Origin of the sequence: Enterobacter sp. BNK-29 (assembly GCF_048684785.1) — a bacterium.
In the GTDB taxonomy this organism is placed as follows: Bacteria; Pseudomonadota; Gammaproteobacteria; order Enterobacterales; family Enterobacteriaceae; genus Enterobacter; species Enterobacter cloacae_M.
The window spans coordinates 168,245-224,021 of sequence record NZ_JBLQTU010000004.1 but is presented as its reverse complement, the minus strand read 5'-3'; the positions used below and the strand labels follow the sequence as shown (position 1 = coordinate 224,021).

Annotated in this window: 55 protein-coding genes (2 of these 55 cut by a window edge); 30 read left to right on the top strand and 25 right to left on the bottom strand. The window is 57.0% G+C overall.

What is annotated here, in order from left to right; genetic code table 11:
• Positions 1-5,431, bottom strand: the 5' end (the start) of a protein-coding gene (locus tag ACMGGX_RS20710; RefSeq protein ID WP_420298895.1) for an Ig-like domain-containing protein. The gene continues 12,575 nt to the left of window position 1, outside the view; the window shows 5,431 of its 18,006 coding nt (coding positions 1-5,431); the start codon lies at positions 5,429-5,431; its stop codon lies off the left edge, out of view.
• 121 nt (positions 5,432-5,552) lie between these two features.
• Complete coding sequence (locus ACMGGX_RS20705) at positions 5,553-6,890, bottom strand: TolC family outer membrane protein (protein ID WP_420298894.1); 1,338 nt, start codon at positions 6,888-6,890, stop codon at positions 5,553-5,555.
• Between the two features lie 739 nt (positions 6,891-7,629).
• On the opposite strand from ACMGGX_RS20705, the gene ACMGGX_RS20700 reads away from it, so the two are divergent.
• On the top strand, positions 7,630-8,373 hold the full coding sequence (locus tag ACMGGX_RS20700; protein WP_023311644.1) for a DeoR/GlpR family DNA-binding transcription regulator: 744 nt from the start codon (positions 7,630-7,632) through the stop codon (positions 8,371-8,373).
• A 13-nt stretch (positions 8,374-8,386) separates the two neighbouring features.
• A complete protein-coding gene (locus ACMGGX_RS20695; protein WP_259386676.1) occupies positions 8,387-9,454 on the top strand; it encodes an oxidoreductase in 1,068 nt (355 codons plus the stop codon).
• A gap of 110 nt (positions 9,455-9,564) precedes the next feature.
• Here the strand turns inward: ACMGGX_RS20695 and cybB are convergent, their stop codons facing one another.
• A complete protein-coding gene (gene cybB / locus ACMGGX_RS20690) occupies positions 9,565-10,095 on the bottom strand; it encodes a cytochrome b561 (protein WP_181593183.1) in 531 nt (176 codons plus the stop codon).
• Positions 10,096-10,284: 189 nt separating this feature from the next.
• Here cybB and gap point away from each other — a divergent pair, with 189 nt between their 5' ends.
• Positions 10,285-11,286 carry a type I glyceraldehyde-3-phosphate dehydrogenase gene (gap, locus tag ACMGGX_RS20685; RefSeq protein WP_059445538.1) on the top strand — a complete coding sequence of 334 codons (1,002 nt, stop codon included), beginning with the start codon at positions 10,285-10,287 and terminating at the stop codon, positions 11,284-11,286.
• Between the two features lie 409 nt (positions 11,287-11,695).
• On the opposite strand, the gene ACMGGX_RS20680 is transcribed toward gap, so the two are convergent.
• Positions 11,696-12,496 (bottom strand): YdcF family protein, encoded by an 801-nt coding sequence (locus ACMGGX_RS20680; RefSeq protein WP_420298893.1) that lies wholly within the window; start codon positions 12,494-12,496, stop codon positions 11,696-11,698.
• 389 nt (positions 12,497-12,885) lie between these two features.
• Between ACMGGX_RS20680 and ACMGGX_RS20675 the strand changes: the two genes are divergently transcribed.
• The 5 genes from ACMGGX_RS20675 to ACMGGX_RS20655 all read left to right on the top strand — a co-directional run bounded on the left by ACMGGX_RS20675 (position 12,886) and on the right by ACMGGX_RS20655 (position 19,259).
• Positions 12,886-14,205, top strand: a complete 1,320-nt coding sequence (locus tag ACMGGX_RS20675) for an MFS transporter (RefSeq protein ID WP_420298892.1) — start codon at positions 12,886-12,888, stop codon at positions 14,203-14,205.
• 158 nt (positions 14,206-14,363) lie between these two features.
• Positions 14,364-16,016 carry an MFS transporter gene (locus tag ACMGGX_RS20670; RefSeq protein WP_205915906.1) on the top strand — a complete coding sequence of 551 codons (1,653 nt, stop codon included), beginning with the start codon at positions 14,364-14,366 and terminating at the stop codon, positions 16,014-16,016.
• Positions 16,017-16,038: 22 nt separating this feature from the next.
• A complete protein-coding gene (locus tag ACMGGX_RS20665) occupies positions 16,039-17,121 on the top strand; it encodes an HlyD family secretion protein (RefSeq protein ID WP_420298891.1) in 1,083 nt (360 codons plus the stop codon).
• Entirely contained in the window at positions 17,118-18,497 is a 1,380-nt protein-coding gene (locus ACMGGX_RS20660; RefSeq protein ID WP_420298890.1) for an efflux transporter outer membrane subunit, read from the top strand. Before ACMGGX_RS20665 ends, ACMGGX_RS20660 begins: the two co-directional genes overlap by 4 nt.
• Before the next feature lie 102 nt (positions 18,498-18,599).
• A complete protein-coding gene (locus tag ACMGGX_RS20655) occupies positions 18,600-19,259 on the top strand; it encodes an O-methyltransferase (protein WP_252046161.1) in 660 nt (219 codons plus the stop codon).
• A 42-nt stretch (positions 19,260-19,301) separates the two neighbouring features.
• Here the strand turns inward: ACMGGX_RS20655 and hrpA are convergent, their stop codons facing one another.
• Positions 19,302-23,204, bottom strand: coding sequence for an ATP-dependent RNA helicase HrpA (gene hrpA, locus ACMGGX_RS20650; protein WP_420298889.1), 3,903 nt, complete (start codon positions 23,202-23,204; stop codon positions 19,302-19,304).
• 205 nt (positions 23,205-23,409) lie between these two features.
• On the opposite strand from hrpA, the gene azoR reads away from it, so the two are divergent.
• Positions 23,410-24,015 (top strand): FMN-dependent NADH-azoreductase, encoded by a 606-nt coding sequence (gene azoR / locus ACMGGX_RS20645; protein ID WP_008502313.1) that lies wholly within the window; start codon positions 23,410-23,412, stop codon positions 24,013-24,015.
• Positions 24,016-24,104: 89 nt separating this feature from the next.
• Complete coding sequence (locus ACMGGX_RS20640) at positions 24,105-24,791, top strand: RluA family pseudouridine synthase (RefSeq protein ID WP_420298888.1); 687 nt, start codon at positions 24,105-24,107, stop codon at positions 24,789-24,791.
• A gap of 7 nt (positions 24,792-24,798) precedes the next feature.
• Here ACMGGX_RS20640 and ACMGGX_RS20635 read toward each other — a convergent pair whose 3' ends face one another.
• Positions 24,799-25,338, bottom strand: coding sequence for a DUF2058 domain-containing protein (locus tag ACMGGX_RS20635; protein ID WP_021242569.1), 540 nt, complete (start codon positions 25,336-25,338; stop codon positions 24,799-24,801).
• 268 nt (positions 25,339-25,606) lie between these two features.
• Between ACMGGX_RS20635 and ACMGGX_RS20630 the strand changes: the two genes are divergently transcribed.
• The 5 genes from ACMGGX_RS20630 (at position 25,607) to ACMGGX_RS20610 (ending at position 29,079) form a co-directional block, all read left to right on the top strand.
• Positions 25,607-26,128, top strand: coding sequence for a DUF2778 domain-containing protein (locus ACMGGX_RS20630; RefSeq protein ID WP_420298887.1), 522 nt, complete (start codon positions 25,607-25,609; stop codon positions 26,126-26,128).
• Positions 26,103-26,378 (top strand): hypothetical protein, encoded by a 276-nt coding sequence (locus ACMGGX_RS20625; RefSeq protein ID WP_420298886.1) that lies wholly within the window; start codon positions 26,103-26,105, stop codon positions 26,376-26,378. Before ACMGGX_RS20630 ends, ACMGGX_RS20625 begins: the two co-directional genes overlap by 26 nt.
• Before the next feature lie 3 nt (positions 26,379-26,381).
• Positions 26,382-26,873 carry an Hcp family type VI secretion system effector gene (locus ACMGGX_RS20620; RefSeq protein ID WP_420298885.1) on the top strand — a complete coding sequence of 164 codons (492 nt, stop codon included), beginning with the start codon at positions 26,382-26,384 and terminating at the stop codon, positions 26,871-26,873.
• Between the two features lie 179 nt (positions 26,874-27,052).
• Complete coding sequence (locus ACMGGX_RS20615) at positions 27,053-28,027, top strand: DUF1852 domain-containing protein (protein WP_181593193.1); 975 nt, start codon at positions 27,053-27,055, stop codon at positions 28,025-28,027.
• Between the two features lie 23 nt (positions 28,028-28,050).
• Positions 28,051-29,079 carry a methionine synthase gene (locus tag ACMGGX_RS20610; RefSeq protein ID WP_023311627.1) on the top strand — a complete coding sequence of 343 codons (1,029 nt, stop codon included), beginning with the start codon at positions 28,051-28,053 and terminating at the stop codon, positions 29,077-29,079.
• A 5-nt stretch (positions 29,080-29,084) separates the two neighbouring features.
• Here ACMGGX_RS20610 and ACMGGX_RS20605 read toward each other — a convergent pair whose 3' ends face one another.
• Positions 29,085-30,017: a LysR family transcriptional regulator gene (locus ACMGGX_RS20605; protein ID WP_063439971.1), complete on the bottom strand. Its 933-nt coding sequence runs from the start codon at positions 30,015-30,017 to the stop codon at positions 29,085-29,087.
• A gap of 95 nt (positions 30,018-30,112) precedes the next feature.
• Here ACMGGX_RS20605 and ACMGGX_RS20600 point away from each other — a divergent pair, with 95 nt between their 5' ends.
• Both ACMGGX_RS20600 and ACMGGX_RS20595 read left to right on the top strand, forming a co-directional pair.
• Positions 30,113-30,547 (top strand): DMT family transporter, encoded by a 435-nt coding sequence (locus ACMGGX_RS20600; RefSeq protein WP_420298884.1) that lies wholly within the window; start codon positions 30,113-30,115, stop codon positions 30,545-30,547.
• 4 nt (positions 30,548-30,551) lie between these two features.
• On the top strand, positions 30,552-31,007 hold the full coding sequence (locus ACMGGX_RS20595) for a DMT family transporter (RefSeq protein ID WP_348558177.1): 456 nt from the start codon (positions 30,552-30,554) through the stop codon (positions 31,005-31,007).
• A 108-nt stretch (positions 31,008-31,115) separates the two neighbouring features.
• Here the strand turns inward: ACMGGX_RS20595 and ACMGGX_RS20590 are convergent, their stop codons facing one another.
• From ACMGGX_RS20590 to ACMGGX_RS20555, 8 genes are read right to left on the bottom strand one after another with little or no spacing between them, the layout of a single operon-like run.
• A complete protein-coding gene (locus ACMGGX_RS20590; protein WP_420298883.1) occupies positions 31,116-31,643 on the bottom strand; it encodes a DUF3833 domain-containing protein in 528 nt (175 codons plus the stop codon).
• Positions 31,640-32,164: a hypothetical protein gene (locus ACMGGX_RS20585; protein WP_420298882.1), complete on the bottom strand. Its 525-nt coding sequence runs from the start codon at positions 32,162-32,164 to the stop codon at positions 31,640-31,642. The genes ACMGGX_RS20590 and ACMGGX_RS20585 overlap by 4 nt, the downstream gene beginning before the upstream one ends.
• The gene (locus ACMGGX_RS20580) at positions 32,161-32,646 is read right to left on the bottom strand and encodes a DUF2878 domain-containing protein (RefSeq protein ID WP_032657304.1); all 486 of its coding nucleotides are present in this window, start codon (positions 32,644-32,646) and stop codon (positions 32,161-32,163) included. Before ACMGGX_RS20580 ends, ACMGGX_RS20585 begins: the two co-directional genes overlap by 4 nt.
• Positions 32,643-33,863 (bottom strand): SAM-dependent methyltransferase, encoded by a 1,221-nt coding sequence (locus ACMGGX_RS20575; RefSeq protein ID WP_252046154.1) that lies wholly within the window; start codon positions 33,861-33,863, stop codon positions 32,643-32,645. Before ACMGGX_RS20575 ends, ACMGGX_RS20580 begins: the two co-directional genes overlap by 4 nt.
• Positions 33,860-34,582 (bottom strand): DUF1365 domain-containing protein, encoded by a 723-nt coding sequence (locus ACMGGX_RS20570; protein ID WP_420298881.1) that lies wholly within the window; start codon positions 34,580-34,582, stop codon positions 33,860-33,862. Before ACMGGX_RS20570 ends, ACMGGX_RS20575 begins: the two co-directional genes overlap by 4 nt.
• Before the next feature lies 1 nt (position 34,583).
• Entirely contained in the window at positions 34,584-35,843 is a 1,260-nt protein-coding gene (locus ACMGGX_RS20565) for an NAD(P)/FAD-dependent oxidoreductase (RefSeq protein ID WP_420298880.1), read from the bottom strand.
• Complete coding sequence (locus ACMGGX_RS20560; protein ID WP_420298879.1) at positions 35,840-36,559, bottom strand: SDR family NAD(P)-dependent oxidoreductase; 720 nt, start codon at positions 36,557-36,559, stop codon at positions 35,840-35,842. Before ACMGGX_RS20560 ends, ACMGGX_RS20565 begins: the two co-directional genes overlap by 4 nt.
• A complete protein-coding gene (locus tag ACMGGX_RS20555) occupies positions 36,556-36,990 on the bottom strand; it encodes a nuclear transport factor 2 family protein (RefSeq protein WP_048977880.1) in 435 nt (144 codons plus the stop codon). The genes ACMGGX_RS20560 and ACMGGX_RS20555 overlap by 4 nt, the downstream gene beginning before the upstream one ends.
• A 256-nt stretch (positions 36,991-37,246) precedes the next feature.
• Here ACMGGX_RS20555 and ACMGGX_RS20550 point away from each other — a divergent pair, with 256 nt between their 5' ends.
• Both ACMGGX_RS20550 and ACMGGX_RS20545 read left to right on the top strand, forming a co-directional pair.
• Positions 37,247-37,444: a hypothetical protein gene (locus ACMGGX_RS20550; RefSeq protein WP_023311615.1), complete on the top strand. Its 198-nt coding sequence runs from the start codon at positions 37,247-37,249 to the stop codon at positions 37,442-37,444.
• A 1-nt stretch (position 37,445) separates the two neighbouring features.
• Positions 37,446-38,234: a hypothetical protein gene (locus tag ACMGGX_RS20545; protein ID WP_223534100.1), complete on the top strand. Its 789-nt coding sequence runs from the start codon at positions 37,446-37,448 to the stop codon at positions 38,232-38,234.
• On the opposite strand, the gene ACMGGX_RS20540 is transcribed toward ACMGGX_RS20545, so the two are convergent.
• Together ACMGGX_RS20540 and ACMGGX_RS20535 are read right to left on the bottom strand one after the other, a co-directional pair.
• Positions 38,215-38,727: a GNAT family N-acetyltransferase gene (locus ACMGGX_RS20540; RefSeq protein ID WP_420298878.1), complete on the bottom strand. Its 513-nt coding sequence runs from the start codon at positions 38,725-38,727 to the stop codon at positions 38,215-38,217. The two genes, ACMGGX_RS20545 and ACMGGX_RS20540, sit on opposite strands and share 20 nt — an antisense overlap.
• 18 nt (positions 38,728-38,745) lie before the next feature.
• Positions 38,746-39,150 (bottom strand): VOC family protein, encoded by a 405-nt coding sequence (locus tag ACMGGX_RS20535; RefSeq protein WP_032639272.1) that lies wholly within the window; start codon positions 39,148-39,150, stop codon positions 38,746-38,748.
• Between the two features lie 209 nt (positions 39,151-39,359).
• Between ACMGGX_RS20535 and ACMGGX_RS20530 the strand changes: the two genes are divergently transcribed.
• On the top strand, positions 39,360-39,902 hold the full coding sequence (locus tag ACMGGX_RS20530) for a histidine phosphatase family protein (protein ID WP_181595182.1): 543 nt from the start codon (positions 39,360-39,362) through the stop codon (positions 39,900-39,902).
• A 43-nt stretch (positions 39,903-39,945) separates the two neighbouring features.
• Here the strand turns inward: ACMGGX_RS20530 and ACMGGX_RS20525 are convergent, their stop codons facing one another.
• The 3 genes from ACMGGX_RS20525 to ACMGGX_RS20515 form a co-directional block, all read right to left on the bottom strand.
• Positions 39,946-40,776 carry an oxidoreductase gene (locus tag ACMGGX_RS20525; RefSeq protein WP_420298877.1) on the bottom strand — a complete coding sequence of 277 codons (831 nt, stop codon included), beginning with the start codon at positions 40,774-40,776 and terminating at the stop codon, positions 39,946-39,948.
• Between the two features lie 116 nt (positions 40,777-40,892).
• Positions 40,893-41,900, bottom strand: a complete 1,008-nt coding sequence (locus ACMGGX_RS20520) for an AraC family transcriptional regulator ligand-binding domain-containing protein (protein WP_420298876.1) — start codon at positions 41,898-41,900, stop codon at positions 40,893-40,895.
• Between the two features lie 82 nt (positions 41,901-41,982).
• Complete coding sequence (locus ACMGGX_RS20515) at positions 41,983-42,567, bottom strand: TetR/AcrR family transcriptional regulator (RefSeq protein ID WP_252046147.1); 585 nt, start codon at positions 42,565-42,567, stop codon at positions 41,983-41,985.
• A gap of 103 nt (positions 42,568-42,670) precedes the next feature.
• On the opposite strand from ACMGGX_RS20515, the gene ACMGGX_RS20510 reads away from it, so the two are divergent.
• Positions 42,671-43,138, top strand: a complete 468-nt coding sequence (locus tag ACMGGX_RS20510) for a DUF1348 family protein (RefSeq protein ID WP_023311608.1) — start codon at positions 42,671-42,673, stop codon at positions 43,136-43,138.
• Between the two features lie 39 nt (positions 43,139-43,177).
• Here the strand turns inward: ACMGGX_RS20510 and ACMGGX_RS20505 are convergent, their stop codons facing one another.
• From ACMGGX_RS20505 to ACMGGX_RS20495, 3 genes are all read right to left on the bottom strand, one after another.
• Positions 43,178-43,717: an ester cyclase gene (locus tag ACMGGX_RS20505; RefSeq protein ID WP_420298875.1), complete on the bottom strand. Its 540-nt coding sequence runs from the start codon at positions 43,715-43,717 to the stop codon at positions 43,178-43,180.
• Between the two features lie 64 nt (positions 43,718-43,781).
• A complete protein-coding gene (locus ACMGGX_RS20500) occupies positions 43,782-44,501 on the bottom strand; it encodes an SDR family oxidoreductase (protein ID WP_348561083.1) in 720 nt (239 codons plus the stop codon).
• Positions 44,498-45,613, bottom strand: a complete 1,116-nt coding sequence (locus tag ACMGGX_RS20495; RefSeq protein ID WP_420298874.1) for an alkene reductase — start codon at positions 45,611-45,613, stop codon at positions 44,498-44,500. Before ACMGGX_RS20495 ends, ACMGGX_RS20500 begins: the two co-directional genes overlap by 4 nt.
• Positions 45,614-45,712: 99 nt before the next feature.
• On the opposite strand from ACMGGX_RS20495, the gene ACMGGX_RS20490 reads away from it, so the two are divergent.
• The gene (locus ACMGGX_RS20490; protein WP_420298873.1) at positions 45,713-46,624 is read left to right on the top strand and encodes a LysR family transcriptional regulator; all 912 of its coding nucleotides are present in this window, start codon (positions 45,713-45,715) and stop codon (positions 46,622-46,624) included.
• Between the two features lie 113 nt (positions 46,625-46,737).
• On the top strand, positions 46,738-47,052 hold the full coding sequence (locus ACMGGX_RS20485; protein ID WP_032639262.1) for a PTS sugar transporter subunit IIB: 315 nt from the start codon (positions 46,738-46,740) through the stop codon (positions 47,050-47,052).
• Between the two features lie 44 nt (positions 47,053-47,096).
• Here ACMGGX_RS20485 and ACMGGX_RS20480 read toward each other — a convergent pair whose 3' ends face one another.
• The gene (locus ACMGGX_RS20480; RefSeq protein WP_420298872.1) at positions 47,097-47,465 is read right to left on the bottom strand and encodes a MerR family transcriptional regulator; all 369 of its coding nucleotides are present in this window, start codon (positions 47,463-47,465) and stop codon (positions 47,097-47,099) included.
• Between the two features lie 96 nt (positions 47,466-47,561).
• Between ACMGGX_RS20480 and ACMGGX_RS20475 the strand changes: the two genes are divergently transcribed.
• From ACMGGX_RS20475 to ACMGGX_RS20445, 7 genes are all read left to right on the top strand, one after another.
• Positions 47,562-48,356 carry an SDR family NAD(P)-dependent oxidoreductase gene (locus tag ACMGGX_RS20475; RefSeq protein ID WP_420298871.1) on the top strand — a complete coding sequence of 265 codons (795 nt, stop codon included), beginning with the start codon at positions 47,562-47,564 and terminating at the stop codon, positions 48,354-48,356.
• Between the two features lie 208 nt (positions 48,357-48,564).
• The gene (locus tag ACMGGX_RS20470; RefSeq protein ID WP_032657353.1) at positions 48,565-49,179 is read left to right on the top strand and encodes a TetR/AcrR family transcriptional regulator; all 615 of its coding nucleotides are present in this window, start codon (positions 48,565-48,567) and stop codon (positions 49,177-49,179) included.
• A 74-nt stretch (positions 49,180-49,253) separates the two neighbouring features.
• On the top strand, positions 49,254-50,363 hold the full coding sequence (locus ACMGGX_RS20465; RefSeq protein WP_420298870.1) for an efflux RND transporter periplasmic adaptor subunit: 1,110 nt from the start codon (positions 49,254-49,256) through the stop codon (positions 50,361-50,363).
• Positions 50,360-53,449, top strand: coding sequence for an efflux RND transporter permease subunit (locus tag ACMGGX_RS20460; protein ID WP_420298869.1), 3,090 nt, complete (start codon positions 50,360-50,362; stop codon positions 53,447-53,449). The genes ACMGGX_RS20465 and ACMGGX_RS20460 overlap by 4 nt, the downstream gene beginning before the upstream one ends.
• A 34-nt stretch (positions 53,450-53,483) precedes the next feature.
• Positions 53,484-54,077 (top strand): TetR/AcrR family transcriptional regulator, encoded by a 594-nt coding sequence (locus ACMGGX_RS20455; RefSeq protein ID WP_023335591.1) that lies wholly within the window; start codon positions 53,484-53,486, stop codon positions 54,075-54,077.
• Between the two features lie 73 nt (positions 54,078-54,150).
• The gene (locus ACMGGX_RS20450) at positions 54,151-54,750 is read left to right on the top strand and encodes an NAD(P)H-dependent oxidoreductase (protein WP_223534114.1); all 600 of its coding nucleotides are present in this window, start codon (positions 54,151-54,153) and stop codon (positions 54,748-54,750) included.
• A 337-nt stretch (positions 54,751-55,087) separates the two neighbouring features.
• On the top strand, positions 55,088-55,627 hold the full coding sequence (locus ACMGGX_RS20445; RefSeq protein ID WP_420298868.1) for a cysteine hydrolase family protein: 540 nt from the start codon (positions 55,088-55,090) through the stop codon (positions 55,625-55,627).
• 64 nt (positions 55,628-55,691) lie between these two features.
• Here ACMGGX_RS20445 and ACMGGX_RS20440 read toward each other — a convergent pair whose 3' ends face one another.
• Positions 55,692-55,777 carry the 3' end of a WbuC family cupin fold metalloprotein gene (locus tag ACMGGX_RS20440; RefSeq protein ID WP_420298867.1) on the bottom strand. The gene runs 391 nt beyond the window's last position, so 86 of the gene's 477 nt are visible here — the last part of the coding sequence; its start codon lies beyond the right edge, outside the window; its stop codon occupies positions 55,692-55,694.

Sequence of the window (55,777 nt, the reverse complement as noted above, 5' to 3'; positions counted from 1 at the left end):
CGTTCAGGGTCACCGTAATGGTGGTTCCGTCCGGCTGGTTGCTGGTGCCGGACACCAGCAGATCCTGGCCTTTCTCGGTCGCGTTGATCACGTCGTCAGCCGCCAGGGTATTGATGGCAATCACCGGCGCGGTCAGGGAAACGTCAAACTCGTGCGTCGCGCTGGTGCTGTTACCGGCTTTATCGGTGACGGTCGCGGAGATCGTCTGCTCGCCGTTCACCAGCGCGCCCACGTCCGCCGCCGGAACGCCCACGCTCCAGCTGCCGGAAGCGTCCAGCATGGCGGTGTAGTCTTTGCCGTTCAGGGTCACGGTAATCACGTCGCCCGCCTGCGCGCCCGTGACCTTGCCGGAGACGATCAGCGCCTGGCCGTGCTCGGCAATATTCACGACGTCGTCGCCCGCGACGACGTTGAAGCTAATCTGCGGTACGGTGGTGTCGACCAGCACCGAAGAGCCCGCGCTGGCCGGGTTGCCTGCCTTATCGGACACCGTCGCCGTGACCGCCGCGCTGCCGTCGGCGATGCCTGCCATATCCGCCGCCGGAACGTCGAGCGTCCAGCTGCCGTCCGCCTGCACCTGCGCGGTGTACTGATTGCCGTTGAAGGTCACGGTGACCGTCTGGCCCGCTTCGGCAGTAGAGGTGCCGCTCAGGGTCAGATCCTGCGCCGCCTCTGCCGCGTTCAGCATATTGTCATGGCTGATGGTGTTGATGGTCACCGTCGGCGCGGTGGTATCGACGCTGAACTCCTGCGCCGAAGACGCCGCGTTGCCGTTCACGTTGGTGACGGTGACCTGCACGCTGGCGTCACCGTCTTTCAGGCCGCTCAAATCGGCTGCCGGAACGGTCCAGGTCCAGTCGCCGCTGGCATCCACCGTGGTGGTATAGGTTTTACCCGCAAAGGTAATAGTCACGGTCTGGCCCGCTTCCACGTTGGAGGTGGTGCCGGAAAGCACCAGGTCCTGGCCTTTTTCCGCCGCGTTAAGCACGTTATCGTCGGTCACGCTGTCGATGCTGATGGCAACCGGGGTGAGATCCACATCCACAACGGTGCCGATAGCCACCGGGTTGCCGGAAGCGTCCTGCGCGCCTGCCTTGATATCCAGCGAACCGTCCGCCCACTGGGAGACGTCAGCCGCCGGTACCGCCGCCTGCCAGGTGCCGTCCGCCAGTACCGTTGCCGAATAGGTTTTGCCGTTGATGGTCACGGTCACGGTGCTGCCCGCCGCCAGATCGGTGCTGGTACCGGACACAATCAGGTTCTGAGCGTGTTCAATCACGTTGATCACGTCGTCACCCGCCACGGTATCAATACGCAGTCCCGGGAGCTGGGCGTCGATGGTGAAGTCGTGAGAAGAAGAGCCGGTATTGCCGTGCGCGTTGGTCACGCTGGCGGATACGGTGAGGTCGCCGTTGCCGAGCGCGGTTAACTGGCTCTCGGTTAACGGCAGGCTCCAGGTCAGATCGTCCTGCACGGTAGCCGTGTACGTCTGGCCGCCAAGGATAATAGTGACAGTGTCACCTGCCGCCGCGTTCGTCACCTTACCGGTCAGGGTTTGCCCTGCCGCTACTTCCGCTGCGTTAACGATATTGTCGCCCGCCAGCGTGTCGATCGTTACCACCGGCAGAGAGCTGTCGACCAGCACATCGTGCGAGGTTGAGGCGCTGTTGCCTACGCTATCCGTGACGCTCGCCGTCACGGTGTAATGGGCTTCTCCAAGCGCGCTTACGGCCGAGGCCGGTACGGTCACGCTCCAGTTTCCGCTGGCGTCAGCGGTGGCGGTGTAGTGAATGCCGTTCAGGGTCACCGTAATGGTCGTGCCTTCCGGCTGGTTGCTGGTGCCGGAGAGAAGCAGATCTTCGCCCTTCTCGGTCGCGTTGATCACGTCGTCCGCCGCCAGCGTGTTGATACCGATGACAGGCGTCACGGTATTCACCACCACATCCAGCGAACTGCTTCCGGTATTACCGGACCTGTCGGTCACGGAGACGTCGATTGTCCAGGTGCCGTCAGTCAGCCCCTGCACGACGGACGCCGGCAGGCCAAGGCTCCAGTTCCCCGCTGCATCCACCACGGTGGTGTAATCAACGCTGTTAATGGTGATAGTGACCAGGTCGCCAGCTGCCGCACCGGTGACGGAGCCGCTCAGGATTTGCGCCTGTGAATGGGCGAGCTGGTTAACTGTGTTGGTGTCGGTGACAAAGTCGTTAATGGTCACCTGCGGTACGGTTGCGTCCACCAGACCCACGCGGTCCGCGCTGCTGGCGTTGCCCGCCACGTCGCTCACGGTGGCCGTCACGGTCACAATGCCGTCCGTCAGGGCACCCACGTCAGCCGCAGGCACGCTCAGCTGCCATGTACCGTCCGCCTGAACCGTGGTCTGATACGTTTTGCCGTTCAGCGTCACGGTGACCGTCTGGCCCGCTTCCGCAGTGCTGGTACCGCTTAAGGCTAAATCCTGCTGCGCTTCTGCCGCGTTGATGATGTTGTCGTCGGTCAGGTTATCGAGCGTAATCGCCGGAGGCTGCGTATCCACCGTGACCACGCGCGCGGCGTCCGCGCTGTTGCCGCTGATGTTAGTGACGCTGACTCTCACCTGCGCGCGCCCGTCGATCAGGGTTTCCATGGCGCTAGCGGGTACGGTCAGGCTCCAGGAGCCATCCTGCTGCACCTGCGCGGTGAAGGTCTGGTCGGCGAATTTCACCACCACGGTCTGCCCCGCCTCCACGCCCTGCGTCTGGCCGGAAAGGGTTAAATCACTGCCTTTTTCTGCCGCATTCAGCAGGTCATCGCCGGAGACGGTATCAATAGTGACCGCCACGGCGTTCAGATTGAGTTCAATCGGGTGCTCAGCCGAAACGGGATTGCCCCAGGCATCTACCGCGCTGACGCTAACCGTCATGCCGCCCGCCGTCCAGGCCTGCAGGTCCGCCGCCGGAACGCCGATCTGCCAGCTGCCGCTGGCGTTAACCGCGGTGACGTACTCCACGCTGTTGATGGTGACAACAATCTGCGTGCCCGCGGCCAGATGGGTGCTGGAGCCGGTGACGCTCAGATCCTGCTGCTGTTCGATCGCGTTGATCACGTCATCGCCGGAAATGGTGTTCACGCGCAGGCCCGGCAGCTCCGCGTTGATATTGATATCCCGCTCGCCGGTGCCGGTATTGCCGTGCCCGTTGGTGACGGACGCGGTGAAGGTTAAATCCCCGTCGCCGAACGCCTGAAGATCCGCTGACGGGATTTTCAGGCTCCAGGTCAGATCGCTGCCAACCGTTGCGGTGTAGCTCTTGCCGCCCGCTGTGATGGTGACGGTATCGCCCGCCGCCGCGCCGGTAACGCGACCGCTGAGAGTTTGATCGACGCCCGCTTCGGCGTTATTGACCAGGTTGTCGCCCGCAAACGTATTGATAATGACCTGCGGAAGAACGGTATCAACCAGCAGATTCGCTTCGGCAGAACCGCTGTTCCCAACGCTGTCGGTCCCGCTGACGCTGACGGTATAAAGCGTGTTCGCCAGATTCAGAACGTCGGAAACCGGCACCTGGACCGCCCAGATACCGTTTTCGACGGTTGCCTGATAGCTGACGTTGTTCAGCATCACGGTGACGGCGGTGCCGTCCGGCAGATTGCTGGTGCCGGTCAGACTCAGGGGCTGCATCGCCTCCCGGGCATTCAGGACGTTATCCTGGCTGATGGCGTCAATCGTAAATTCCGGCGGGTGTCCACTCAGCGTAATGCCGTGCGTGGCGCTGCCGGTGTTGCCTGCCGCGTCAGTGACGGAAACCGAAAGCGTGTGGTTCCCTTCACCCAGCGCGCCCAGCACGGACGCCGGAACGCCCACGCTCCAGCTGCCGTCCGCCAGCACCACGCCGGTGAAGGTCTGGCCGCCAAGGGTCACGGTGACCACATCACCCGCGGCGGCACCGCTCGCCTGGCCGGAAATAATGTGCGCCTGGCCCTGCTCGCTGATATTGAGGATATCGTCGCCCGCCACGGTATGGACGGTGACGACCGGCGCGGCGGTATCCACCGTGAAATCTGCCGTTACGGACGAGCCGTTGCCCGCTTTGTCGCTCACGTTAACCGTCAGGGTGTGATTACCCTCATTGAGCGCCTGCACGTCGTTCACATCAAGCGTCACGGACCAGGTGCCGTCGCTGCCCACCGTGGCGTTATAGTTTTTACCGTTCAGCGTGACCGTGACGATCTGACCGGCTTCCGCATTCGTTTTACCGGTCAGGGTCAGCGGCTGGCTGTGCTCAGCCGCATTAATGATGTTGTCCTGCGCGAGGGTATCGACAGAGAGGGTTGGCGCGGTGGTATCCACTCCAATCGTCTGGCTTCCGCTGACGGTGTTACCCGCCGCGTCTTTACCGCTAACGCTAACCGTCCAGGTTCCGTCGCCCAGCGTCTGCGCGTCCGCCGCAGGCACGTTAACACTCCACGCGCCGTCTGCCCCGACTTCAGCCGCATAGGTTTTGCCGTTCAGCGTCACGGTGAGTGCGGTACCCTGCGCCAGGTTTTTGCTGGCACCGGAAAGCGTAAAGCCCGCGGATTGCTCGCTGGCGTTCAGCACGTTATCGCCCGCCGTGGTGGCCAGCGTAATGGCGGCATCGGCGGTAGAGACCGTCACGGTGATACTGCCCGCAGAGGTGGTTTTACTGCCGTCGATCTGCACGACCGACCAGGTGTGCTCCCCGTCCGTCTGGGTCGGTAATATTACCGTCCACGTGCCGTCTGTACCGACCATGGTGCTGGCAATGGTGCTGCCGCTGCTGTCTTTGATCTGGATGGTCGCGCCCGGCTGACCAGTACCGCTAAAGGTTGGGGTGCTGTCGTCCGTGATCTCGTTTGCGCTCAGCACGCCCTGCTTGTCACCCGCTTTATCCGACAGCAGGAAGGTCGGCGTGGCGCTTTCAACTTCTTTCGTATTATCAATGACTTTTGTTTTAGTTTTGCCGTCACCGCCGTTTGCCAGCAGTGCCCCGATGGCACCGCCGCCTAACGCCGCTCCCGCAATCCAGCCCCACGGCGCGTCGCTTAAAACACTTTCCTGCTCGAGGAAAGGTTGAATGCTGCTAATCGGTGTGGCCTGCGCGGTTAACTCGGTCACCGCAACGCCTGACGCTTCCCCGGCATCGGCAAAAGAAATATGCGTCAGTTCCTGACGGTCGTTGAACACCAGCTCTGACTGATTATGCGTTTCTGGATCTTCGACAAAATAGTTATTGCAGCGAATAACGCTGCCATCTTTCATATAAATGAGGAGATCTTTACCCTGGCGGACATAACGCGCCACATCCTGAGCAGAGCCCTGGATTTCAATCACGCTCGGCGATGAAATAGAGACCGACAAATTTCCTTCGCCGGTTAATTTGGTTTTCTCCGCCGTTTTGCGAATGATGACATCAACAACTTTTATGTTACTCATATTCTTCTCCTTGCAGGTGTACGGATTCCTGTGGATATGTCCACCAGACGGATGTAGCTATCCCTGGGAAAAAACACCCATTATTTTCAGTCTTACTTTGCGCAACACTGCGCGTCTTTTATTAACTCAAGTCGGGTAATTTTGCGGCAGCGTTTTTCTCTATTCCAATAAGCGGCATTAAATTATCAACCGCGGAAGCATAATTAATTGCCGAACTCCAGCCGTCATACTCAGCGATTATTTTCGCAGATGTGGCCTGCCAGACATCCTGCTCAACGCTGAGCAGATCGTTAATGCTCCGCTTGCTCAGGGTGTATTCATTTTTATAAACATCGCGGGCCTGCAGAGCATTTTCCAGCTGTTGCTTCCCCGCCTCCATTCGTCCCCGTGCGCCGGTCCAGTCAGCCTGCGCGACGGAGGCTTTTTGCAGGACATCGAAACGCGCCTGATCGACCTGAGAGGAGGCCATGGCCCGCGCGCCTTCCGCCTGCCGAACGCGCGCGGAAACCGCGCCCCCCTGATACAGCGGCGCGTCGATATTGAGCTGTATCTGGTCGTCCCAGTAGGAACGGTTGTCCGATTCATAACGGGTGCGCCCCCCCTTCAGGCTTAACGTCGGCCAGTGCTGGGACTTCGCCGTTTCCACGCCATACTGAGCCGAGCGTTCCATGTTCTGCGCGGCCATCACCGCCGGTATCAGGGAATAATCGATGCGGTTGAGCGAGTCCGGCTCCACGGCAAGATTCGCGGGCACCGGCGAATAGGCCTCTGCCTGCATTCCGGTTAATACCGCAAGCCTGGCGCGCGCGCTGTTTAAGGCGGCGTGATACTGCGCGACCGTCGCCTGCATGCCGGCAATGCGCGTGCGGGTCTGAAGCTCATCGGAGGTGGAACTCACGCCCGCGTCTGCGCGCAGCTTTGCCAGCTGCTCGACGTTCTTGAGCGCCTGCACGTTATCTATTGCCGCCTGCAGCAGGTCGGAATAGCGTTTGACCTCGACATAGCTCAGCGCCGTTTTTTCCGCCACGTCCGAAAGCGTGCCCATCAGCTGATAGCGGTAGCTATCGCGCTGGGCGGAGGACTGGCTGATGCTGTTATTGGTCTTGCCAAAATCGTACAGCAACTGCGTCAGGCTCAGCCCCCAGGCGGCTGAATTCTTCAGCGACCCGCTGGAATCGGTGGTCTGGCTGTGCCCTGTACTCCCGTTCAACGATATTTGCGGCATCCAGCCGCTGCGCGCTTCATCTATTTGTGCCTGGCCAATACCTAATTGCGCGGCCTGCTGGCTAATTGACGGATCGCGATCGATCGCAAAAAGAATACTTTCTTTTAAGGTTGTGGTTGCCACCGGGGCAATACCCACCTGATTACTATTGGCGAAAGCCGTATTTATGGCTAATGAAATGAATGCCAGTGCTGCTGTAAATCTGTGTAACATAGGCTTTCGTAATATCGTCATGTTATCTCCCTGACTCTGAGTGATACTCAAGCAAATACCCAAAAAGAGGTACAGATAATTAGACAAATATCTTATTTAGCTACCGTGCTGAATTTTAGGTAATAATCCCCGCACCCATTCCCATTGGAGATGAGATCTGCCTGCGCTTTATTTCAATTAAGAATTTACTTATTTCTTAAACTGGTTAGCAGCATAACAAAATGTGTTATAGCCCACTACAGCCACAATGTTAATGTGGTGTTACAAGCAAGAAAAAATATGGGGTTTCTGGACAAAACTCTAAAAGTATCCTTTCAGATGAAACATATAAAGCCTCTGTTATCTAAGGAAAATTCTTAATTCGTTCTATGCACATTTTTGCGTTAATTTCAGAGCGGGTCAGACACAAAGATTTTCAAAGAAGTGTCAATTTACGTAGCTTATGGGATACATTTAAAATTAAACGCCTTTAAAAAACTAATTAAAGCAATAAATGCCTGCATAATTTTAATTAAACAGCATTTAAACCTACTCAGTGGCAGTGCACTGGTTGTATAAACCAAATCGTTAAATAAAACATAACAATAACATTGCGATTAACATTCAAAACGGCTTCCTTATACCTGCTTAATAAAATTTTAATAATCACCCATGTGAATCATCACGCCGCTGCACATCGTCATGACCACAACCCCCTTCTCTCTGCGTCAAAATGCTGTATTATGCAAACTATTGCGACATTTTGCAGGAATGTACCCCCATGCACAAAACCGCTCGTCAACGCTATGTCCTGGATATCCTCAGCGAGCAAGGCCAGGCCAGCATCACTGAACTGGCCGAAAAGCTGCAGGTTTCAGCGGATACTATCCGTCGGGATCTGACCGATCTGGAAAACCAGGGCCTTGCGCAGAAGAACCACGGCGGAGCCATCGCGCTCAACCTCTCCGCCATGAACCGTCAGGGCCGCAACACGCTGCTGCCGGAGACCAAACAGCGCCTGGGTAAACAGGTCGCACAGCAGGTTCCACCAGGCTCCACCCTGTTTCTGGATGCCGGAAGCACGGTGATGGCCGTCGCCACCTTTCTTCAGGGTCCGCTCACCGTCATTACTCCCTCACTGGATATCGCCCAGCATTTTAGCGACCGGGAAGATATTGAGCTGATCCTGCTCGGCGGGAAATGGGACCACAAGCAGCGACTGTTTGCCGGCAGCGCCACGCTGTCTTTGCTGTCCCGGTATCGGGCAGATATCGCCATTCTTGGGGCATGCGCCATTCATGCCGAGCTCGGGTTGAGCGCCGGTAAAGAAGCGGATGCCGAGGTTAAACGCGCGATGCTGGACGCAAGCCACGCGCACTGGATTGTCGCCGACCACCTGAAAATTAACCGCTGCGAGCCGTACCTGGTGTCCGGGTTATCCAGCATTCAACAACTCTTTTTAGATCGTCCCTGGCCTGAGCTCGGGGACCATAGCGCACTGCAGGTTACGGTGTGCGCGAATTAACGTGGAGAAGGTCATGAGTAAAGTTCAAACAATCAACATTGCGCTGATCGGGTATGGATTTGTCGGTAAAACCTTCCATGCCCCGCTGATCCAGTCGGTGGACGGGATTAAGCTGGCCGTGGTCTCTTCTCGTGATGAAGAGAAGGTTAAACGCGATCTGCCGGACGTACAGGTGGTGGCGACACCGGAAGAAGCCATTCAGCATCCTGATATCGATCTGGTGGTGATTGCCTCCCCCAACGCCACGCACGCCCCGCTTGCGACGCTGGCCCTGAACTCGGGTAAACACGTGGTCGTGGATAAGCCTTTTACCCTCGACATGCAGGAAGCCCGCGACCTGATTGCGCTGGCGGATGAAAAGCAGCTGCTGCTCTCCGTCTTCCACAACCGCCGCTGGGACAGCGATTTCCTCGGCATTAAGCAGATTATTGAACAAGGCACGCTCGGCAAGGTTAAACACCTGGAATCGCACATTGACCGCTTCCGCCCGGAAGTGCGCGTGCGCTGGCGCGAGCAGAACGTCCCCGGGAGTGGTCTGTGGTTTGATCTGGGCCCTCACCTGATTGACCAGACGCTACAGCTCTTTGGCCTGCCGGAGTCGGTTCAGGGGAATATCGCGACGCTGCGCGACGGCGCAGAAATTAACGACTGGGCGCACGTGGTCTTAAACTACCCGGAGCATAAGGTCATTCTGCACGCCAGCATGCTGGTTGCTGGCGGTACGGCACGCTTTACCGTCCACGGGGACAAGGGCAGCGTGGTGAAAGCCAGAATCGACCAGCAGGAAGCGCAGCTGCTCGCAGGGGTGATCCCCGGCAGTGAAACCTGGGGCGAAGACGGCGACAGCATGGTGTTCTTTGGGGCCGACGGCGCACCGCAGACGATCCCTACCCCGAAAGGCGATCAGCGCCAGTATTACGTCAACGTACGTGATGCGCTGCTCGGGAAAATCACCAACCCTGTCCACCCTGTCGAAGCACTGGCGGTCATGGCCGTGCTGGAAGCGGCGGTGAAGTCGTCGGAGACGGGGTCAACGCAGCCGCTGGCGCTAACTGCTGAAGAGCGTGCGCTGCTGGGTTAAAAAACAAGCCGGGTGGCGCTGCGCTTACCCGGCCTACGATTCAGAGCCGTTTGTAGGCCCGTGCAAGCGAAGCGCCGCCGGGCAAGAAAGGCGGCGACAATGTTTCAGCACTACTGACGCTTTTTCGGCATCATGCGCAGAAGAGTATTATCTTTCCAGAAATAGTGATGCATCAGCGCCGCCGCCGCGTGCAGGCCAATCACAAAATAGCCCAGGTTCGCCAGCGTTTCGTGCCATTCTTTCAGCACATCAACCAGGTCAAAATTTGACTCCGCCGCATGCGGCATCGCCATGCCAAACGCAAACCAGTCGCTGCCCCGGTTATACATCATCACAATGCCAATCAGCGGCAGCGCAATAAACAGCAGATACACCACCAGGTGGCCAAGATGGGACATCCCCGTTACCATCGCTTTTGGCTTCGGCTGAATCGGCGGCGCGCGGAATTTCAGGCGAACCAGCAGACGGGTCACCATCAGCACCAGGATACTGATACCGCACGAGACGTGGATCATATTGATCGCTGGACGCGCGGTGCGCGGGAAGAAACCTTTGAACTCCATGGCGCAGTAGGCGACGATGATTAACAGAAACACCAGCCAGTGGATGCCGATTTGCAGGCTTGTATATTTAGTGCGCATGTGATTTCCCGATTAAAAACAGTTACCGCGCCAACATAATCTCCTTTCCTTAAAAATTCATTAACTTTTCTGTATGGTTTTTCAAATACTTCCTTCCGCATGAAGCATCTTCAATTGCCGCCCTGCCCGTGATGGTCTAAGCCTGGATGAGTTCAAACTGTCGCATCGACACGTTTACAGGAGAACACCATGAGTAAAATTGGCATTAACGGCTTTGGACGCATTGGGCGCCTTGTACTGCGTCGCCTTCTTGAAACCCAGGACAGCAATACCGTCGTCGCCATCAACGACCTCACCTCACCGAAAGTGCTGGCCTACCTGCTCAGACATGATTCCAACTACGGCGGCTTCCCGTGGAGCGTGGATTTCACCGAGGATGCGCTGATTGTGGACGGAAAAACCATTGCGGTGTACGCCGAAAAAGAGGCGAAGCACATTCCGTGGAAAACCGCAGGCGTGGATATCGTCGTGGAGTGCACCGGCTTTTATACCTCTGAAGAGAAATCACGGGCGCACCTGGACGCCGGCGCGAAGAAAGTGCTGATCTCTGCGCCCGCGGGCGAGATGAAAACCATCGTCTACAGCGTGAATGACGACACCATTGACGCCAGTGACACCATTATTTCCGTCGCATCCTGCACCACCAACTGCCTCGCCCCGCTTGCGAAGGCCCTGAACGATGCGTTTGAAATAAAAGTGGGCACCATGACCACCATTCATGCTTATACCGGTACGCAGGCGCTGGTGGATGGCCCGCGCGGAAAAGACCTTCGCGCCTCGCGGGCGGCGGCAGAGAATATCATTCCCCACACCACCGGTGCCGCAAAGGCTATCGGTCTGGTGATCCCGGCGCTCAGCGGCAAGCTGAAAGGCCACGCGCAGCGCGTGCCGGTAAAAACGGGTTCGGTCACCGAGCTGGTGGCTATTCTGGGCAAGAAAGTCACCGTTGAGGAGATCAACGCCGCGCTGAAAAAAGCGACGCAGGGCAATAAATCGTTCGGGTATACCGACGAAGAGATTGTCTCGTCCGATGTGATTGGCTCGCATTACGGTTCGGTGTTTGACGCCACGCAGACGGAGGTGTCAGAAGCGGGAGAGCTACAGCTGGTGAAAGCGGTAGCGTGGTATGACAACGAGTACGGTTTCGTGACGCAGCTGGTGCGGACGCTGGATAAGTTTGCGGCGCTGTAATTCTATGCCTTTATTCAGGGCTAATATGAGCAGTGAAGCATCCCCTCTCCCTGTGGGAGAGGGTTAGGGTGAGGGGAACATACGGGTGTGGTGGTCATACCGTTCACTTTATGTTCCTTGCTACTCTTTAACGACATAACCGGTGAACGTGCCAGGGTGGCTCAATCGCCACCACCCTGGCAACCCGGGCTCCCGGCGGTAAATCGCCGCTTCGCGGTCCCCTCAGCTTATTCCTTCAGGCTATCGGGTCGGGCATGAGCCTGCATCCCTGCAGGCCACGCCCTCTCGGCGCATCCCTGCGCCTCGCCCCGGCCTTACGGAAACGCTTCGGCGATATACAGCCGGACCAGGACATTGCTGTAAGCCAAAGGTTATTCTGAAGCGGTTGTTATCGCTTCTGATTACACCCTTAAATCGAGCGCCTGGACAACGCATCCGCGAGAACCGGATCCTGCTGCAGCTTTTTCCATGCGGCAATCACCGCATCTGGCAATTCAACGTGCGTGATAAAATCCCGCCCGGCCGGGCCATAGCCGTTAACGTCATCATACAAACGCGGCAGCTCCCCCAAAACCAGTGACAGGTAGCGGTCAACGGGCCACAGTCCGCTATTGCCCGCGCTAAACTCCACGCCCTCTTTGCCGTTGTGCAGCGCTGGCGTAAACCCGGGATGGCTTATCCACTGCGGTGATACGGGCTCATCCCGACAAACGCGGGCAAACGTCGCCATCGTTCGGCGCTGCATCGTCGGGTCCTGCACCACCAGCATCCGCCCGGTCGCGCGCTGATGCTGTTTCAGCATATTCCAGCTAAAACGCGCGTTCTCACCGCAATTGGTGGAGCGATCCTCAATCCACAGGCGCGCATCGGGGATCTGCCAGAACTCCCGCGCAATGTCGGCAAGAATGCTCGCTTCGGCCCGCCCTTCGACCTGTAAGGTGTGATAACGCGGATGACTGCCGATAGCTGAATATAAAAACGCGGTTGAATGACCAATACCGCCGCTAATCAGGAGCGGGATTTCTCTCTGCGCGGCAATACGGCAGGCCGCCTCAATGGTCGGGATCACCGCGTTCCCTGCCAGGATCACCGCATCGACGTCCGGGTGCAGGCGGCTGTCGCTCAGGTCGTCCTGCGCCAGCCATTCACCGACAGTATTGATGGCCGCCAGCGTAGCATCCGGCAGGATGGGAAAATGGGGCTGAACCATGGTGAACTCCTCATTTATGTCTCTTCAGGCTAGCGGCTTCTTACCGATAACGCAGAGGCGGGCTCTGAAACCAGACGTTGTTTTATCGCCCAAATTGTCATTTTTCTGAAATAACCAGAAACATCCAAAAACAATCGGGTTGCACCTGCCTATTATGCTTTTGGTTTTCCATCATACAAAACATCCTGTTGCACATGCTCTCTGCAAAAGCACCCAACGCTGCTTATTTCACCGTGATCTGACCAGTTTCATCCCCCGTTAGCTTGCCAAATACAACATCCAACCCTAAGTTGCTTAACAATTTCACAACCTTTTTCATCATCACAGGTTGCACCTGAAGCGCGCCAGGTGACACCTCATACATCATCAACGTGGCGGGGTTTCAGGTCATGACAGAACATGAAAGTACGACGACGGTATTACGAAAAAATAAGAAGGTGTTAATCGCCAGCCTTACCGGGAGCGCCATTGAATGGTTTGACTATTTTCTCTACGGTACGGCGGCCGCGCTGGTCTTCAATAAGATCTTTTTCCCGATGGTCGACCCGGTGATTGGGCTCATCCTCTCTTATCTCTCTTTCTCATTAACCTTTTTCATTCGCCCCATTGGCGGGGTACTTTTCGCCCATATCGGCGACCGCATCGGACGTAAAAAAACCCTCGTTCTTACCCTCTCTCTGATGGGAGGTGCAACCGTGATGATCGGTCTGCTGCCCACGTATGAAATGATTGGCCTGTGGGCGCCCGCTCTGCTGATCCTGATGCGTATCATTCAGGGGATGGGTATAGGCGGCGAATGGGGCGGAGCGCTGCTGCTCGCCTACGAATACGCGCCCGAAAAACGTAAAGGCTTCTTCGGCAGTATTCCGCAGGCGGGCGTCACCATCGGCATGCTGATGGCGACCTTTATCGTCTCGCTGATGACCCTGTTCAGCGAGGAGGACTTCCTCTCCTGGGGCTGGCGCATCCCATTCCTGCTGAGTTCGGTTCTGGTGTTGCTCGGCCTGTGGATCCGTAAGGACATCGACGAGACGCCTGATTTCAAGAAGGTAAAACAATCGGGCCAGGTGGCGAAAGCGCCTCTGCGCGATACTCTGAAACACCACTGGCGCGAAGTGCTGATTGCCGCCGGTCTGAAGGTGGTAGAAACCGCGCCGTTCTATATCTTCTCGACGTTTGTCGTGAGCTATGCCACCACGACGCTGACGTATCAAAAATCTCAGGCGCTGGAAGCCGTGACGCTGGGAGCCCTGGTGGCCACGGTGATGATCCCGTTAATGGGGCTGCTCTCGGATAAAATTGGCCGTCAACGCATGTATGCCGCGAGCGTCTTCATCCTGGGTTTGTTTATCGTGCCGTGGTTTATTCTGCTCAATACCGGAACAACCTGGGGCATTGTGCTTGCGACGGTCATCGCCTTTGGCGTGCTGTGGGCACCGGTAACGGCGGTGCTCGGCACGCTGTGCTCTGAAATTTTTAGTGCAAACGTACGCTACACCGGCATTACGCTCGGTTATCAGCTGGGTGCCGCGCTGGCAGGCGGTACCGCGCCTCTGATTGCCACCGGACTGCTGGCGAAATATGACGGCGACTGGGTTCCGGTGGCCTGGTATCTTGCCGTCACGGTAGCCATTTCCCTAATCGCGATTTTCTGCGCCAGCCGCGTCAAGCGAGCGTCCCCTCTGCAGGCGCAGCCCGAACATCTCTGATCGTTGTCGGCCCGACTTTCGGGCCGCTCTTTTTCCTTAAACTTCCCTTCTACATTTGATTAACATGCGTAAATCATATTCACTTGAATTATCATTTGCGGCAGACGTAGAATCGCTAGCCCGCTAATTATTCAATTATTTCTAAGGTAAACGACGTTATGCGCCTGCCCGAACGCGACCCTTATGCTCCTCGCGAGTGGCAGCCACATGAGAAACCCGCCCTGCTGGGTTCGCCTTCCACACCCGAGCACACTACCCCAAAACGTATTGCCTACGGCGTCGTTGGCCTGCTGGTGTGCCTGACGGGAGCGCTGGGAAATGCGGTGGTGACCGCCAACCTGCAAAACCTGCAGGGGACCTTCGGGGCCTGGTCGACCGAAATCGCCTGGCTGCCCGCGGTCTACGTCATGACCAACATCTCTATCAACCTGCTGCTGGTCAAGTTCCGCCAGCAGTACGGTCTGCGCGCCTTCACGGAAGGTTTTCTGGTGCTTTACGTGCTGGTGACTTTTTTCCACCTGTTCGTTAACGATCTCAGCTCGGCGCTGATGGTTCGCGCCGCGCACGGAATGGTAGCGGCCGCGCTCAGCTCGCTGGGGATTTACTATCAGATCCAGGCCTGGCCTGCGAAGCACCGCCTGAAGGCGCTCACCATAGGGATTACCGGGTCGTCGCTCGCCATCCCTCTGGCCCGCCTGTTTTCCACCGAACTGCTGCAGCTGGACGAGTGGCGCGGGCTCTATTTCTTCGAGCTCGGGCTGGCGCTGATCTCCCTGGCCTGCGTAATAGCCTTAAAACTGCCGCCGGGCGACAGGCGCAAGGTCTTTGAGAAGAAAGACTTTATCACCTTCTTTTTAATGGCCCCCGGAATGGCCCTGCTCTGCGCCGTGCTCTCGTTGGGCCGCCTTGACTGGTGGTTCGAGGCGCCGTGGATCGGCTGGTCGCTGGCGCTATCGCTGGTGCTGATTGTGGCCGCCATCGTCTTTGAACATAACCGCGCCAACCCGCTGCTGAACACCCGCTGGCTGTCGAGCGGCAGCATCGTCCGTCTGGGGCTGATCATGCTGCTGATCCGTATCGTGCTGGCAGAGCAAAACACCGGCGTCATCGGCTGGCTGCAGTACGTGGGGTTGCAGAACGAGCAGATGACCCACCTGGCGTGGTCCATTTTCGCCGGGATCGTCTGCGGGATCGTCACCAGCTGTCTCACCATCAAGCCGACCAAACTGGCATGGCCGATTATCACCTCCCTGGCGCTGATGATTGTTGCCTCGCTGCTGGACAGCCAGTCCAACAACCTGACCCGGCCGGATCAGCTGATGCTAAGCCAGTTTCTGCTGGGCTTCGGCAGCGCCTTCTTCCTGGCACCCGCCATGCTGGCCGCCATTGGCGGGGTGATCGCCGACCCGCGCAACCTGGTCAGCTTCTCGGTGATGTTCGGCATGAGTCAGAACCTCGGCGGCCTGCTGGGCTCCGCGATCCTCGGAACCTTCCAGACCTGGCGCGAGAAGTATCACTCCAGCCTGCTGGCGGACCAGCTCACCACGCTCAATCCGCTGGTCAACGAGCGTATCCAGCTTTACACCCAGATGTACCGGAGCCTGATTGGCGACAGTTCGCTGCTGGGAACGCAGGCGATAACGCAGCTGCAAACGGTGACGACGCTTGAGGCGAATATTCTGGCTTACAACGATACTTATCTGCTGACCGCGGGCATCGCTGCCGCCACGCTGGTCTGGATTTTATGGCGCTTGCTGCGCCTGCGCATTACTGCCCGTATGGCGCTTAAGAACGCCACCGGCAATAAATAATTGAAATATTTCTGGAGAGTTTATGAGTCAGCAGGATGCCGCTAAAGAGCAGGCCAACACCCGCAAAAATGTGCGCATTGTTTCCGTTTTCACCGCCGCTGCCATCGGTATTGTCGGCGTGCTGGTGATCCTTTACGCATGGCAGCTGCCGCCGTTTACCCGCCACGCGCAGTTTACCGACAACGCCTACGTGCGCGGTCAGACGACGTTCATCAGCCCCCAGGTGAATGGCTATATCACCGAGGTAAAGGTTCAGGACTTTGTACAGGTTAAAAAAGGCGACCTGCTGCTGCAGATTGATGACCGTATCTATCGTCAGCGCGTGCATCAGGCCGAGGCGCAGCTGGCGATGAAAATTGCCGCGCTCAATAACAACCTGCAGCAGCGTAAAAGCGCCGAAGCGACGATCGCCAAAAACGACGCGGCGCTGAAAAATGCCCGCGCCCAGAGCCTGAAAACCCAGGCGGATTTAAAGCGGGTGAAGGATTTGACGGCTGACGGATCGCTTTCCATTCGCGAACGCGACGCGGCGCTGGCCAGCGCGGCCCAGGGCAGCGCCGACATCGAGCAGGCCAAAGCCTCGCTTGAGATGTCGCGTCAGGATCTGCAGACGGTAATTGTGAACCGCGGCGCGCTGGAGGCGGATGTCGAAAATGCGAAAGCTGCGCTGGAGCTGGCGCAAATTGACCTGCAAAACACCCGAATTACCGCCCCGCGCGACGGTCAGCTCGGCCAGATTGCCGTGCGTCTCGGGGCGTATGTCACCGCCGGGACCCATCTCACCACCCTTGTGCCGCCTCAGCACTGGGTGATCGCTAATATCAAAGAGACGCAGCTTGCGGAGCTGCGCGTTGGTCAGCCTGTCAAATTCACCGTCGATGCCCTGAACGACAAAGCGTATAAGGGCCGTGTGGAGAGTATCTCTCCGGCGACGGGCGTGGAGTTCAGCGCCATCACGCCGGACAACGCCACCGGCAACTTTGTTAAAATCGCCCAGCGTATTCCGGTGCGCATCGAAGTGCTCGGCAAGCCTGAGGAGTCCGCCCTGCTGCGTCCAGGCATGTCGGTGCAGGTGACCATTGATACGCGGGAGGGCAAACAATGACCCTTCGCCCGATAGCCGGTCTGGTGCTGGCGGTCATGCTGGCCGGATGCCAGTCCGTTGACGTAAAACCGGCGCAGTCGACGCTGCAAATCCCTGCGCAGTGGCGCGCTGACGCCGGCCCTGCCAGCCCGGCGGAGCAGCTCTGGTGGCGCAATTTTCACGACAACAACCTCAACCGCTACGTGGATCGGGCGCTAAAGAACAACAGCGACGTGCTGATCGCCCGCGAACGGATTAGCGAGTATCAGGCGCGAGTCTTTGCTGCTGACGGCAGCCTGTTTCCGTCGCTTGACGCGGGCGTAACGGGGACGCGCGCCCGTTCGCAATCCGCCGCGACCGGGCTGCTGGTCTACGGCACGCTGTACAGAGGTAGCCTGACGGCAAGCTATGACGTGGATATCTGGGGCGTCAACCGCAGCACGGCCAATGCCGCCGAAGCCTCGCTGGAGGCGCAAAAAGCCGCCGCTGCCGCCGCGGATTTGACCGTCGCGTCTTCCGTTGCGTCCGGGTACGTCACCCTGCTCTCGCTTGACGAACAGCTGCGCGTGACCGAATCCACGCTGAAATCACGCGAAGAGGCATTTAACCTCGCGAAACGTCAGTTTGAGACGGGCTACAGCTCGCGTCTGGAGCTGATGCAGTCGGATTCCGAACTTCGCTCGACGCGAGCGCAGGTTCCCGTGCTGCAGCATCAGATTGCACAGCAGGAGAACGCCCTCAGCCTGCTGCTTGGAAGCAATCCCGGCGCGGTAGCGCGCAGCGAGAGCTTTGAGACGCTAACGCCGCTGACGCTGCCGTCACAGCTGCCTTCTACGCTCCTGAACCGTCGGCCGGATATCGTTCAGGCCGAACGCCAGCTGGTTGCGGCAGACGCCTCGCTTGCCGCGTCGCGCGCGAGCCTGCTGCCGTCGATCAACCTGACCGCGACCGGATCGGTCCAGGATCGCACCCTGTCCGGCCTGCTGGACAACCCGCTTCAGCTCTGGAGCGTCGGGGGCAGTATTCTCGCCCCGCTGCTGAACCGCCAGGCGCTGAATGCGCAGGTGGATATTTCCCAGTCCCAGCGTAACCAGGCGCTGTACGCCTATGAAAAAACCGTGCGCAACGCGTTTGCCGAAGTGAACAACAGCCTAGATGCTATTACGCGCTATCAGGAACAGCTGACCGAGCTGCTTGCCCAGCAGGAGGTGGCGCAGGAGACGCTGCGCATTGCGCAGAACCGCAATCGCAACGGCTACTCCTCCTATCTGGACGTGCTGGACGCGCAGCGCACGCTGTACTCGGTGCAGACCAGCGTGGTGCAGGTGAAAAATAACCTGCTGCTGGCGCAGATCGATTTGTACAGGGCGCTGGGCGGCGGCTGGGGCAGTGCCTGAAAACCTGCCCGGTGGCGCTTCGCTTACCGGGCCTACATTTCGCACCCGTAGGCCGGGTAAGGCGTAGCCGCCACCCGGCAATCCTTCCCAAGGAGTCAATCTATGCAACAACAGTGGTCTGCAGTAGATAATTACATGATTTCTTCGCTGATCCCTGGCGATGACGTGCTGAGTCAGGTACTGGAAAACAACAATCGCGCCGGGCTACCCGAACACGATGTTGCGGCCAATCAGGGGCAGCTGCTGGCGCTGTTCGTGCGCATGACCCAGGCAAGACGCATTCTTGAGATCGGTACGCTGGGCGCCTATAGCTCAATCTGGATGGCGCGCGCCCTGCCGCCGGACGGAAAGCTGATTACGCTCGAGGCTGACCCGACGCATGCCGATGTGGCCCGCCAGAATATTCACCTCGCGGGGCTGAACGATCGCATTGAACTGATTGAAGGCCCGGCGCTGAGCTCGCTGGAGAATTTCGGTGACGTTCCGGCGTTCGACCTGATCTTTATCGATGCCGATAAGCCAAACAATCCCGGCTATCTGGAGTGGGCGCTGCACTATTCACGTCCCGGCACGATAATCATTGGCGATAACGTGGTGCGCGATGGCGAAGTGATTAACGGGCAAAGCGACGACGCGCGCGTGCTGGGTGTGCGGCGTTTTATCGAGATGATTGGGGATAACCCGCGCCTAACCGCCACCGCGCTGCAAACGGTGGGGGTTAAGGGATGGGATGGGTTTACGCTAGCAATCGTGAACGGGTGAAAATGATACCCTCTCCCACAGGGAGAGGGAGAAAACCGGGTTTTAAGCGGAAATCTGCTCCATCGCCTGCAGAATACGCTTATCCGAAATCGGATACGGCGTACCGAGCTGCTGGGCAAAGAAGCTGACGCGCAGCTCCTCTATCATCCACCGGATCGCCTGAACGTCTTCATCGTCGCGCCGCGCCGGCGGCAGCTTGTTTAGCCACTGCTGCCACGCCTGCTGCACGCTCTCCACTTTCAGCATCTGCGCGCGATCGCGGTGCGGGTCGATAGCCATTTTTTCCAGACGTTTTTGAATCGCCTGAAGATAGCGCAGCGTATCGCCCAGACGCTTAAAGCCGTTGCCGGTCACGAAGCCGCGATAGACCAGCCCCGCCATCTGCGCCTTCACGTCCGAGAGCCCCAGCGCCATGGTCATATCCACGCGCCCCTTCAGGCGCTTGTTGATATTAAACACGGCGGTAAGGATCTGCTCGACCTGTTTGGCAATCTCCACCACGGTGTCGTTCAGCTCCGCGCGCACCTTTTCATGGAGCTGAGCAAAGCCCTCTTCCGTCCAGACCGGACCGCCCGCCTCGTGGATCAGCTTGTCCACGCCGCAGGAGATGCAGTCGTCAATCAGATCCAGCACCTTGCCGTACGGGTTAAAGTACAGCCCAAGCTTGGCCTTGTTCGGCAGCTTCTCGTGCAGATACTTGATCGGCGACGGGATGTTGAGCAGCAGCAGGCGACGCAGCCCGCGCCACATCATCTGCTGCTGTTCCTGCGGATTATCAAACAGTTTGATCGCCACGCTGTCGCGCTCGTCCACCAGCGCCGGCCAGGCTTTGACCTTATAGTTACCGCGCTTCTGTTCGTAGCTTTCCGGAAGCTGACCAAAGCTCCAGATATGCAGCCCGCTCTGCTCGATACCGTCGTCCGCCACCGCAGACAGCGTCTCCTGAACTTTGCCTTTCAGCGCCTCTTTCAGCTCGCTCAGCGAACGCCCTTCCAGCAGCTTTTTGTTTTTATCATCCACCACGCGGAAGCTGATTTTCAGGTGTTCGGGCACCTGATCCCAGTTCCAGTCTTCGCGGTCGATGGTGGTGCCGGTCATGCGGCGGAATTCACGCTCCAGCGCGTCCAGCAGCGGCAGCTCCAGCGGCGTGACGCGGCCTAAAAAGGCTTCCGCATAGTTTGGCGCAGGCACAAAGTTACGCCGCACCGGTTTCGGCAGGGATTTGATCAGCGCAATCACCAGCTCGCGGCGCAGGCCGGGGATTTGCCACTCAAACCCGCCCTCATCGACCTGGTTTAGCAGCGGCAGCGGAATATGAACGGTCACGCCGTCCGCGTCGGCACCCGGTTCAAACTGATACGTCAGACGCAGCTTGAGGTTGCCCTGATGCCAGAAGTTCGGGTAGTCGAGCTTGCTGACCGACTCCGCTCCCTCTTTAATCAGCATGCTCTTTTCGAAGTTGAGCAGGTCCGGCGTCTCTTTGCTGGCCTTCTTCCACCAGCTGTCGAAGTGGCGAGCGGAGATAACATCGTGGCTGATGCGCTGGTCGTAAAACTCAAACAGCGCCTCATCGTCCACCAGAATGTCGCGGCGGCGGGACTTGTGCTCAAGCTCCTCCACTTCCGCGCGCAGCTTCAGGTTTTCGCGGAAGAAGGCGTGGCGCGTCTGCCAGTCGCCCTCCACCAGCGCGTGGCGGATAAACAGCTCGCGGCTGAGCGCCGGGTCAATCTGGCTGTAGTTGACCTTCCGCGCGGCAACCACCGGCAGGCCGTAAACGGTCACCTTCTCGGTCGCCATCACCGCGCCCTGCGCGCGCTCCCAGTGCGGTTCGCTGTACGAGCGTTTCAGCAGGTGCTGAGCCACCGGCTCGACCCATTCCGGTTGTATACGCGCGGCAATGCGCCCCCACAGGCGGCTGGTTTCCACCAGCTCGGCGACCATGGTCCACTTCGGTGGCTTTTTGAACAGGCCGGAACCCGGGAAGATGGAGAAACGGGCGTTGCGCGCGCCGGTATACTCCTGCTTTTCGGCGTCCTTCATCCCAATGTGGGACAGCAGGCCGGTCAGCAGCGCGATATGAATCTCGCGGTACTCCGCAGGCTCGCTGTTGACCGGAATGCCCAGCTCTTTCACCACCTGACGCAGCTGGGTGTAGATATCCTGCCACTCGCGCACGCGCAGGTAGTTGAGGAAATCCACGCGGCACTGGCGGCGGAACTGGTTCGAGGAGAGCGCTTTCTGCTGCTCGCCGAGATAGTTCCACAGGTTTACGAAGGCGAGGAAGTCGGACTCTTTGTCGTGGAAGCGACGGTGCTTTTCGTCAGACGCCTGCTGTTTGTCCATCGGACGCTCGCGCGGGTCCTGAATGGAGAGCGCCGAGGTAATGATCATCGCCTCGCGCACGCAGCCGTGCTTTTGCGCTTCCAGCACCATGCGCGCCAGGCGCGGATCCACCGGCAGCTGGCTGAGCTGGCGGCCCAGCGGCGTCAGCTTGTAGACCGTCGCCTGCTCGTCGGTGGTAATGGCGCCGAGCTCTTCCAGCAGACGCACGCCGTCCTGAATGTTGCGTTTATCCGGCGCTTCGACGAACGGGAACGCGGCGATGTCGCCCAGCCCCAGCGCGGTCATCTGCAGGATAACGGACGCCAGGTTGGTGCGCAGAATTTCCGGGTCGGTAAACTCCGGGCGCGACAGGAAATCATCTTCGGAATAGAGACGAATACAGATCCCTTCCGACACGCGGCCGCAGCGGCCCTTACGCTGGTTAGCGGACGCCTGGGAGACCGGCTCAATCGGCAGCCGCTGAACCTTCGTGCGGTAGCTGTAGCGGCTGATGCGCGCCGTGCCCGGGTCGATAACGTATTTAATTCCCGGCACGGTCAGCGAGGTTTCCGCCACGTTGGTCGCCAGAACGATACGTCGCCCGCCGTGCGGCTGGAATACGCGGTTCTGCTCGCTGTTTGACAGGCGCGCGTAAAGCGGCAGGATCTCCGTGTGGCGCAGGTCGCGCTTGCTGAGCGCATCGGCGGTATCGCGGATTTCGCGCTCGCCGCTCATGAAGATCAGGATGTCGCCCGCGCTTTCGTTGCCCAGCTCGTCAACGGCGTCGAAGATGGCCTGCAGCTGGTCACGCTCGGTATCGTCCGCCTCTTCCACAATCGGGCGATAGCGTACTTCAACCGGATACGTGCGTCCTGACACCTCGATAATCGGCGCATTGTTGAAATGCTTTGAGAAGCGCTCAGGGTCGATGGTCGCGGAGGTGATGATGATTTTCAGATCCGGGCGACGCGGCAGCAGCTCTTTCAGGTAGCCGAGCAGGAAGTCGATGTTCAGGCTGCGCTCGTGCGCTTCGTCAATGATGATGGTGTCGTACTGCATCAGCAGGCGATCCTGCTGGATTTCCGCCAGCAGAATACCGTCGGTCATGAGCTTGACCATGGTGTTATCGCTAACGTGGTCGCTGAATCGCACCTTGTAACCGATGCAGCCGCCCGGCTCCGTCTGCAGCTCTTCGGCAATACGGTTCGCCACGGTGCGCGCCGCCAGTCGACGCGGCTGGGTGTGGCCTATCAGCCCTTTTAGCCCGCGTCCCAGCTCCATACAGATTTTCGGCAGCTGGGTGGTTTTCCCCGAGCCGGTTTCCCCCGCCACAATCACCACCTGGTGGTCGCGGACCGCCTCAAGGATGTCCTGTTTTTTCTGGCTGACGGGCAGGTTTTCCGGGTAGGTAACTACCGGACGTGCGGCTTCGCGCAGCACAACTTTCCCTGCCGCCTGTTCAATCTCTTTCGCCATCTCCTGGTAAATGGCCTGTTGTGCATCAGGATTTTTAACCTTCTTCACGCCGTGCAGACGGCGGGCAAAGCGCTGTTTATCGCGCAGCATTAGAGAATCAAGCTGTTGCAGGAGCATCGGGAAGGTTAATTTTTGTTGTTCTGTCATAGCGTTAAAGGGCAGTACACGCCCTGATAAACTCTCTTTTTAATGATTGCTATAGAGTACCACATCGACGCCTTTCGCGCCTTATTCAAAAAATTCGAACATAGGCTTCGATATATTGCGCTATCTCTGTGGCAGGATTGTGAATAGAGTGTCAACAAGCAACGGGGCAACCCCCTTCAATCAAATGCAACAACAGGAATCACCCATGAGCAAAGTATTAGTTTTGAAATCCAGTATTCTGGCAGGGTACTCTCAGTCTGGTCAGCTGTCTGATTACTTCGTTGAACAGTGGCGTGAACAGCATTCCGCTGACGAAATCACCGTGCGTGACCTGGCTGCAAACCCAATTCCTGTGCTGGACGGCGAGCTGGTTGGCGCGCTGCGCCCAAGCGATGCACCGCTGTCTCCACGTCAGCAGGAAGCCCTGGCCCTGTCCGACGAGCTGATTGCTGAGCTGCAGGCGCACGACGTTATCGTCATCAACGCACCAATGTACAACTTCAACATCCCTACCCAGCTGAAGAACTACTTCGACCTGGTGGCGCGCGCTGGCGTAACCTTCCGTTACACCGAGAACGGCCCTGAAGGTCTGGTGAAAGGTAAACGTGCGATCGTACTGACCAGCCGTGGCGGTATCCATAAAGACACCCCAACCGACCTGGTTGCGCCGTACCTGAGCCTGTTCCTGGGCTTCATCGGCATCACTGACGTGAACTTCGTGTTCGCTGAAGGTATCGCTTACGGTCCGGAAGTGGCGACCAAAGCGCAGACCGATGCGAAAGCCGCTATCGACAGCCTGGTAGCAGCCTAAGACTTCACCCTCTCGCCGCCTGGTGGGAGGGTTTTTCTTTTCCCCGCATTTCGTTATCATCCGCTCCCACTCTCCAGCCGGGCGGCCTGATGTCTGCGATTATTGATTCTTTTATTGCCCCACCGTGTCACGACGATATTCAGATCCTCTGTCAGGATGAACATCTGCTGCTGATCGATAAGCCTTCCGGTCTGCTCAGCCTCTCGGGCAAAAATCCGCAAAACCTTGATTCCGTCCATTATCGTCTGGTCCAGACGTTCCCCGGCTGCACGCTGGTACACCGTCTGGATTTCGGCACGTCCGGGCTGATGGTAGTTGCGCGCAATAAGGCCATCAACGCGGCGCTGTGCCAGCAGTTCAGCCAGCGCAGCGTGGAGAAGGTCTACAGCGCCCTGCTTTGCGGCCATGTGGAAAACGATGAGGGAATAATAGACGCACCGATTGCCAAAGACCCGGCGCTGTTCCCGCTGATGTCGATTTGCGCCATCAACGGAAAACCCGCCCGCTCCCGCTATCGGGTCGTGGAACGTTTTTATCAGGGTACGGGACTGCCGTTAACGCGGGTGATACTGACGCCGGAGACCGGGCGAACCCATCAGCTGCGTATTCACTGCCAGCAGCTGGGGCACCCGATTCTGGGCTGCGATCTGTATGGCGGTCTTGAAGCGCCGGGGGCTGAGGAAACGCCCCGGCTGATGCTGCATGCAAGCGAGTTGAATTTTATTCATCCCGTGAGCGGAGAGCCGGTTAATGCCCGTCACGCCGCCCCGTTCTGAATGCGGTTTACCACATCAAATCGTCAGGGATTTTGAAGTCCGCATACGGATCGTCTTCGTCCTGCTCTTCCTGGCTAAGCGCGCTGTTTAAGACGATGCTGTCGGCATCGCGCTGGGCAATTTTATCGGCCACCACCGCCGGAATAATCGCGTATTCACAGTCGCCGCTGGCGTTGATGACCAGACGAGCAATCGCCAGACGGCCGTTGATCAGCTGAGCCTGAGTTTGCTTGTCGACCTCGATTTTTTTGATCAGATTGCCGTCGGTGAAGTTAAAGGTGATGTTGCCTTTCGCCACGGTGATGCGGTTCATCTCAATCAGCTGCTTCACCTGCGCTTTAAACTCTTTCGCCAGCACGGCCTGCTTCTGCTGCTCGCTCAGCAGCTTGTCGCGCTCGATCTGCGCTTTCTTGTTCTCTTCTACCGCTTCCCGAGCCTCGCGCGCCTGAACGCGTGATTTCTTTGCCGTGCGCTGCACTTTCGCCGCTTTTTTGCTGCTGACTAAGCCCGCTTTCAGCATCTGCTCTTGTAAGGTGAGTTTTGTCATGATTGTTTCTAAACCGGTTGGAAATTTTGGGGATTATAGCGGGAATTACAGAGAGTGTGCCAGAGAAGTAAGCATGGCGCTTTGTAGCCTGAGCCTTGTTTATTATTTATTCAGCGTTTACGAATGGTATAGCCGCAAGAGTGATTAAAAATTGTCAGGTCATTTTCTTAAAATAAAGCAGCAGCGCAGAAATATGATGTGAGTTGATTATCTGTATCCATATCAGGCGTAGGCTACTTTTCTCTTATTAAAATACTAAGGAGAAAATATGGCCTTAAAAGGAACAATGCTGCTTAACGGTGCTGACTATGCGCCTTTTAACCTGCACGGCGTTGGCGTGTTTATGGCGCATTCCGGGCAGGGAATTTACAGAAACAATGGATTATGTGGTGCTGTTAAAGGCTCAGGTCCAATTCCCCCGGGGAAATACTGGATTGTTGACAGAGGGACTGGAGGTTTCTTTTCAGGGTTAAAAGCGAAGGTTCAGGATCGGTGGAATAAGGTTAGATCCGGGGCAGAATTTGGCCGCGATGAGTGGTTTGCTTTATACAAGGATGACTGGGGAATCGATGATGGCACCTGGATTGATAACGTCTATCGGGGTTTGTTTCGGCTGCATCCGGGTACGCTATCTGAGGGATGTATCACGATTGCACATGATTCTGATTACGCATTGATCCGCAATGCTCTGATGAGTACGGAACTTATTCAGGTTCCCTGTATGCGTTCACTGATGGCACGCGGCTGGGTTGAGGTGATTGAAAGTGGCTACACCAACACTTGTCCGTAAATGGGGCATCAGGCTATTCAAAACGGTCTGGTTTCTATGCATCAGCATTATGGTAGGCCGCATATTGGGACCCGCTGAACGCTATCTTGATCATGACGTGGCCTCATCTATATGTGATTTTATTTATGGCGATGTGAATGCTGAAACAATATATGACACTTATACCAATATCGATATTTTAATTGTACTGACCATCACCACGGTTATTTATCGCTTAACAACTCTGCTATTCAATAAAATAAGGAAATAACGAATGCCAATTCCTCCCTACATGTGGCTAAAAGACGACGGTGGAGCAGATATTAAAGGTTCCGTTGATGTTCAGGACCGTGAAGGCAGCATTGAGATCATAGGGCTGAGCCATGGCATCAACCTCCCGGTAGACAGCGCTAACGGCAAGATCACCGGCACGCGTCAACACTCATCCATGCGGATTGAAAAGGAAGTTGATAGCTCCACGCCCTATCTCTACAAAGCAGCATCTACCGGTCAGGCGTTTAAAAGCGCTGAAATCAAGTTCTATCATATCAATGATGCCGGACAGGAAGTCTGTTATTACATCGTACTAATGGAGAACGTGAAGGTTACTGGTGTTAACTGCAGCGTGCCAAACGTGAAGATCGCTGCCAACGATAAAATGAACCACGTTGAAAGCGTAAGCCTGCATTACGAAAAAATTACCTGGCGCATCGTCGATGGGAACATCATGCACAGCGACGCCTGGAACGAACGGCCTACAGCATAACACTAAGGGGCGCGATGCCCCTTACTCTCTCACTTCACTCTCCAGCCTTTGCGCAATCCTGTTCATGAACTTCGCTCATGTTGCATTGAAATTAAGTCACTTCCCCTGCGCCGCGGGCTCAGGCATAAATTATGCATCGGTAACTTCTTGGCAACATGAACTTAGGATGCATAACCACAATGAGCAAAGCTTTCACATATACCCTTAAGCGCAGTTGCTTCGATGAGAATTACAACCCGTCAGAAAATACGCGTACGACCACCAACTTTGCCAACCTGGCGCGCGGGGAAAAACGTCAGGAAAACCTGCGCAATACGCTGGTGATGATCAACAACCGCTTTAACGCCCTGGCGCGCTGGGATAACCCAAACGCCGATCGCTACGCGGTTGAGCTGGAAATCATCTCTGTCGATTTGAACATTGGCGCGGAAAAACCGTTCCCGGCCATTGAGATATTGCAAACCACGATTGTCGACAAAAAAAACAACAAGCGTATCCCTGGCATCGTCGGAAATAACTTCTCTTCTTACGTGCGGGATTATGATTTCAGCGTGCGGCTGCTGGAACACAACAAGAACCAGCAGCACTTCAGCATTCCGGAAAAGTTTGGTGAACTGCACGGCAATATTTTCCGCCACTTTGTGAGCTCGCCGGAATACAAAGAGAACTTCAGCAAGGGTCCGGTGATCTGCCTGAGCGTCTCCAGCAAAGACACCTACCGTCGCACCGGCAACCAGCATCCTGTGCTGGGCATTGAATATCAGCCGGATGGCGAGTCGCTGACGGAACAGTACTTCGCGAAGATGGGCCTGCAGGTTCGCTATTTCATGCCGGAAAACAGCGTGGCGCCTTTCGCGTTCTTCTTTACCGGGGATTTGCTGAGTGACTACACCGATCTGGAGCTGATTGCCACTATCAGCACGATGGAGACGTTTCAGAAAATCTATCGCCCGGAAATTTATAACGCAAACTCGGCGGCGGGACTGTGCTACCGACCGGATCTGAACCAGCAGGATCACTCCTTAACCAAAATTGTTTATGACCGGGAAGAGCGTAGCCGACTGGCGATTGAACAGGGTCGCTTTACCGAAGCGTACTTTATTAAGCCTTACCAACACATTCTCGAGCAGTGGTCTGATAACTACACGCTTTAATTCATCAAAAAAGGTCTTTTATTATGAAAACATTGCTCCCGACTTCTACGGCTGGCAGCCTGCCTAAACCGACCTGGCTTGCACAACCTGAAACGCTGTGGTCACCCTGGAAATTACAGGATCAGGAACTCCTGGCGGGTAAACAGGACGCGCTGCGCCTGTCCCTGGATGAGCAGATCCGCGCGGGTATCGATATCGTCAGCGACGGAGAACAGACCCGCCAGCACTTCGTCACCACCTTTATTGAACATCTGAGCGGCGTGGATTTTGAAAATCGCCAGACGGTGCGCATTCGTAACCGCTACGACGCCAGCGTGCCGACCGTGGTTTCAGCCGTTGCGCGTCAGAAGCCGGTATTCGTGGACGATGCGAAGTACCTGCGTCAGCTCACGGACAAGCCGATCAAATGGGCCCTGCCCGGGCCGATGACCATGATCGACACCCTTTACGACGCGCACTATAAAAGCCGCGAAAAGCTGGCCTGGGAATTCGCCAAAATCCTCAATCAGGAAGCGCGTGAGTTAGAGGCCGCGGGCGTGGATATTATCCAGTTTGATGAACCGGCATTTAACGTCTTTTTTGACGAGGTGAACGACTGGGGTATCGCCGCGCTGGAGCGCGCCATTGAAGGGCTGAAGTGCGAAACCGCGGTACACATCTGCTACGGCTACGGCATCAAAGCCAATACCGACTGGAAAAAGACGCTCGGCTCAGAGTGGCGCCAGTACGAAGAGGCCTTCCCTAAGCTGCAGACCTCTAACATCGACATTATCTCCCTGGAGTGCCACAACTCCCGCGTGCCGATGGATCTGCTGGAGCTGATCCGCGGTAAAAAGGTGATGGTCGGCGCGATTGATGTGGCAACCAACGCCGTTGAAACGCCGGAGGAAGTCGCCGATACGCTGCGTAAAGCGCTGCAGTTCGTCGATGCCGACAAGCTTTACCCGTCAACCAACTGCGGCATGGCTCCGCTTTCACGCCAGGTGGCTAACGGCAAGCTGAAAGCGCTTAGCGCTGGCGCAGAGATTATCCGCAAGGAGCTCGGCGCGTAATTGCCTTACGTTTGCCAGTAGAGCGGCGTGCCGAAAAACGCCACGTAATAATCAATCACCGCCCTGACGTTCAGGGGCGGATGACGTGCGTTAGGATAGATCGCCGCAATATTGAGTTGCTCCGTGTTGATGGCGCACGCCATTTCCGGCATAAGGGCGACCAGCTCCCCCCGCTTCAGCCTGTCGCCAATCAGCCAGTCCGGAAACAGGACGATCCCCATCCCACCCAGCGCGGCAATGAGCAGCGACTCCGCATTATTGGACGTCATCAGCGGCGCGACGGGATAATGCACCCAATTCTCCCCTTTGCGACGCACGAGCCAGCGGTTAGGCCCGGACGAACCGCGATAGACCAGACATTTGTGCTGGCTCAGTTCGGTCGGGTCGGCCGGGACGCCGTGTTGACGCAGATACGCGGGCGACGCGGCAAGGTGGTAGCGCTGCTGCCCAAAAACACGGGCGTGGAACGTCGAATCCGTCAGCGTGCCGATGCGGAAAATGAGATCGGCGGCGTCCCGGTGCGGGTCGATAAAGTCATCGGTCAGCGTCAGCTCTATGGTTAACCGTGGATAACGCTCGGCCAGACCAGCCAGGCCGGGCGCAACGTGTCTCTGTCCAAAAAATACCGGCCCATTTATGCGGACCGTGCCGGAGGGTTCGGTCGAACGTTCATCCAGCTCCCGCCGCGCCTCTTCGAAGTTATCGACCATCGCCCGTGCATAGCGGATAAACAGATGCCCGCTTTCCGTGGGGATCACCGCCCGGGTATTACGATAGAACAGCTGCTGGCCGAGCGCGTCCTCAAGCTGATGAACAATGCGCGACACCTGCGAGGCAGAGATTCCCTCTCGTCGCGCGACGACGGAAAAGTTCTGCGTTTCATAGACGGCAATAAACAGCAGCAGTGAGCGAAGGTTCATGCTTCCGGCATCTGACATTAATGCATTTCCTGCAAAGGTGTTTCCTTCATTATGGCATTTTTCTCACGGGTCTACCGACGTAATCTTCTTCGCCTGAAAACGGAGGAAGCGTAATGCAGTTTGTTTTGATTTTACTGGTGATTGCCGGCGGGATGGGCCTCTCCGTCGAGGCGGGGCTGCTGGGGCCGTTAGGGGGAGAAGTGGGCGATTTATGGGCGACGTTCAGCATTTTTGGCGTTGGCGCCGCGCTGACGTTTCTGCTGATGCTGTTTTTTAGCCCGCGTAACAGCCCGTCGTTTTTCGCCCAGCCCGGCTGGCAGCTGCTCGGCGGCGTGCTTGGCCCTGTTTACGTGGTCATTCTGACGATCGCCACGCCGACCATCGGCATCGCTATGACGATGATTGGCATTCTGGCTGGTCAGGTTTTTAAAAGTCTAATCATTGACCACTTTGGCCTGCTGGGTACGCCGCACAGGAAGATAAACGCAAAACGTATCGTGGCGCTGGTTTTTATTATTGCGGCACTGGTTCTTGTCGCACAGGGGTGATGATATGACGCTGATAATGATTCTTCTGGCCGTCTGCGGCGGCGCAACTCTGAGCATTCAGGCCGCGATTAACGGGCAGCTCGGCAGCAGCGTGGGCGTTTTCAAAAGCGCGTTTCTGACGTTTTCCGTCGGCGCGCTGGTGACCGCCCTGCTGATTTTCTTCTTTGAGCCTAAGCAGGCGGTCACGCTGCTGGACGTGCCGAAATGGCAGCTCCTCGGGGCGATGTTCGGCGTGCCTTACATTGTGATCATGGTCGTGGCGGTGCAGCGCATCGGCACCGCCGTCGCCACGGTGGCGGTGATATTCGGCCAGCTCGCCATGAGTATGTTGATTGATAACTTTGGCTGGCTGGGCAATGCCGCCATTCCCTTTTCGATGAGCCGTCTGGGGGCGGTTGTCTGCCTGGGGATTGCTCTGGCCTTTATATATTCGGGAAGCAAATCCCGCGCCGAAAGCTAAAAAATATTGAGGAACATAAAGTGTACGGAATGACCACAGCCGCCCTATGTTCCCCTCACCCTAACCCTCTCCCCATTGGGGCGAGGGGATAGTTCACTGCTAACATCATCACTCTTTACGGGTAAAGAACAGCGTCACCGTGGCGACGGTGACGCCCAGCTTCTTCATCTCGGTTTTGTTAAACAGATGGGTCTCATCCTGCAGGTACATCCAGTCGTCGAAGTTCAGTAGCCAGGTGCTGCCGTTGGCCTTCACGTCCATGCTGTAATGCCAGTTAAAGGCGTTGCCTGCGGCCTGCCCCGTGGCCACCCCTTCAATGTCCCCTGCCGTTCCCTCGTAGCGATCGTTCCCCACGCGCCGGATGTGCCAGACCCGCTGTTGCTTCTCGCCATCGTCGTAGACAAAGTGCTCATTCAGCGTCAGCGTATCGCCGATAACGTCTCCGGCAATCTCAACGTGGAAACGGCGGATCTGCTTGCCGCTGCGATCCTGCACCATCCCCCACGCTTCGGTTTTGCCCTGGAAGTAGTGGAAGATATCAAGCCGTGGCTCCTGCTGGCGATACTCGGCCACTTCAGTGCTACAGCCCGCCAGCAGCATCGTGAATGCCAGCGCCATCATCAGAATACGTTTCATTTTTGGCCTCCGATTAACTGCTGACGCAGCTCAGGATATTGCGTACGGGGATCGAGCCAGATGGCCAGAAAACGGGTGCTGAACGCTTCCGACTGGCGTGGTCCGAGTGGAATAAACGATGTTTGCGCCGCTGACGCGCGATACCAGAACTGTCCCTGCTTATCGTTGAGAACAAACGCCAGCTGTGAGCCAGGTCGGACATCCGGCCAAAGGGACTGGAGCATCCGCAGCCAGGCTTCGCTTTGCGGTTCCTGCGCCAGGATCCCCTGCGCCTTCCACTGGTCACGGGTCGCCTCAACCAGTTCATCGCGATCGATGTCCCGCGCATAGGTAATAATCAGCGCCTGATCCTGATTGTCCCGACCGTAACGCCCGTCCGGGGTGCGCAGCTGAGAGGTATAGACCGTGAACGGCCCCCAGGTGAGTGTGGCGTCCCCCACCTTCCGCCAGGCAAGCCAGTCGGCAGCCTGAGTAACAGGAACAACCAGCGTCAGCCAAAGCAGCAAAACCACAGATCTCATTTTTGTCTCCCCATCAGCAGGTGGAAAAACAGCATCAAGACCAGCCAGCCCGGCGCCATCCAGCTCACGACGATAAAGGTCGGCTCCAGAAACGTGATGCCACCCAGCCGCTCGCCAAACAGATAGGCCACCGGTCCACCCACGGCGGCCAGCAGGGTCAGCAGCCAGCCGGGTAACGTGGTGGTGCGCGTCAGCTGCGTCCAGACCGTGGCGAACATCAGCCACAGTGCCACCATCCATAACGGCATCAGGGACTCTCCCGTAAAGGCAATCAGCCCGGTCAGGGCCCAGAGTGCGTCCAGCAGACTGCCCGCCGCAGCAAGCCCAATGGCGTAAAACCTGTAAGCAGGCGGCAAAAGCAGGCACGCCAGGATCGCCAGCGCGAGCCAGATAATCAGGCCCTGTTCGCGAAAGAGCACCACCAGCGCCCAGTAGAGATCGAACGCGACGGCGAGCAGGAAGACCTGAAGGTAACGTCTCATACGCGCTCGGCGGTAAGCTGTACCACGCTGATGGTGCGAGCGTTAAACCCGGCTTCGCAGTAGCCAAAGTAGTACAGCCACATGCGGCGGAACCGTTCATCGAAGCCAAGCTTTTCAATCTCCTGCCAGGCGTGGACAAAGCGCTGCCGCCAGTGGGCCAGCGTGCGGGCGTAGTCGGGGCCCATGTCGAAGAGGTTGCGCACCACGAAATCGGTGTGGCGCGTCATCAGCTCGTTCATCGCGGTGATGCTCGGCAGGAAGCCGCCCGGGAAAATGTAGCGCTGGATAAAATCGACGCTTTTGCTGTAGTCGCGATAGCGCTGGTCCTGAATGGTAATGGCCTGAATCGCCATCCGTCCTCCGGGGCGCAGCCGCGCCTGGCAGGTGCGGAAAAACGTGGGCAGATAGCGTTGCCCGACGGCTTCAATCATCTCAATTGAGACCAGCTTGTCGTACTGCCCGGTGAGGTCGCGATAGTCGCAGAGTAGTACCTCAACGCGATCCTGCAACCCGGCGCGGGCGATCCGCTCGGTCGCCCAGGTATATTGCTCCTGCGACAGCGTGGTGGTCGTCACCCGACAGCCGTAATGACGGGCCGCGTATTCCGCCATCGCGCCCCAGCCGGTGCCAATTTCCAGCAGATGGTCACCCGGGTTTAGGGCCAGCTGGTCACACAGGCGCGCCATTTTGGCCCGCTGAGCCGCCGTGAGATCCTGCTCGTCACCAGTAAACAGCGCGCTGGAATAGAGCAGCTCTTTATCCAGAAAATGGGCATAAAAGGTATTGCCCAGATCGTAATGGGCGGCAATATTTTCGCGCGCCTGCACGCGGGAGTTACGCCGCGTCCAGTGGCGTATCCGCTCCAGCGGCCTGCCGAGCAGACGGAACCCGTTTTCCAGACGGCCAAGCACCTCGCCGTTGATCGCGAGCAGCTCCAGAAGCGGCGTAAGGTGTGCGGTTTCCCATTCGCCGTCCATCCAGGCTTCTGCCGCAGCAAGGCTCCCGCCCGTTAAGACGCGCCAGTAGACGCCGGGCGTGAGGATCTGCACGTCGGCATGCAGCGCGGAGGATGTCTCACCAAAATGGAAGGTCTGCGCCCCTTCACGCAGCGTGAGCGAGCCGCCGCGGATACCGCTTAACAGACGAAACAGCAGCCATCGCGCGATGCGGACGTTGCGCGGAATATCGGGTTCTAACGCAAAGACGGGATCGGTCATGAGCGTTCACTCCTGCTGACGGGATGGTTATACAGCGGCACGCGCTTGAGCCACAGGCGCAGCGCCTGCCAGTAAATGGCAAAAACGGTTTTCAGAGTCATGAGCGGAATGCGCAGCAACAGCGAGCGCAGCGCGGGGCGCGTCAAAGGCTCCCGGCGCAGCGCCAGCGTGGCGTCAAAAACCTTCGCTTCCTGATGATTTTCAATGTGCATATGCAGCGTGTTATCCGGGTCGTTAAAGCGCCAGTGGTAGATCATGTCCATCGGGTTGAAGGGGGAAACGTGAAACGCTTTTTCCGTCGGCTGCGCATCCTGTCCGTTGACCGCATAGTAATGACGTTCATTCCACGGCGTGTTGCGGACCTCCGCCAGCACCCAGCGCAGCGTCTCCTTCCCGTCGTAGCAGTAGTAAAAGTTGACCGGATTGAAATGAAAGCCGAAATAGCGGAGCTGCGTCAGGAGCATCACCCGCCCGTCCGGACGTTCCCCGGTCAGGCTCTCCAGCCTGCTGAGCACGTTCTCTTTAAGCGGCGCGCCGAGAGGATAGTCCGCGTCGTGGAACGAGGCGGCGGCAAAGCGATTGCGCCGCACGCCGACGGACGGCAGCAGCGATAGTTCATCGAGATCCAGCCAGGCCATAAAGACGCTGTAGCTGAATTCATGGGTTTTCGGCTGAAGGCGGCGATGGCGTAACACGCCGTGGTAGAGGCAGCTGTTCATCTCACTTCCCCTCTCCGACCGCTATCGCGTTGACCACGTCCAGCGCGCTGCGCACGCCATCTTCATGAAAGCCGTTGTACCAGTAGGCCCCGCAGTACCAGCTCCGGTTATGACCGTTGATCTCGCCGCGCCGCGCCTGCGCCCGCCAGCTTTGCGGGTTAAACAGCGGATGTTCATAGACAAAACGTTGCAGAACGAAGCGCTCATCTACCGGCGCGTCCGGGTTGAGGGTGACGCAGAACAGCGGACTGCCCGCAGGCAGCCCCTGCAGGATGTTCATGTTGTAGGTGACGCAGGCGCTGGCCTGCTCCTCCGCGCTCAGGCGGTAGTTCCAGCTGGCCCACGCGCGCTGCCGCACCGGCAGCCAGCGCGGATCGCTGTGTAAAACGACCTCGTTGCGCTGCCAGCCGATATCGCCCAGCACCTCGCGCTCTGCGGGCGTCGGGTCATCAAGCATCGCCAGGGCGCTGGCGGAGTGGCAGGCAAAAATTACCCTATCGAAGGTATGACTGCCGTTTTCAAGCTGGAGCGTAACCCCGTGCTCGTGGCGGCTCACCCGCTGCACCGGAGAATTGAGGTGCAGATTCAGACGGTCGCCCAGCTTGTCGAGCATGGCGCGGATATACTCCCGCGAGCCGCCCGGCACCACGTACCACTGCGGGCGCTGGGTGATATCCAGCAGACCGTGGTTCTGGAAGAAATGTAAGAAAAGCGGCAGCGGGAAACGCTTCATCTCCTGCAGCGACGAGGACCAGATGGCGGCCCCCATCGGCAGAATGTAGTGGCGCGCAAAAAAAGGCGTGAAGCCGTGCTGTTCCAGAAACGTTTGCAGCGTGGCGTTCGGGTCCACCTCCCCGTCCAGCGCCTGTTTCGCCAGACGATTGAAGCGGACGATCTCCCCGAGCAGCCGCCAGAATGCCGGATTCACCAGGTTTCGGCGCTGGGCAAACAGCGACGTCAGGGTGTGTCCGTTGTACTCCAGCCCCGTCGCCGGGTTGTGCACCGAAAAGCTCATCTGCGTTTTTTGCCCGCTGATGCCCAGCTCGCTGAGCAGGCCCATAAAGCGCGGATAGGTGCGATCGTTGTAAACGATAAACCCGGTATCAATCGCGTATGTGCCCTGTGGCGTTGGGACGTCAACCGTTGCGGTATGGCCGCCGGGCGTTTCGCCCGCTTCAAACAGGGTTACCTGATGGTGCCCGGCCAGGCGCCAGGCGCAGGTCAGCCCGGCGATGCCGCTGCCGATAATCGCAATGTTCATGAACGCACCATCCTGCGCAGCAGCGCGCGCTGAAGAAACGCAGGCAGCCCGGAGAGCAACCGCAAAATAAAGCCGAACCCGTCAGGAAACGCGATATGCATTTTCCCTGCCGCCAGCCCGGTACGGATCGCCTTGACCGCCTCGTCGACGCTCACCCTGCCCGGCATAGCAAAGTCGTTTTTGCGCGTCAGCGGCGTATCAACAAAGCCCGGCGAGACCACCGTGACGGCAATTCCCTTTGGCTCCCAGTCCAGGCGCAAACTCTCGGCAAACCAGCTCAGGGCTGCTTTGGACGCGCCGTAGGCCTCTGCCCGTGGGAAAGGCAGCCAGTGGGCCATCGAACTCACCAGCACCACGCGGTTGCCAGCCGTCAGCTGCGGCTGCAGCGCGTCAAGACAGTTCACCGGGCCGAGGAAATTTGTCGCCATCACCCGCTCCACCAGCGCCGCATCCACCACGCCTCCATCGAGATATTCGCAGGTACCGGCGCAGAGAATAATCAGATCGGCGTAGCTGCCGGTCAGCGCCTGGCGACAGGCGTCCCTGTCTGTCATATCGAACAGGTGAACGGTGAGATTGGGGCAGGTCTGATGCAGCGCTTCGAGGCGCGCCGGATCGCGTCCGCAGGCAATCACGTGGTAGCCGTCTGCGGCATAGGATTTCGCCAGCCCGGCGCCAATGCCCGAGCTTGCGCCGGTGATCAGCACCGTTTTCATGATTTGACCCTCCGCTTCACGCCGCGTACCGCCCAGCCCAAAAGAGGAAGGTGCTCGTAGATCATCTCTCCCGCATCGTAGTAGTCGCGCTGGTGCGTGATGAGATCGTTTTCCGTGTCCACCACCGAACATCCCGGCAGTTCGAGCGGCTCTCCCCCGGCAATGCGCGGATGCGACCAGTGCATTACCCAGGTCACAGCAAACCGGTTCCCGCTGCACAGCGGCGTATCGATGGTAAAACGGCAATGCTCGACGTTGGCCAGCAGATGGGTGAAATAGCGCTGAAGCGCGAAAATCCCGTCATGCTCGCCAAACGGATCGATAAGCGTGGCATTCGAATGGTAAAGCCCCACCAGCGCGGACGGCGGCTGGCTATCCAGTGCGGCGTAGTACTCAACAAACCGACTCACGACAGAGGGCAAAGTGCTCATGGGTCACATCCTGGCTGTAAACAACGTGGCGTAATCGCATAATTAAAACTTACACAATTAACGTTATTTGTCCAAGTTTGTGATAATTTATTTTTTATTTTAGATATATATTAATGACTTAGAGATAGACAAAAGAGTGAATTTTGTAGTCCGGGTAAGGCGTAGCCGCCACCCGGCTTTAACTTTCAGGATATCCTTAAGGCAAACTCACCGGTCTTCTTCCAGGCTTATCCTTTTTATTCATAAGGATGCCCGCATGAAACGTTTCTTTCTCTCCCTTTTCTCCAGCCCGGAATCCTTACTGCAGGTGATGAGCCAGCAGGAAATCATCGAAGCCGTCGAAGATGGCGATCGCATCATTATCGACCAGGACGGGAACGCCTCGGTGAACTACAAAAGCAACGAGGTGCGGCAGGATTTTCTGCGTCACGTCAACATGCTGAAGAGGGCCTGATATGGGAACGGCGATATTTATGGTGCTGATGGTATGCGGGTACTGGTACACCAGCCGCGACCTGTCGACCCGCTTTAAAATCAAGCGCTCCTTTGGCTGGGACGTCTATTTTCTTGTGGCGCTGTACGGCTGTATTTTCGTTCTGCAGGGCGTGATTGCCACCGGTCTGCTCTGGCTGCTCCTGCTCGCCCTTTCTGCGGCCAACAACGCTTTTCACTTTGCCTCGCCGAAATATACCGACTGGCAAATCGACTTTATGAACTGGAGCTTTTTAGGCATTCAGGCGCCGGTGGTCGTGATGCTGGCGTTTGCCATCCTGTTTTGCCTCTACCGCTCTAACTGGGCAGGCAGCGCCAGGCTGGACGGCGAAAGCCGGAAAAAGCTCTACAAACGTCTGGCGCAGTCGAGCGGTATTGAACAGCTGCTGTATCAGTGTATGGAGCAAGGGGAACTGGCGCAGGTCACGCTGCGGTCGAGGCGGATTTACGTCGGCATGATCCACACCGCGACACTGGAATATGAAAAAACGGCCAATATCGTGCTGATCCCGATGTTAAGCGGGTACAGAGATGCGAAGACGATGAACTTTCGCATCGAGAATAACTACAGCAGGTGGTATGCGGAGCATGACATCACGCTCGACTCTGAACCCCGCAGCGCCATGTCATTCCGGAAGGTGATTTTACTCAATCAGATTGAGAGCCTCTCGCTGTTCGATCCCGCCAGCGCCAGCGCGCTATCGCTGGCACAGCGCGACGAGAGCGCTCGCCCTAAAGAGACATCCCCATAATTCTGAGTATGCTCTGCTGTGAAGCGGTTTCAAAAAGAACGTTCTTAACGCAGAGCATGCCCTGCTTCTGGTAGAACCGGTACGCTCCCGCATTCTGCTCAAGCACTTCCAGCCAGAGATAGCCTTTCCCCCTGCTCCGGGCCATGTCGGTGATGCTGTTGAACATCACCTGGCCATAGTTTTTGCCGGTCTCAGCGGGATCGAGGTAGAGCTTGTTGAGGAGAACGCCCTTCTTGTGCGTTTCCGGGAGCAGAGCTTCCCAGGTCACTTTCATGAATCCCACTGGCCGATCGGTCTCGGCAACATACCAGGAAACAGCGTTCTCTTTCAGGCTCTGTTCAAGTACGGAAAGCGCGTACTCGCCGTCCAGAAAATCCTTCATCTCTGCGTCTGACACCCACAGATGCTGAAAATGGGCGGGATAGATTCGGTATCCCAGCTCGCTTAAAAGCGCGGCATCGGCCCCGGTGGCCTGGCGAATTCGAAGCGTCATGGAAAGTCTCCCTGGTAATCACCCGCGTTGGGCATTTTGATAGAGGTCCCAGCGGTTGCCGTAAATATCTTCAAACACCACCACCGTACCGTACTCTTCCTCACGTGGTTCTTCGCAGAAATGAACGCCTTTGTCTTTCATGGCACGGTAATCGCGCCAAAAATCGTCCGTCTGAAGGAAGAGGAAAACTCTGCCGCCGCATTGATTACCGATAAAGCTTTCCTGCCTCTCGTTAGAAGCGCGAGCCAACAAAATATTGCAGTCGCTTTCCGGGTTGGGTGAGACGACCACCCAGCGTTTACCCGGTTGAGGCGTATCTTCTACGAGGGTAAAACCCAGCTTATCCGTGTAGTATTCAATGGCACGATCGTAGTCATCAACCACAATAGCCACGCAGCCAAGGCATCGCTTCTGTGTTCTCATTTTTCGTTTCCTTTAGCCTAAATGGTTATGCTCAGCGCATTCCCACAGAATACGCGCGCATGAAAATATTTCACAGACTGATAAGTATGCTAAGTCCGCCCCAGGTTCAGACACACCAAAACGGGTGGGTGAAAAACCTCATCCGATCGCGCTACTCTGCCTCTGATGAAGGGATGATGGGTGATAAAAAACATATGGAAATTATTTTGATGCGGCATGGAGAACCTCAGCACAGAGGTGAGCCAAAAGTGTCGTGCAGGGAAATGGCGGAGTGGATCGAGAGCTATAACCGCTCTTCAACGGGCAGCGATAGACCTTCTGAAATGGCTCAAATCCTCGCGTACCGCGCGCTCACGTTTCTCAGCAGCCCTCTCCCGCGAGCCCTCTCATCGTTGAGAACGCTGGGGTGTGAACCGGGCTTAATTGATGAGGTTTTTCGGGAAGCGGAACTGCCGGTATTTCGTATCCCAGGGTTACGGTTATCGCCTTTTTACTGGGCGGCGCTGTTTCGCGTTCTTTGGCTCTGCGGCCTGTCTGGCGAAGCAGAGTGCGTAAGCGTCGTAAAAAAACGTGCCGCTAAGGCGGCTGAGATCCTCGTGACGGCGGCTAAGGGCTCCGATGGCCCCGTCTTGCTCATGGGGCATGGGCTCATCAACCGGTTTATTGCAAAGGAACTGATCGCATCAGGCTGGAAAGAACAGACTCGTACGGGTAAGGGGTACTGGGGAGCGGGTGTTTACAGCGTTGTGTAGCGGCACATGCGGAGCCGAGGGTTTTTAATCCTCGGCGCTCGGGTCATCGGGTCTGGCTAAGAATAATGCGATCGAACAGACGGTCACCCAACCAGACGCGCATGCCGATGAGCATCCTGGCATACTTGCCGGCTGCATAGCGCGTACGCGGATGCGGGCTTTTAACGGCGCGGGCAACCACGTCCGCAATCACCTTCGGGTCGCTGCCTCTGCCATTTCCATAAACATTTTTGACCGAGTTAGCCACGTTCGCTACCAGATGACCGTAAGGGCCACTTGCTGAACGTTTTAAAAAATTGCCGCTGACCACATCACCAAAGCCAGTCTCGATTAAACCCGGTTCAACAATCACAACCTTAATGCCAAATTCAGCCACTTCAAGACGCAGACAGTCAGACCATCCTTCGAGGGCATGTTTCGTTGCGTGGTACCAGGCTCCCAGAGGGGTGTAAATCTTCCCTCCTATCGAAGTGATGTTGATAATGTAGCCACTGCGTCTGGCGCGCATGGCCGGGAGCAGCAGCTGCGTAAGGCGGGCTGCGCCAAACACGTTAACCTCAAACTGATAGCGAGCTTCATCAATACCGATCTCTTCTATCGGTCCATAAAGCCCAAAACCCGCATTGTTGACCAGTACGTCAACCCCACCCGTCTGCGACACGATGGTATCCACTGCAGCCAAAATGTCTTCATCACGTGAGATATCCATCCGCAGAGGGCGCGCGCCAAGCTGGGCGAGATCGTTCATTTTCTCAACGCTACGGGCAGCGGCATAAACCTGATAGCCATCCTGAATAAGACGACGGGCGATGACTTTGCCCATACCTGACGATGCACCGGTGACCAGCGCGGTTTTCTTGTCCTGAGTAAACATAAATACCTCGGTGAGTAGACTGTCGTTAGTTTGCCCTCCTTCGGCCCAACGTTAACTAGCGCATCGCGCCACATGACTCGCAAATTGCGCCATCAGAGCGATAAATACGCCCGTGTTTACTCAAGACGCATGGCCATCCTGGCCGCTTCAGGGGTCTGGCCCGTCCAGGCCATAAATGCGCGATAGAATGAGTTAGGATCTTCGAACCCCAGCAAAAATGCGATCTCATACCCGGACAGGCCCGTATTGAGAAGATAATGACGGGCCAGGTGTTCACGACAGGCGTTGACGAGGTTACGAAAATTATCCCCTTCCTGCTCAAGCCTGCGCTGGAGCGTGCGTTTGCTCATTCCCAGGCGCTCCGCCGCTTTTTCAATTGTCGCTTCGTTACCGGGAATAAGTTCCAGGAGTACCGAACGCACGCGCTCGGCGGTCGAGGCCGTGTCATTTAACTGACCGAGACGACGCTGCAGTTCCGGTTCAAATACCTGCCACATCCCCTCATTTACCGTTAAAAAGGGCCGAAGCGCATCGGCTGCGGAAAAGCTGATGGCGGGCTGTTCTCCGTATTGCACGTCAGTACCAAAGAAACGAGAAAAGTGGCTGTTCTGAACCGCTGAGGGTAGCGCAGAAACGCAGATCCGTAAGGGGTTAACCCGTTCGCGGCTTCCCAGCCGCAGAAGCTTGAGCAGGAAACCCAACTCTGCCACCTGCAGAAACACCGGGAGATCCGTCGCAAAAAGCCAGCGCGGTGAAACGGTAAGGTTGCCGTTTTGGTCGACCGTTGTCTCCAGAACCATGGGGGCAATAAGCTGTTTATATCTGGCCAGACGCTGGACAGCCTGCATCATATTGCTACTACAGAGTGCGGCAAAAAGTGGCGGATCAAATATATCCGCAGAGATCGATTCAATAAGTGGTACGGGAAAGGCGGGATCGTTCGTTTCGGCCTCCAGCGCGTTCCAGAAGCGGATGTATTCATCCGTATCGAGTCCGCACGTTTTTTGCAAAAAGAGATCGTCAGGTAATCCTGCCCTGCGGAGAATGCGTTCTGGCTCAAGCCCCGCGTCTTTCAGCAGCGTTTTCCAGCTTATATCGAGGGCGAAAGTACGGTTATAGGCCATTTGCTCATTCCCGGTGTAAAGGTTATTCAACGCTAAGTGTTGTTGCGTTGTGGACGTTTGTCAGTCGTCACAGGTGTAAACATTATTTGCCCACTGATAACGCTGCGGCTAATGCCCGCTTCAACGAAGTGACGACATCATCCGTATCCATGCCCATCTGTGCATGAATAATTGCGCCGTCAATGAGCAGCATGATTTCATTGACGACGCGCTCATCAGCACTCTTCGTCAGCAAGGCAATAATTTTCTTTGTTTCTGACTTATGACTGCGGCATATCTCTTTAATTTCGCTTTCAATATCTTCCGATTTCGCCTCTGCGCTGGCGTTAATAAACGCGCAGCCGTGGAACTCAGGCGAAATAAACCATTCGTAAAGCGTTGCAGATATCGCATCAGCAGGTATTTCGCCTTCATCGAGATGTCGACGCAGCGTGGATTCAAACCAGTTAATCCATATTTCATGCCGATAGTGCAAATAGGCGAGAATAAGCAAGCTCTTACTCGGAAAATGGCGATAGAAAGTCACCTTGGTCACTTTAGACGCTTTAATCAGCGTATCCACCCCCGTCGCCCTGAAGCCCGTGGAATAAAACAGATCGTGCGCCGTGAGTAATATTTTTTCTCTGACGCTGATTTTTGTATCGTTGCCTGCGGGTTCTGTTTTCACTTTTGGGTAGCCTCAAAAAGAATGTTGACAGCGTTATTTTACAGGCATAGATTAGCGCAAGTAGACAGACCTGTCTACATAATATAACGCTGAGGTAATCGCAATGAACACACGTCCTCCTTTACCGCCCTTCACTCGTGAAAGCGCCATCGAAAAAGTCAGACTGGCAGAAGATGGCTGGAACAGCCGCGACCCGGCGAAAGTCGCGCTTGCCTATACGCTGGATACCCAATGGCGTAACCGCGCAGAGTTCGCCACCAACCGTGAAGAAGCCCAGGCGTTTCTTGAGCGGAAATGGAAAAAAGAGCTGGACTATCGTCTGATCAAAGAGCTCTGGGCATTTACGGAGAACCGGATCGCGGTGCGCTATGCCTATGAATGGCATGATGATTCCGGCAACTGGTTCCGCTCTTACGGCAATGAAAACTGGGAGTTTGAGCCGGACGGACTGATGAAGCGCCGCTTTGCCTGCGTAAACGATATGCCGATAAAAGCCTCTGAGCGGCTGTTCCACTGGCCGCTGGGCAGACGCCCGGACGATCACCCTTCGCTGAGCGATCTTGGCTTATAGGATTTTCGCATCACTCCGGGCCGCCCCGGAGTGACGACTTTACAGCGCGCCCAGCTGTTTCATCAGCGTCAGGTTGTCCTCAATATGCCAGTTAGCCACGATCTTACCGTCACCAATCTCATAAATATCCGTGGCGATAAAATCTATTTTCTGCCCCTTTCCTTTCAGCTTGCCAAATGTTCCGGTGAACGTGCCGTGAAAATGTAAATGCGAAACCACGCGATCGCCTGAAATAATCATTTGCTCAACGTCACAGCGTAAATCAGGCACGGCTGCGCGAAACGCACGGGAAGCTAAAATAGCGCCTTCCGGCCCCTGCTTACGCCCTTCCGGAGGCGTTTTATCAATAAAGCCTGCCGCCAGGGCATCACGCGCCAGGGTTTCATTACCCGTGTTCCAGAATGAAGCATATTCTCTGGCGACGGCTTCATTCGCCTTTAATTTCGCCTGCGGCAGGCTGTTGTCCACAATTAGCTGTTTCGGCTGCAGCCATTCCCCCTGCGCGGAAATAGCATTGCCCGACAGACCTGCAAAAATAACCATCGCTACCGCCGAATGAAAATACGTCGTATATTTCATGATATCTCTCAATAGAATATTACATTACCCGCAGTCGATTTCCTGCGGTTCAAATCAGAGAGGGTCAGTTAATTAACGCCCCGCCTTCAATATCAATGACTGACCCCGTGACAAAAGGATTATCAATGGCGAAAAGATACCCTTGCGCGATGTCCTCCGCTCTTCCCCAGGCTTTGGCTGGCAGGGTTTCCGCCGCGCCAGCGAGCATTTTTTCCCGCGCGGCGGCGTCCATGCCCGCATACGCTTCCGTGTCGGTCAGCCCCGGACTTACGACGTTGACGCGCAGCGGTGAAAGCTCTTTCGCCAGCACTTTTGTCGCGGCCTCGATGGCGGCATTCATCGTCGTTTTAACAATGGCGCCCGCCACGGTGCGACGCGCCACGAACCCGCTGGTGAACGTCAGCGTACCGCCGGGCGCGATGTTCCCGCCGAGATAGCGGGCAACATTAATGCTTCCCCAGAATTTTGTATCAAAGGCCAGCCTTGCCGCGCGGAGATCCAGCCCGGAAAGAAGCCCTCCCGGAGCCTGTGAACCCGCCGTAACGACGATATTATTGACCTCACCCAGCGTTTCACCAAGTGCGACAAGCTCTGCCTCACGGCTGATATCCAGCACGAGGGTATGAACAGACCCGGCGTGGGCGCTCAGCCGTTGCCGCGCAGCGTCCAGCTTCGCGCCGTCGCGGCCCGCAAGAATAATTTCCTCGCCGCGCCCGGCAAGCAGGCTGCCCACAGCGAAACCGATGCCGGAAGCGCCGCCGATAATTAAGGTTTTACGGGTCATAACGTTTTCTCCTGTAGGGTGTAAATGGGGTAATCGGTATATCCCGCCGCGGTGCCGCCAAACAGCGTGGCGGGGTCGCGCACCTGGGCCAGAGGCAGCTGGTGCGCCAGCCGGTGGGGTAAATCCGGGTTGGCAATAAACGGCCGTCCGAAGGCAATAAAATCTGCATAGCCGGCAGCAAGGATCTTTTCCGCTTTTTCAAGGCCATAGTTCCCCGCGACGATAAGGGTTCCGCAAAACGTCTCGCGAAGCGATTGACGGAACTGTTCAGGTACCTGCGGCGCATCGTCCCAGTCGGCTTCCGCCAGGTGGATGAACGCAATCCCTTTTTGTTCACACCAGGCCGCGAGAGCGAGTATGGCTTCCGTCACCTGCGGATCGTTCATCCCGCGCTGGGTAATAAACGGGGAAAGGCGAATGCCCGTACGCTCGCGGCCAATGGCCTCGGCAATGGCGCTTAACACCTCCTGAGCAAAGCGGATCCGGTTCGCCAGCGTGCCGCCGTACTCGTCCGTGCGTTTGTTGGAGGTTTGACGCAGAAACTGGTCGATCAGATAGCCGTTTCCGCCGTGAACCTCCACGCCGTCAAACCCGGCCTGAACGGCATTCAGTGCCGCCTGACGATAGTCCGCGATGATGCTGTGGATGTCCTTGCGCGAGAGGGTTCTCGGCTGCGGGCAGTCAACCATTTGGCCTTCGCCCTTTTCGTTCACCACCCACACCTGCGCGTCCGGCGCCAGTGCTGACGGGGCGACGGGCTGCCCATCCTGATGAAAGCTGGCGTGCGACATTCGCCCGACGTGCCAGAGCTGCGAAAAAATCACCCCGCCCGCCTGATGCACGGCGCCAGTGATGAGCTGCCATCCTGAAACCTGCTCAGGCGAATGGATGCCGGGCGTCCATGAGTATCCCTGTCCCTGAGGCGAAATCTGGGTGGCTTCCGTGATAATTAATCCGGCGCTTGCCCGCTGCCGGTAATACTCCGCCATCAGCGCCGAGGGAATATTTCCCGGCTGCAGGGAGCGCGCGCGGGTCATCGGCGCCATGACGATACGGTTTTTCAGATCCTGCTGACCCAGCCTGTAGCGTTCAAAAAGTGAGATACGTTGCATGTTTTCATCCCTTATGGTTTGGATGAAATCACTTTACAGGCGGCATCTGATTTTGATAATTACGCTAAAAGTAGATGCACTTTTCGGAAAATATGAATAATGGGTAAACTCGAAGACATGTCGTTACTGGTGGAAGTTGCCGAGGCCGGAGGTCTTTCTGCCGCCGGGCGACGCCTGTCGCTTTCTCCCGCCACCATGACGGCCAGGCTGAAGGCGATTGAGGAGCGTTACCAGACGCGCCTGTTTCACCGCTCAACGCGATCCATCACGCTGACCCGCGCCGGGGAAGAGTTTTACCATGCCGCGCTGCGCGTGCTGGAAGAAGTGCATCACGCCGAGTCGTTACTGGCGCAAAAGGAAGGCGTGCTCAGCGGCAACATTCGCCTTTCTGCGCCCTCGGACTTTGGCAGACAGTATCTTAGCCCCGCCGTCGTGGAATTCTCACGACGCCATCCCGACGTTAAATTTTTCATCTCGTTAAGAGAACACGTTGAGGACCTGGTCGCTAACCGGCTGGATATGAGCGTGCGTTTTGGCAACCTGCCGGACAGCAGACTTGTCGTCAGAAACATCCGCCCGAACCATCGGGTGCTGGTCGCCTCCGGGGAGTATCTTAACGAACGCGGCATCCCCGCCACGTTTGCCGATTTAGCTCAGCACCGGTGCCTGGCGCTTGAGTCTCAGGGCGTGGTGATGAACGAATGGCGCTTTGAAAAAGATGGCGAGGAAAGCGTCGTTCGCGTTGAGCCTGCCATGGTGTGCGATGACGGGGCTTTGCTTCGTCAGTGGGCACTCAGCGGAGCTGGCATCGCGGGGAAATCGTGGTGGGACGTCAAAGACGATGTTGAAACCGGAAGGCTCACGGTACTGTTTGCCGACAGCTTCACCGGCTTTAGCCGATACGATCGCAAAGATGTCGGCCTGCAGCTTGTTTACCCCCAGCGCAAACTGCAGCCGCTTCAGGTCACGGCGTTTAGCCAGTTTTTTCTCGACTGGCTAAAAAAGCAGTAAAATTAAATCGCGTCAGGCAGCTGCGGTTAATTTGTCGCCAAAATAAGAGATAGCGCGCATTTCGGTGACATCCTCAGGACTACTCTGTGAGCGGTTTTCAGGAGGTACAAAATATGAAAAAGCTTCTGATCTGTTGTTTGTTTGGTAATACCGCAAACTCTCTCGCCAAAAAAATGCAGTCTCTAGCAGAACGCGAAGGCTATCCGCTGATGATTAGCGCTGTTGGGCTGGATAACTTCGCCAGCGTCGCTCCCGCTTTCGATGGTTTCCTCATCGCGCCGCACATTCAGTACAAACTCGATGAGATAAAAGAAACGGTGGGCAATACGCGTTCAATCGCCATTATTGAGAGCCTGCCCTATGCCTCTCTCGACGCGAGGAATGTATTGAATTTCGTGAAGGAACAGATGCCTGAACTGGCTGCCTGACAGATAAGGCCGCATCGGTTTTGCGGCCTCCTCTCACCCGGCGCTCAAAACGTGTCGACGCAAGGCTGGCCGACCTTATTAATAGCGTTTTTCAACCTGGCTCTGAGTTCAATTAACGCCGCTTCTTTCTCTTCAAGCTGCTGCAGCTTGCGGCGCAGTGAAGCCTGTTTTTGCTCAGCGGTAAAGTTGTCGTCAACCCAGACAGCTAAAACCTCTGCAATTTCGGCTAAGGTAAAACCCAGCATTTTGGCATGCTTGATCATATTTAAGCGCTGTAAATCGACGGCGGAATAAACTTTGTAATTATTGCTGCGATTGGGCCGCGGGATATTCTCTAATAGCCCCTGTCGCTCATAGTAACGCACCGTCTCTTTCGACAATCCCGTTTTCGCACACAGTTCACTAATTCGCATCGCGTCGACCTCACCTTGTAAAAATCACGCTTGACCGTGTACCTAAGTGCACGGTTTATCCTGTGCGGCATACATTAGGGAAACGGGATTAAAGATATGAATTCTTTTGATTATACAGGAAAAACAGCGCTGATTACCGGAGCATCTTCGGGCATAGGCCGTGATTTTGCCCGGCAGCTCGCCGCCCGCGGCGTGGCCTTGATCCTCGTCGCCCGCAGCGAGCCAAAGCTGCAGGCGCTTGCCGCAGAGTTGGTCAGAAAGCACGGCGTCTCCATCACGATTATCGTGCAGGATTTAGTGAAGCCAGAAGCCATTCCCCACATTGTGGAACGGCTTGAAACCTTAAGACGCGTCCCAGACATTCTGATTAATTGCGCCGGGTTCGCCACCTACGGGCCATTCGAGAAGCTGTCAATCGACAGGCAGCGTGATGAGATTAACGTAAACTGCATGGCCCCCGTGGAGCTGACTCACGCCCTGCTGCCGGGAATGCTGCAGCAAGGTTCCGGGGTGATTATTAACGTTGCGTCAACGGCCGCGATGCAACCGGATCCCTATATGGCGATTTATGGCGCAACCAAAGCCTTCCTGCTCTCGTTTTCGAACGCGCTGTGGGGAGAATATCGCTCCAGGGGCATCCGCGTCCTGGCGCTTTGCCCCGGCGCAACGGATACGGCCTTTTTTGATGTGGTGAATGCTGAGGAAGCCTCGGTAGGTAAACGAATGCCCGCTCACAAGGTGGTCACCCTGGCGTTGAAGGCCGTGGAGAGTAACCGTAACTACCTGATTACCGGATGCGGTAACTGGCTTCTGGGGCAGCTACACCGGTTCGTGACGCGCAGGCGTCTGGTGCTTATTGTTGAAAAAATATTGCGCCCGCGCTCGGCATAAGCAAAAACGGCTCTGTTCAGCGCAAGGGAGTTGCGCTGAAACCCACGCTTATCGCAGACAGATAGATGCCATAGTGCACGAAAAACAGTGATACACTTACCGCATCTGGTTGATCGTCCCGTCGGAACGGCTCATGATGAATGACGGTAACCAAATCTCAAAATGGTCACTCGTTGTTAATCGTAGCCCGTCACGCTAAGCTTAAATAATGACTAAAAATATGAATCCCCCATCATCACGTGGTCCCCTTGATCACGCTGTCAGAGAGCAAATCGTCGAAGCGGCTTTTGAGCACTTCGGCCACTACGGCTATGAAAAAACCACCGTCGCCGAACTGGCTAAATCCATCGGTTTTTCAAAGTCCTACATTTATAAGTTTTTCGATTCTAAACAGGCTATCGGCGAGGTGATCTGCGCTAACCGCCTGGAGCTGATCATGGCGGCAGTGCTTTCCGCCATCGAGGATGCGCCGTCAGCAAGCGAAAAATTACGCCGCCTTTTCAAAGCGCTCACCGAGGCGGGAAGTGAGCTGTTTTTCCACGACCGTAAGCTGTACGACATTGCCGCCGTCGCCGCGCAGGAGCAGTGGCCGTCAACCCAAAAATACAGTGAAAGCCTGATGAAGCTGATCGAGAGCATCATTATCGAAGGCAGGCAGGCCGGCGAGTTTGAAAGAAAAACGCCGCTGGATGAGGTCACATTTGCCGTCTACATGGTGATGTGCCCTTACATTAACCCCGTTCAGCTGCAGTACAACCTCGAAATGGCCCCCACGGCGGCAGTGCTACTCTCTTCACTGATTTTAAGAAGTCTGGCCCCTTAATTTGTGACCATTGACAATTTTGGTCACTAGTCAGAGAATGCGGATACCGTCCTGTTACGTCAAAAAGGTTTCCCATGCTCAGGCTCTCTTCAGCCCGCGTTGCCGTTTGTCTCCTGCCGTTTGCCCTGGTGGCGTGCGGCGATATTTCCGCGAGTGACGATCCGCGCACAAAGCCACCGCTCGTCAGATCCGCCTCCGTCGAGCTAGCGAACAATAACGCCCGCGCCTTCACGGGCGTGGTGGTCGCAAGAACGCAAAGCGATTTAGGTTTCAGAGTTCAGGGAAAAATCCTTGAGCGAATGGTCGATACGGGGCAGACCGTCAAACAGGGCCAGCCCCTGCTGCGTCTGGATCCGGTTGACCTGAAATTACAGGCTCAGGCGCAGCAGCGCGCGGTGGATGCAGCTCAGGCGCGCGCGCGCAAAGCCACCAGCGATGAGGCGCGCTATCGTGGACTTGTGGCGTCCGGCGCCGTGTCTGCATCGGAGTATGACCAGATCAAAGCGGCGGCCGATACGGCCAGGGCCGATCTCAGCGCCGCCCGGGCGCAGTCCAGCGTGGCGCAAAACGCCACGGGCTATGCCGTGCTGCTGGCGGATTCGGACGGCGTGGTCATGGAGACGCTCGCCGAGCCGGGTCAGGTCGTCAGCGCCGGACAGGTGGCGATCAGGCTCGCCAGAGCGGGACAGCGTGAAGCGCTCGTCCAGCTTCCGGAAACGCTGCGTCCTGCCGTCGGCAGCGAAGCGCAGGCCACGCTGTATGGCAATGAAAAACATCCGGTCACCGCAACGCTGCGCCTGCTGTCTGACTCGGCCGATGCCGCGACCCGCACGTATGAAGCCCGTTACGTGCTGGATGGCCTGCTGGCGAACGCGCCGCTGGGGGCAACCGTCACGCTGAACATTCAGGACAATAAAGCGGAAGGTCAGGTCATGCAGGTCCCGCTGGCTTCACTCTATGATGCAGGAAAAGGTCCCGGCGTGTGGCGAATTTCCGCCCAGCCGGCAAAGGTTGCATGGACGCCCGTCAGGGTGCTGAGCGTGGGTGAAGATGCGGCGCAGGTCACGGGCGGCGTGAAGCCCGGTGAGAAGATTGTTGCGTTAGGTGCCCATCTTCTGCACGAAGGTGAGGTCGTCAGGCTTGCCAAGCAACGGAATGCCGCCCTGGCGGAGAATACGCCATGAGCGGAAGCCGCTTCAACCTGTCGGCGCTGGCCGTCCGCGAACGTTCCATTACGCTGTTTCTGATCGTTCTGGCTACGATTGCCGGAATTTACGCCTTCTTTGGGCTCGGGCGCGCGGAAGATCCGCCCTTCACGGTAAAGCAAATGACGGTGATAACCGTCTGGCCGGGCGCCACCGCGCGGGAGATCCAGGATCAGGTCGCCGAACCGCTGGAGAAGCGCCTGCAGGAACTCAAATGGTATGACCGTACCGAAACCTATACCCGTCCCGGCATGGCGTTTATCACGTTGTCATTGCAGGACAAGACCCCGCCTGCCGAAGTGCAGGAGGAGTTCTATCAGGCGCGTAAGAAGCTTGGAGATGAATCTCAGCGACTTCCGGCGGGCGTCATCGGCCCGATGATCAATGACGAATTCTCGGATGTCACCTTTGCCCTCTTTGCGCTGAAAGCGAAAGGCGAACCGCAGCGGCAGCTGGTACGCGATGCCGAAGGCCTGCGCCAGCAGCTTCTGCACGTTCCCGGCGTGAAGAAAGTGAACATTATTGGCGAACAGGCCGAGCGGATTTACATCTCCTTCTCCCATGACCGTCTGGCGACGATAGGACTCTCACCGCAGGATATTTTCAGCGCCCTCAACAGCCAGAACGCGTTAGCCGCGGCGGGTTCCATTGAGACCCGAGGCGCGCAGATTTTTATCCGCCTGGACGGCGCGTTCGATGAACTGCAGAAAATCCGCGATACGCCTTTTGTGGCTCAGGGCAAAACGCTCAAGCTGTCCGATGTGGCAACGGTTGAGCGAGGCTACGAAGATCCCCCGACGATGCTGATACGTAATCAGCATGAGCCCGCCCTTCTGCTGGGCATCGTGATGCGTGAAGGCTGGAACGGTCTGGCGCTGGGGAAAGCGCTGGATGCGGAAACAGCGAAAATAAATGATAGCCTGCCGCTGGGCATGTCCCTGACCAAGGTCACCGACCAGTCCGTGAATATTCGCTCGTCGGTCGATGAGTTCATGATCAAATTCTTCGTCGCCCTGCTTGTGGTCATGGTGGTTTGTTTTGTCAGCATGGGCTGGCGCGTGGGTGTTGTCGTTGCGGCGGCGGTACCGCTGACGCTGGCGGTCGTTTTCGTGGTGATGGAAGCCGCGGGAATAAACTTTGACCGCGTGACGCTGGGCTCCCTGATCCTCGCCCTCGGCCTGCTGGTTGATGATGCCATCATCGCCATCGAAATGATGGTGGTGAAGATGGAGGAAGGTTACGACAGAATCAAAGCCTCGGCCTTCGCCTGGAGCCATACCGCCGCGCCCATGCTGGCCGGTACCCTGGTGACGGCCATTGGCTTTATGCCGAATGGCTTTGCCCAGTCTACCGCCGGGGAATACACCAGCAATATGTTCTGGATTGTCGGCCTCGCCCTGATTGCATCGTGGTTTGTCGCGGTGGTGTTCACGCCCTATCTTGGGGTGAAGATCCTGCCGGCGATCCCTAAAGTAGAAGGGGGTCATGCCGCCATCTATAACACGCCTCGCTATAACCGTTTTCGCCAGCTGCTTGCCCGCGTTATCGCCAGAAAATGGCGGGTGGCCGGGTCGGTGGTCGCCATTTTCCTTCTTGCCGTACTCGGCATGGGGCTGGTTAAAAAACAATTCTTCCCGACCTCCGATCGCCCGGAAGTACTGGTTGAGGTGCAGATGCCCTACGGTACCTCGATTGAGCAAACCAGCGCCGCAACCGCAAAAATAGAAGCGTGGCTGGGCCAGCAGCCCGAAGCCAAAATTGTCACGGCCTATATTGGTCAGGGTTCGCCCCGTTTTTATCTGGCGATGGCGCCTGAACTGCCCGATCCGTCTTTTGCGAAAATCGTGATCCTGACGGACAGCGAGACGTCACGCGAGGCGCTTAAGCTCCGGCTGAGAGACGCTGTCGCCAACGGCCTTGCGCCCGAAGCGCGCGTACGGGTAACGCAGCTGGTGTTTGGCCCGTACTCGCCCTTCCCGGTTGCCTGGCGCGTGTCGGGGCCGGATGTCGAACAGGTGCATGACATCGCTGACAGGGTGAAAGCCGTGCTCCAGGCAAGCCCGATGATGAGAACCGTCAACACCGACTGGGGCTCACGCGTTCCTGTCCTGCATTTCACCCTCGATCAAAACCGCCTGCAGGCGACTGGCTTGACCTCCAGTGCCGTTGCCGATCAGCTCCAGTTTCTGCTCTCAGGCGTGCCCGTCACCTCCGTGCGGGAGGATATTCGCTCGGTAGAGGTTATTGGCCGCGCGGCGGGAGACATACGTCTCGATCCGGCAAAAATCGAGGGTTTCACCCTTGTCGGCAATGCGGGACAGCGCGTTCCGCTGTCTCAAATCGGCAAGATTGAGATCGGCATGGAAGATCCGATCCTGCGCCGCCGCGATCGCACCCCGACGATTACCGTGCGGGGCGACATCGCTAACAATCTTCAGCCACCGGATGTGTCGGTCGCCGTCATGAAGCAGCTCCAGCCGATTGTTGATGCGCTGCCGGCCGGATACCGAATAGACATGGCGGGTTCGATTGAGGAATCGGGCAAAGCCACGCAGGCAATGATTCCGCTGTTCCCGATCATGATTGCCCTGACGCTGCTGATCATCATTTTGCAGGTGCGCTCAATCTCGGCGATGGTGATGGTGTTCTTAACCGCGCCGCTGGGGCTGATTGGCGTAGTGCCCGTGCTGTTGATTTTCAATCAGCCGTTTGGCATCAACGCGCTGGTCGGTTTGATCGCCCTTTCCGGTATTCTTATGCGCAATACGCTGATCCTGATCGGTCAAATCGATCATAACCAGAAGGAGGGCCTCGAGCCGTTCCAGGCGGTGGTTGAAGCGACGGTCCAGCGCGCGCGCCCGGTCCTTCTGACCGCCATGGCCGCCGTGCTGGCGTTCATTCCCCTGACGCATTCGGTGTTCTGGGGCACGCTGGCTTACACGCTGATAGGCGGAACGCTGGGCGGGACGATCGTCACCCTCGTCTTCCTGCCCGCGATGTATGCGATCTGGTTCCGGATCCGTCCTGCGGAACAACGCGTGCAGCACCCTGCAGAAAACGTGTAAACTACCATGAGTAGATAACACTTCTGAGGAAAGCATGGTTGTTAAGCGCTTAAGAAAAGAGGACCGCCGCGTGCAGCTGCTGGAGGTTGCGCGAGGAATCGTTCGTCAGCAAGGTACGGAGGCGCTGACCCTTGGCTACCTGGCCGAACGAGCCAACGTGACCAAGCCTATCCCCTACGATCACTTTGGCGATCGTGAAGGGCTGCTGATGGCGCTGTACCAGGACTATAGCGATCGGCAGCTGGCGAAATTCCGCGAGACGCTGGCGGTCGACAGCAAAACGCTGGAGAAGACGATCCGCTTTTTCAGCGCCGCCTATATCGACTGCGCCATTAGCGCCGGGCCTGAAACCGGGCCAATTGCTGCCGCGCTGTCCGGATCCCACGCGTTGCAGACGTTTCGTGAAGCATGCGTGGCCGAATGCGCCGACTGCCTGCGTACCGCGCTTTCCCCGTTCGTCGCGCTGAAAGGCGTTCAGGGAGAAGCGGTACTGACGGCCATCATCGGCGCGGCGGACGCGCTCAGCACCGCCGCGGGCAACGGCGTGCTCGCCCGGAACGTGGCGGAAGATACGCTCAGCGGCGCCATGACCGGCGTGCTGGAGACCTACGTGAATAGCACAAAATGATCGCTGGGGGCGGATTGACACCTAAGTTACCAATAGTAATATAGGCGTCAATTCTCACCCATTCGAGGTCGCTATGTCTGCTACAAATGCCATTAATAACGCACTGATCGTGACGGCTCATCCTGTCGACAATTCGTTATCCCATTCGCTGGCAGCCCGTATTGCCGGGAAATTACGCGAGCAAGGTAAGCAGGTTGAGATTGCCGATCTGCATGCTGAAGGGTTTAATCCGGCGATGACCCGCGCCGATCTCGATTTGTATCACGGCGATCCGAGCGCCCTTCCCGAAGATATTCTGCGCGAGCAGCAGCGCGTCGAGCGAGCGGATATGCTGGTGTTTGTTTTCCCCGTGTACTGGTGGTCGGTCCCCGCGCTGTTGAAAGGCTGGTTCGATCGCGTATTAACCCTGAACTGGGCGTATAAGGTGGCCGATGACGGCCGGATTGTGGGCAACTTACGCGATGTTCCCGTCCGCCTGATTGCCACCGGCGGCAGCGATCTCAGCGGATTCGACAAACACGGCTACTCGACGGCGATTCAGACGCAGATAATCGAAGGCGTGTTTGGCTTCTGCGGGCTGAAGAACGTTAAGCTCGATATCCTTTACCAGGCAGACACGGCGACGCCTGAGCAGGTGGAGGAGTTCCTGAAGGGGCTAGAGGGCCTTAAATAATCCCGGCTATTCAGTCAGCAAAGGCGTGCACGGCAGGTTACGAGCCTTTGCTGACAGCTTCCTGCCGCTTGATCGTACCCCTACTCAAGTTGGTGTCTTGAAGCAATGAGTTAAGCAACGCTATAACTAACGTGATAATTCCGCATATAGCGCAATGAATAAACAAAGGTCATTCCATGTATCAGTCAGTTCAGCCAACAACCACCCTCACCACCACCGGCACTTTCGGCGGCGTGAGCGTATCTGTAGCGAACTACTGACAAACAGAACCTCAATCCCCGCCTAACTGGACGGGGAAATACCTCTCCGTTCACCGCCCTCTGAATGGAGAAAGAAAATGATTTCTGACAATGCTCTCTTAATTATCGACATGCAGCAGGGCCTCTTCCGGGGCCCGGTCTCACCCTGTTCCGCCGATGCCGTTCTGGCAAATATCCGTTTGTTAATAGCCAACGCGCGGCACGCGCAGGTACCCGTCTTTTTTGCCCGCCATGTTGGACCAGACGACTCGCCCTTTTCAGCGCAGGGGCCGTTGACGCAGCTGATACCCGAGCTGGACGTGAAGGAGCAGGATGTTGTTTTCACCAAGCTCCATCCCAGCTGTTTTCGGGATACCGAATTGCTGCGTGAACTTAATCAGAGAGGCATCAAACAGCTGGTCATTGCCGGGATGAAAACAGAATTTTGTGTCGACACCACCTGCCGGGCCGCGCCGGAGCTGGGCTTCAGGACGATATTGATTTCAGATGCGCATACCACAATGGATAACGCACATTTATCCGCCACTGACATCATTGCGCATCACATCAGCACGCTGGCCGGCCCGTTCGTGATGCTGTCGACTGCCAGCGGCTGGCATTTTAATACGGTCAGTTGAGTTGGCGGGATCGTCTCTCTCTATCCCGGCGCGCCTTTCCACGCGTCGGGAAAAGTAGAGAAAATTACAGGGTAAAACCTCCGTCACCCACCTGCGCCTGGGCGTACCATTTCATCAGCTCCGCGGTACCGGGCGCGTTCTCAGCCGGTG

Bases quoted from the DNA above. Each gene is read 5' to 3' on its own strand.
- ACMGGX_RS20705 (WP_420298894.1), bottom strand. From the start codon at position 6,890: ATGACGATATTACGAAAGCCTATGTTACACAGATTTACAGCAGCACTG.
- ACMGGX_RS20700 (WP_023311644.1), top strand. From the start codon at position 7,630: ATGCACAAAACCGCTCGTCAACGCTATGTCCTGGATATCCTCAGCGAG.
- ACMGGX_RS20695 (WP_259386676.1), top strand. From the start codon at position 8,387: ATGAGTAAAGTTCAAACAATCAACATTGCGCTGATCGGGTATGGATTT.
- cybB (WP_181593183.1), bottom strand. From the start codon at position 10,095: ATGCGCACTAAATATACAAGCCTGCAAATCGGCATCCACTGGCTGGTG.
- gap (WP_059445538.1), top strand. From the start codon at position 10,285: ATGAGTAAAATTGGCATTAACGGCTTTGGACGCATTGGGCGCCTTGTA.
- ACMGGX_RS20680 (WP_420298893.1), bottom strand. From the start codon at position 12,496: ATGGTTCAGCCCCATTTTCCCATCCTGCCGGATGCTACGCTGGCGGCC.
- ACMGGX_RS20675 (WP_420298892.1), top strand. From the start codon at position 12,886: ATGACAGAACATGAAAGTACGACGACGGTATTACGAAAAAATAAGAAG.
- ACMGGX_RS20670 (WP_205915906.1), top strand. From the start codon at position 14,364: ATGCGCCTGCCCGAACGCGACCCTTATGCTCCTCGCGAGTGGCAGCCA.
- ACMGGX_RS20665 (WP_420298891.1), top strand. From the start codon at position 16,039: ATGAGTCAGCAGGATGCCGCTAAAGAGCAGGCCAACACCCGCAAAAAT.
- ACMGGX_RS20660 (WP_420298890.1), top strand. From the start codon at position 17,118: ATGACCCTTCGCCCGATAGCCGGTCTGGTGCTGGCGGTCATGCTGGCC.
- ACMGGX_RS20655 (WP_252046161.1), top strand. From the start codon at position 18,600: ATGCAACAACAGTGGTCTGCAGTAGATAATTACATGATTTCTTCGCTG.
- hrpA (WP_420298889.1), bottom strand. From the start codon at position 23,204: ATGACAGAACAACAAAAATTAACCTTCCCGATGCTCCTGCAACAGCTT.
- azoR (WP_008502313.1), top strand. From the start codon at position 23,410: ATGAGCAAAGTATTAGTTTTGAAATCCAGTATTCTGGCAGGGTACTCT.
- ACMGGX_RS20640 (WP_420298888.1), top strand. From the start codon at position 24,105: ATGTCTGCGATTATTGATTCTTTTATTGCCCCACCGTGTCACGACGAT.
- ACMGGX_RS20635 (WP_021242569.1), bottom strand. From the start codon at position 25,338: ATGACAAAACTCACCTTACAAGAGCAGATGCTGAAAGCGGGCTTAGTC.
- ACMGGX_RS20630 (WP_420298887.1), top strand. From the start codon at position 25,607: ATGGCCTTAAAAGGAACAATGCTGCTTAACGGTGCTGACTATGCGCCT.
- ACMGGX_RS20620 (WP_420298885.1), top strand. From the start codon at position 26,382: ATGCCAATTCCTCCCTACATGTGGCTAAAAGACGACGGTGGAGCAGAT.
- ACMGGX_RS20615 (WP_181593193.1), top strand. From the start codon at position 27,053: ATGAGCAAAGCTTTCACATATACCCTTAAGCGCAGTTGCTTCGATGAG.
- ACMGGX_RS20610 (WP_023311627.1), top strand. From the start codon at position 28,051: ATGAAAACATTGCTCCCGACTTCTACGGCTGGCAGCCTGCCTAAACCG.
- ACMGGX_RS20605 (WP_063439971.1), bottom strand. From the start codon at position 30,017: ATGTCAGATGCCGGAAGCATGAACCTTCGCTCACTGCTGCTGTTTATT.
- ACMGGX_RS20600 (WP_420298884.1), top strand. From the start codon at position 30,113: ATGCAGTTTGTTTTGATTTTACTGGTGATTGCCGGCGGGATGGGCCTC.
- ACMGGX_RS20595 (WP_348558177.1), top strand. From the start codon at position 30,552: ATGACGCTGATAATGATTCTTCTGGCCGTCTGCGGCGGCGCAACTCTG.
- ACMGGX_RS20590 (WP_420298883.1), bottom strand. From the start codon at position 31,643: ATGAAACGTATTCTGATGATGGCGCTGGCATTCACGATGCTGCTGGCG.
- ACMGGX_RS20585 (WP_420298882.1), bottom strand. From the start codon at position 32,164: ATGAGATCTGTGGTTTTGCTGCTTTGGCTGACGCTGGTTGTTCCTGTT.
- ACMGGX_RS20580 (WP_032657304.1), bottom strand. From the start codon at position 32,646: ATGAGACGTTACCTTCAGGTCTTCCTGCTCGCCGTCGCGTTCGATCTC.
- ACMGGX_RS20575 (WP_252046154.1), bottom strand. From the start codon at position 33,863: ATGACCGATCCCGTCTTTGCGTTAGAACCCGATATTCCGCGCAACGTC.
- ACMGGX_RS20570 (WP_420298881.1), bottom strand. From the start codon at position 34,582: ATGAACAGCTGCCTCTACCACGGCGTGTTACGCCATCGCCGCCTTCAG.
- ACMGGX_RS20565 (WP_420298880.1), bottom strand. From the start codon at position 35,843: ATGAACATTGCGATTATCGGCAGCGGCATCGCCGGGCTGACCTGCGCC.
- ACMGGX_RS20560 (WP_420298879.1), bottom strand. From the start codon at position 36,559: ATGAAAACGGTGCTGATCACCGGCGCAAGCTCGGGCATTGGCGCCGGG.
- ACMGGX_RS20555 (WP_048977880.1), bottom strand. From the start codon at position 36,990: ATGAGCACTTTGCCCTCTGTCGTGAGTCGGTTTGTTGAGTACTACGCC.
- ACMGGX_RS20550 (WP_023311615.1), top strand. From the start codon at position 37,247: ATGAAACGTTTCTTTCTCTCCCTTTTCTCCAGCCCGGAATCCTTACTG.
- ACMGGX_RS20545 (WP_223534100.1), top strand. From the start codon at position 37,446: ATGGGAACGGCGATATTTATGGTGCTGATGGTATGCGGGTACTGGTAC.
- ACMGGX_RS20540 (WP_420298878.1), bottom strand. From the start codon at position 38,727: ATGACGCTTCGAATTCGCCAGGCCACCGGGGCCGATGCCGCGCTTTTA.
- ACMGGX_RS20535 (WP_032639272.1), bottom strand. From the start codon at position 39,150: ATGAGAACACAGAAGCGATGCCTTGGCTGCGTGGCTATTGTGGTTGAT.
- ACMGGX_RS20530 (WP_181595182.1), top strand. From the start codon at position 39,360: ATGCGGCATGGAGAACCTCAGCACAGAGGTGAGCCAAAAGTGTCGTGC.
- ACMGGX_RS20525 (WP_420298877.1), bottom strand. From the start codon at position 40,776: ATGTTTACTCAGGACAAGAAAACCGCGCTGGTCACCGGTGCATCGTCA.
- ACMGGX_RS20520 (WP_420298876.1), bottom strand. From the start codon at position 41,900: ATGGCCTATAACCGTACTTTCGCCCTCGATATAAGCTGGAAAACGCTG.
- ACMGGX_RS20510 (WP_023311608.1), top strand. From the start codon at position 42,671: ATGAACACACGTCCTCCTTTACCGCCCTTCACTCGTGAAAGCGCCATC.
- ACMGGX_RS20505 (WP_420298875.1), bottom strand. From the start codon at position 43,717: ATGAAATATACGACGTATTTTCATTCGGCGGTAGCGATGGTTATTTTT.
- ACMGGX_RS20500 (WP_348561083.1), bottom strand. From the start codon at position 44,501: ATGACCCGTAAAACCTTAATTATCGGCGGCGCTTCCGGCATCGGTTTC.
- ACMGGX_RS20495 (WP_420298874.1), bottom strand. From the start codon at position 45,613: ATGCAACGTATCTCACTTTTTGAACGCTACAGGCTGGGTCAGCAGGAT.
- ACMGGX_RS20490 (WP_420298873.1), top strand. From the start codon at position 45,713: ATGGGTAAACTCGAAGACATGTCGTTACTGGTGGAAGTTGCCGAGGCC.
- ACMGGX_RS20485 (WP_032639262.1), top strand. From the start codon at position 46,738: ATGAAAAAGCTTCTGATCTGTTGTTTGTTTGGTAATACCGCAAACTCT.
- ACMGGX_RS20480 (WP_420298872.1), bottom strand. From the start codon at position 47,465: ATGCGAATTAGTGAACTGTGTGCGAAAACGGGATTGTCGAAAGAGACG.
- ACMGGX_RS20475 (WP_420298871.1), top strand. From the start codon at position 47,562: ATGAATTCTTTTGATTATACAGGAAAAACAGCGCTGATTACCGGAGCA.
- ACMGGX_RS20470 (WP_032657353.1), top strand. From the start codon at position 48,565: ATGACTAAAAATATGAATCCCCCATCATCACGTGGTCCCCTTGATCAC.
- ACMGGX_RS20465 (WP_420298870.1), top strand. From the start codon at position 49,254: ATGCTCAGGCTCTCTTCAGCCCGCGTTGCCGTTTGTCTCCTGCCGTTT.
- ACMGGX_RS20460 (WP_420298869.1), top strand. From the start codon at position 50,360: ATGAGCGGAAGCCGCTTCAACCTGTCGGCGCTGGCCGTCCGCGAACGT.
- ACMGGX_RS20455 (WP_023335591.1), top strand. From the start codon at position 53,484: ATGGTTGTTAAGCGCTTAAGAAAAGAGGACCGCCGCGTGCAGCTGCTG.
- ACMGGX_RS20450 (WP_223534114.1), top strand. From the start codon at position 54,151: ATGTCTGCTACAAATGCCATTAATAACGCACTGATCGTGACGGCTCAT.
- ACMGGX_RS20445 (WP_420298868.1), top strand. From the start codon at position 55,088: ATGATTTCTGACAATGCTCTCTTAATTATCGACATGCAGCAGGGCCTC.